This is a genomic window from Delftia tsuruhatensis NBRC 16741 (assembly GCF_001571325.1).
GTDB lineage: Bacteria > Pseudomonadota > Gammaproteobacteria > Burkholderiales > Burkholderiaceae_C > Comamonas > Comamonas tsuruhatensis.
In genome coordinates, this window is record NZ_BCTO01000067.1 from 1 (window position 1) to 44299 (window position 44299).

The 44299-nt window shown below is 70.2% G+C and carries 39 protein-coding genes and 1 riboswitch; of the genes, 21 read left to right on the forward strand and 18 right to left on the reverse strand.

All coding sequences use genetic code 11. From position 1 onward, the window contains the following. Positions 1–82: 82 nt before the first annotated feature. The 3 genes from DTS01S_RS25485 to DTS01S_RS25495 form a co-directional block, all read right to left on the reverse strand. Positions 83–517 (reverse strand): DoxX family protein, encoded by a 435-nt coding sequence (locus tag DTS01S_RS25485; RefSeq protein WP_061289501.1) that lies wholly within the window; start codon positions 515–517, stop codon positions 83–85. A gap of 7 nt (positions 518–524) precedes the next feature. Then, complete coding sequence (locus tag DTS01S_RS25490) at positions 525–896, reverse strand: DUF4148 domain-containing protein (protein ID WP_016454396.1); 372 nt, start codon at positions 894–896, stop codon at positions 525–527. Between the two features lie 137 nt (positions 897–1033). Beyond that, positions 1034–2686, reverse strand: a complete 1653-nt coding sequence (locus DTS01S_RS25495; RefSeq protein WP_061289503.1) for an adenylate/guanylate cyclase domain-containing protein — start codon at positions 2684–2686, stop codon at positions 1034–1036. A gap of 116 nt (positions 2687–2802) precedes the next feature. Here DTS01S_RS25495 and DTS01S_RS25500 point away from each other — a divergent pair, with 116 nt between their 5' ends. After that, on the forward strand, positions 2803–3510 hold the full coding sequence (locus tag DTS01S_RS25500) for a Crp/Fnr family transcriptional regulator (protein ID WP_061289506.1): 708 nt from the start codon (positions 2803–2805) through the stop codon (positions 3508–3510). Here the strand turns inward: DTS01S_RS25500 and DTS01S_RS25505 are convergent. Together DTS01S_RS25505 and DTS01S_RS25510 are read right to left on the reverse strand one after the other, a co-directional pair. Further along, a complete protein-coding gene (locus tag DTS01S_RS25505) occupies positions 3507–5114 on the reverse strand; it encodes an ABC-F family ATP-binding cassette domain-containing protein (RefSeq protein ID WP_254787874.1) in 1608 nt (535 codons plus the stop codon). The genes DTS01S_RS25500 and DTS01S_RS25505 overlap by 4 nt on opposite strands. Before the next feature lie 386 nt (positions 5115–5500). Next, positions 5501–8641: an efflux RND transporter permease subunit gene (locus tag DTS01S_RS25510; RefSeq protein ID WP_016454400.1), complete on the reverse strand. Its 3141-nt coding sequence runs from the start codon at positions 8639–8641 to the stop codon at positions 5501–5503. A 380-nt stretch (positions 8642–9021) separates the two neighbouring features. Here DTS01S_RS25510 and DTS01S_RS25515 point away from each other — a divergent pair, with 380 nt between their 5' ends. Together DTS01S_RS25515 and DTS01S_RS25520 are read left to right on the forward strand one after the other, a co-directional pair. Beyond that, the gene (locus DTS01S_RS25515) at positions 9022–9756 is read left to right on the forward strand and encodes a response regulator (protein WP_016448779.1); all 735 of its coding nucleotides are present in this window, start codon (positions 9022–9024) and stop codon (positions 9754–9756) included. After that, entirely contained in the window at positions 9753–10826 is a 1074-nt protein-coding gene (locus tag DTS01S_RS25520) for an ATP-binding protein (RefSeq protein WP_016448780.1), read from the forward strand. Before DTS01S_RS25515 ends, DTS01S_RS25520 begins: the two co-directional genes overlap by 4 nt. Before the next feature lie 18 nt (positions 10827–10844). Here DTS01S_RS25520 and DTS01S_RS25525 read toward each other — a convergent pair whose 3' ends face one another. The 11 genes from DTS01S_RS25525 to DTS01S_RS25575 form a co-directional block, all read right to left on the reverse strand. Then, on the reverse strand, positions 10845–11306 hold the full coding sequence (locus DTS01S_RS25525) for a vWA domain-containing protein (RefSeq protein ID WP_235434683.1): 462 nt from the start codon (positions 11304–11306) through the stop codon (positions 10845–10847). A 209-nt stretch (positions 11307–11515) separates the two neighbouring features. Then, the gene (locus tag DTS01S_RS25530; protein WP_061289513.1) at positions 11516–12670 is read right to left on the reverse strand and encodes an ATP-binding protein; all 1155 of its coding nucleotides are present in this window, start codon (positions 12668–12670) and stop codon (positions 11516–11518) included. Further along, positions 12667–16488, reverse strand: coding sequence for a cobaltochelatase subunit CobN (gene cobN / locus DTS01S_RS25535; protein ID WP_061289516.1), 3822 nt, complete (start codon positions 16486–16488; stop codon positions 12667–12669). The genes DTS01S_RS25530 and cobN overlap by 4 nt, the downstream gene beginning before the upstream one ends. A 29-nt stretch (positions 16489–16517) precedes the next feature. Further along, positions 16518–17567, reverse strand: a complete 1050-nt coding sequence (gene cobW, locus DTS01S_RS25540; RefSeq protein WP_061289518.1) for a cobalamin biosynthesis protein CobW — start codon at positions 17565–17567, stop codon at positions 16518–16520. Between the two features lie 27 nt (positions 17568–17594). Then, positions 17595–18617 carry an LLM class flavin-dependent oxidoreductase gene (locus tag DTS01S_RS25545; RefSeq protein WP_061289522.1) on the reverse strand — a complete coding sequence of 341 codons (1023 nt, stop codon included), beginning with the start codon at positions 18615–18617 and terminating at the stop codon, positions 17595–17597. A 4-nt stretch (positions 18618–18621) separates the two neighbouring features. Then, positions 18622–19389 carry an ABC transporter ATP-binding protein gene (locus DTS01S_RS25550; protein WP_174538936.1) on the reverse strand — a complete coding sequence of 256 codons (768 nt, stop codon included), beginning with the start codon at positions 19387–19389 and terminating at the stop codon, positions 18622–18624. After that, positions 19386–20408, reverse strand: a complete 1023-nt coding sequence (locus DTS01S_RS25555; protein ID WP_061289528.1) for a FecCD family ABC transporter permease — start codon at positions 20406–20408, stop codon at positions 19386–19388. The genes DTS01S_RS25550 and DTS01S_RS25555 overlap by 4 nt, the downstream gene beginning before the upstream one ends. After that, on the reverse strand, positions 20405–21346 hold the full coding sequence (locus DTS01S_RS25560; protein ID WP_061289531.1) for an ABC transporter substrate-binding protein: 942 nt from the start codon (positions 21344–21346) through the stop codon (positions 20405–20407). The genes DTS01S_RS25555 and DTS01S_RS25560 overlap by 4 nt, the downstream gene beginning before the upstream one ends. 10 nt (positions 21347–21356) lie before the next feature. Then, positions 21357–23588 (reverse strand): TonB-dependent receptor, encoded by a 2232-nt coding sequence (locus DTS01S_RS25565; protein WP_061289533.1) that lies wholly within the window; start codon positions 23586–23588, stop codon positions 21357–21359. A 129-nt stretch (positions 23589–23717) separates the two neighbouring features. Beyond that, positions 23718–24001, reverse strand: a riboswitch (cobalamin riboswitch). Between the two features lie 54 nt (positions 24002–24055). Further along, positions 24056–24937, reverse strand: a complete 882-nt coding sequence (locus DTS01S_RS25570) for a CHAD domain-containing protein (RefSeq protein ID WP_061289536.1) — start codon at positions 24935–24937, stop codon at positions 24056–24058. A gap of 57 nt (positions 24938–24994) precedes the next feature. Next, a complete protein-coding gene (locus DTS01S_RS25575) occupies positions 24995–25486 on the reverse strand; it encodes a YbaK/prolyl-tRNA synthetase associated domain-containing protein (RefSeq protein WP_061289539.1) in 492 nt (163 codons plus the stop codon). An 81-nt stretch (positions 25487–25567) separates the two neighbouring features. On the opposite strand from DTS01S_RS25575, the gene DTS01S_RS25580 reads away from it, so the two are divergent. Further along, positions 25568–26209: a helix-turn-helix transcriptional regulator gene (locus DTS01S_RS25580; RefSeq protein ID WP_046985177.1), complete on the forward strand. Its 642-nt coding sequence runs from the start codon at positions 25568–25570 to the stop codon at positions 26207–26209. A 44-nt stretch (positions 26210–26253) separates the two neighbouring features. Then, a complete protein-coding gene (locus DTS01S_RS25585; protein WP_061289542.1) occupies positions 26254–27216 on the forward strand; it encodes a threo-3-hydroxy-L-aspartate ammonia-lyase in 963 nt (320 codons plus the stop codon). A 31-nt stretch (positions 27217–27247) separates the two neighbouring features. Here DTS01S_RS25585 and DTS01S_RS25590 read toward each other — a convergent pair whose 3' ends face one another. Continuing rightward, complete coding sequence (locus DTS01S_RS25590; RefSeq protein WP_061289545.1) at positions 27248–27982, reverse strand: NUDIX hydrolase; 735 nt, start codon at positions 27980–27982, stop codon at positions 27248–27250. An 87-nt stretch (positions 27983–28069) separates the two neighbouring features. On the opposite strand from DTS01S_RS25590, the gene DTS01S_RS25595 reads away from it, so the two are divergent. The 6 genes from DTS01S_RS25595 (at position 28070) to DTS01S_RS25620 (ending at position 33748) form a co-directional block, all read left to right on the forward strand. Next, positions 28070–29143, forward strand: coding sequence for an SPFH domain-containing protein (locus DTS01S_RS25595; RefSeq protein WP_047219602.1), 1074 nt, complete (start codon positions 28070–28072; stop codon positions 29141–29143). Further along, the gene (locus tag DTS01S_RS25600; RefSeq protein WP_046985172.1) at positions 29130–30062 is read left to right on the forward strand and encodes a diacylglycerol kinase catalytic domain-containing protein; all 933 of its coding nucleotides are present in this window, start codon (positions 29130–29132) and stop codon (positions 30060–30062) included. Before DTS01S_RS25595 ends, DTS01S_RS25600 begins: the two co-directional genes overlap by 14 nt. Positions 30063–30079: 17 nt before the next feature. Next, positions 30080–30778: a DUF4291 domain-containing protein gene (locus DTS01S_RS25605; RefSeq protein ID WP_254787872.1), complete on the forward strand. Its 699-nt coding sequence runs from the start codon at positions 30080–30082 to the stop codon at positions 30776–30778. Further along, the gene (locus DTS01S_RS25610; protein ID WP_046239246.1) at positions 30775–31347 is read left to right on the forward strand and encodes an NADAR family protein; all 573 of its coding nucleotides are present in this window, start codon (positions 30775–30777) and stop codon (positions 31345–31347) included. The genes DTS01S_RS25605 and DTS01S_RS25610 overlap by 4 nt, the downstream gene beginning before the upstream one ends. Positions 31348–31353: 6 nt before the next feature. Further along, positions 31354–32322: an ADP-ribosylglycohydrolase family protein gene (locus tag DTS01S_RS25615; RefSeq protein ID WP_254787870.1), complete on the forward strand. Its 969-nt coding sequence runs from the start codon at positions 31354–31356 to the stop codon at positions 32320–32322. A 337-nt stretch (positions 32323–32659) separates the two neighbouring features. Next, entirely contained in the window at positions 32660–33748 is a 1089-nt protein-coding gene (locus tag DTS01S_RS25620; RefSeq protein ID WP_275824388.1) for a fimbrial protein, read from the forward strand. Positions 33749–33763: 15 nt separating this feature from the next. On the opposite strand, the gene DTS01S_RS25625 is transcribed toward DTS01S_RS25620, so the two are convergent. Then, positions 33764–34177, reverse strand: coding sequence for a lysozyme inhibitor LprI family protein (locus tag DTS01S_RS25625; protein ID WP_061289551.1), 414 nt, complete (start codon positions 34175–34177; stop codon positions 33764–33766). A 224-nt stretch (positions 34178–34401) separates the two neighbouring features. Between DTS01S_RS25625 and DTS01S_RS25630 the strand changes: the two genes are divergently transcribed. The 10 genes from DTS01S_RS25630 (at position 34402) to metC (ending at position 44258) form a co-directional block, all read left to right on the forward strand. After that, positions 34402–35262: a transporter substrate-binding domain-containing protein gene (locus DTS01S_RS25630; RefSeq protein ID WP_061289578.1), complete on the forward strand. Its 861-nt coding sequence runs from the start codon at positions 34402–34404 to the stop codon at positions 35260–35262. Between the two features lie 102 nt (positions 35263–35364). After that, a complete protein-coding gene (locus DTS01S_RS25635) occupies positions 35365–36288 on the forward strand; it encodes a transporter substrate-binding domain-containing protein (protein ID WP_061289554.1) in 924 nt (307 codons plus the stop codon). Continuing rightward, the gene (locus DTS01S_RS25640; protein ID WP_016448804.1) at positions 36285–37103 is read left to right on the forward strand and encodes a transporter substrate-binding domain-containing protein; all 819 of its coding nucleotides are present in this window, start codon (positions 36285–36287) and stop codon (positions 37101–37103) included. Before DTS01S_RS25635 ends, DTS01S_RS25640 begins: the two co-directional genes overlap by 4 nt. After that, positions 37100–38641, forward strand: coding sequence for an FAD-binding oxidoreductase (locus tag DTS01S_RS25645; RefSeq protein ID WP_061289557.1), 1542 nt, complete (start codon positions 37100–37102; stop codon positions 38639–38641). The genes DTS01S_RS25640 and DTS01S_RS25645 overlap by 4 nt, the downstream gene beginning before the upstream one ends. Further along, positions 38638–39909, forward strand: coding sequence for an aminotransferase class I/II-fold pyridoxal phosphate-dependent enzyme (locus tag DTS01S_RS25650; RefSeq protein ID WP_017406975.1), 1272 nt, complete (start codon positions 38638–38640; stop codon positions 39907–39909). Before DTS01S_RS25645 ends, DTS01S_RS25650 begins: the two co-directional genes overlap by 4 nt. Then, positions 39906–40655, forward strand: a complete 750-nt coding sequence (locus DTS01S_RS25655) for an amino acid ABC transporter permease (protein WP_061289560.1) — start codon at positions 39906–39908, stop codon at positions 40653–40655. The genes DTS01S_RS25650 and DTS01S_RS25655 overlap by 4 nt, the downstream gene beginning before the upstream one ends. After that, on the forward strand, positions 40645–41466 hold the full coding sequence (locus DTS01S_RS25660; RefSeq protein ID WP_061289563.1) for an amino acid ABC transporter permease: 822 nt from the start codon (positions 40645–40647) through the stop codon (positions 41464–41466). Before DTS01S_RS25655 ends, DTS01S_RS25660 begins: the two co-directional genes overlap by 11 nt. Further along, a complete protein-coding gene (locus DTS01S_RS25665; protein WP_061289566.1) occupies positions 41453–42340 on the forward strand; it encodes an amino acid ABC transporter ATP-binding protein in 888 nt (295 codons plus the stop codon). Before DTS01S_RS25660 ends, DTS01S_RS25665 begins: the two co-directional genes overlap by 14 nt. A gap of 26 nt (positions 42341–42366) precedes the next feature. After that, on the forward strand, positions 42367–43038 hold the full coding sequence (locus tag DTS01S_RS25670) for a cysteine dioxygenase family protein (RefSeq protein WP_016454425.1): 672 nt from the start codon (positions 42367–42369) through the stop codon (positions 43036–43038). Beyond that, entirely contained in the window at positions 43035–44258 is a 1224-nt protein-coding gene (metC, locus tag DTS01S_RS25675; RefSeq protein ID WP_061289571.1) for a cystathionine beta-lyase, read from the forward strand. The genes DTS01S_RS25670 and metC overlap by 4 nt, the downstream gene beginning before the upstream one ends. The last annotated feature ends 41 nt before the right edge of the window (positions 44259–44299 follow it).

The following is a 44299-nucleotide window of genomic DNA, read 5'->3' on the forward strand; positions in this document are numbered from 1 at the left end:
TTCCTCGGTGTCCCTCGCGCGGGGCAGCGCCGGTTTCATGGGCTGTGTGTTGCACACAGCGCCAGGGATCACTGGCTCGTGCTCAACGCGAGGCCTTGCGCCGCGCGTCCAGGCTCCAGCGCGCCACGGGCGCCAGCATCAGTTGCACGAATCCGCCGGCAATCGCCAGGTTCTTCAGGAACTGCACCAGCTGGCCCTTGTCGCCGAACTGGTTGTGGAACATCAGCGCCGACATGACGCTGAACACGGCCATCACGGCCGCGGCCTCGCGGGTTCGCCAGCCCAGCAGCAGGGCCGTGGCCACGCCCAGCTCCACCACCAGCGCCATGGCATACGACAGCATGGGCAGCGGCAGGCCCGCCTTGGCGATATAGGCCATGGTGCCCTCCGGCCCCATCAGCTTGCCGATGCCGCTGTAGATGAACAGCAGGCTCAGCAGCACCCGGGCCAGCAGCGGCGCGAAGTCGGCCCAGGGCGATGCGGCGGCATGGGCAGTGGAATGCGTGGCGGCGCGCATCGTCGGCTCAGCCCGGGACACGGCCGGAACCCTGGCCTTCGGCCGCCTTCACCGAGCCACCCAGGCGCTGCACTTCGGCCAGGTACTCGGGGCCGCTGCGCATGCGCTGGTACTGGGCCAGGCGCTGCTGGTAGTCGGCATCCCAGTGGTTCACGTCGGACTCGCGGTAGACGTTGAGGCCGGCGCGGTTCCACAGGGCCAGGTCGGCCTGCACTTCGGCGCGCGACAGCGCGGGGCCGGAGCTGGCGGGCTCGGCGCCGAACCAGGTTTCTGCAGATACCGTGGCGGCCGGTGCGGCCGAGGCCATGCCCGGCCACAACGCGGAGGAAAGTGCGGCAGAAAGGGCGGTGATGGCGAAGAGGGTCTTTGCGTGCTTCATGGCGAATCCTTTGTCAAATCCTGCAGCGCGTGATTGCGTTCTGCATGGCTGCAGTCTCGTCTTCGCCCGCCTGCACGTCAGTGCCTAAACGCACAGCTTTGCGCAAACTCTCCGGTTCCCGCGCCCACCATCCACGCTCACGCCCACTGCAGGCCGGGCCGTGCCACATGCAGGGCCGGCAAGGGCTCGGAGCGCCCGCGCACCTGCACCTGCCGGACTTCGCCCAGGCCATCGGCCACGCCCGCGCGGCGCGCCACCTCCAGCGACAGCACCAGCCGGGCCTGGGCGCTCTTGGTGTATTCCTGCAGGCGGCTGGCCGTGTTGACCACCTCGCCCACGGCCGTGAAGGTGGTGGTGTGCTCGAAGCCCACGCGCCCCACGGCGGCGCGCCCCGCGTGCAGCCCCATGCCGAAATCCACCGGCTGGCCGAACTGCGCCTCGAAGCTCGCGCTCCACTCCTGCATGCGCCGGTCGATGAGGGCGCTGGCCTGCACGGCCTGGCGGCAGGCCGTGTCCAGGTCGGTATCCAGGCCGAAGATGGCCATCACGCTGTCGCCGATGAACTGGTTGGCCATGCCGCCGCTGTCGTGCACGGCCTGGCCCACGCGCTCGAAATACTGGTCCAGCACCCAGGACAGGTCCACGGGCCATTGCCGCTCGGCCAGGCCGGACCAGCGGCGCAGGTCCACGAACAGGATGGCCACCTCGCGCACTTCGCGGACCTCGCGCTCCTGGCCCGCGCGCCCGGCCTGGGCGGCTGCCGGCGAGCGGAACAGCGGCGCCACCTGCACATCGCCCGTGGGCCGCAGCTGGCAGGCCAGCCGCACATCCTGCGGCGCACCCACGCGCTCCAGCGTGAGGCGCTCGTCCCGCCCCGGCGCAGGCAGGTGGGCCGCCGGGCCGGACACGCGCACGCGGCAGGTGGAGCAGCGCGCCCTGCCGCCGCACAGCGACAAATGGGCAATGCCATGCTCGCGGCTGGCTTCGAGCACGCTCATGCCCTGGGGCACCTGCACCGTGCGGCCCGGATAGTGCAGCAGCACCTGGCGGGCGCCGCGCAGGCGCATGCGCCGCCACAGCCAGGGGCCGGACAGCAAGGCAGCCAGGCCGGCCAGCCAGCCCTGGCGCAGCCCCGATGTCAGATCGCGCAGCAGCTGCGCCGCCTGCGGCGAAGGCCCGGCCGGCGCGGGCACACCGGCCGCCGCGATCTCGCGCGCCATGGAGACGATTCCCAGCGCCGCCAGCACGGGCAGCAGCACGGCGGCCGTGAGCAGCAGCGGCTGCCAGCGCCGCCACCAGCCGCGCGCCCGCAGGGCCATGTGCAGGCCCATGCAGCCATGGGTCCAGGCGGCCGCCATCAGCAGCAGCTGGATGGCCATGCTGGACGGATTCCAGGAAGAACGCACGATGCGCGCATACGAGGGGTCCACGCCCCAGGCCTCCTGCGCCAGCCGCGTGGCCGGCACGTGCAGGGCCAGCAGCAGCGGCAGGCCCAGGCCCAGCAGCAGCCGCACGGCCTCCAGCGCCGGCATGCGCAGGCTGCGCCGCCGCGCCAGCGCCTGCAGCGCCAGCCCCATGTGCACGGCCAGCGCGCCGTAGAGCAGCAGGCTGCCGGGCAGGGATCGCCACACGCCGTGGACCAGCTCGCGCACGGCCTCGGCCGTGGCCAGCGAGACCAGGCCCAGGGCATGGTTGGACAGGTGCAGCGCCGCATAGGTCCACAGCACCAGGCCGGTGGACCAGTGGAGACTGCGCAGGGACGGCAGGGACGGAGGAAGGACACGGGCCATGGAAACGGATGATGCGCCCGACGGCAGGACAAGACAGGAACAATGGCGGCTTGAAGGAACTTGGGACAGCGCAGCCCGATCCAGAATCTTTGTACATTCCGCCCGCTATTGGTTCCATGGCCCACCCTACCCCGCCTTCCAGCTTCGCCCTGCGCGGCCTCACCCTGTTCGAGGGCCTGGGCACCGCCAGCCTGGACCGCATCGCGGCCGACTGCGAATGGCGCCCGCTGCAGGCCCGCCAGCCCGTGTTCAACCGCTGCTCCACGGGCAGCGACGTGTTCTTCCTGGTCAGCGGGCGCGTGCGCATCACCACCTATTCGCCGGGCGGGCGCGAGGTCAGCTTCCGCGACTACGGGCCCGGCGAGCACTTCGGCGACCTGGCGGCCATTGACGGCCAGGCCCGCTCCACCGATGTGGTCACCCTGGAATCCTCGCTGCTGGCCAGCCTCTCGCGCCAGGACTTCCTGGCCCTGCTGGCGCGCGAGCCCGCCGTTGCCCTGCGCATGATGGAAGGCCTGGCCGGCCTGGTGCGGCGGCTGACCGACCGCGTCATGGAACTGAGCACCCTGGGCGTGCCCACGCGGCTGCACAGGGAGCTGCTGCGCCTGGCCCGGGAGGCGGGCGTCTCGCCCGAGCACACGGCCCTCATCAGCCCCGTGCCCTCGCACTCGGTGCTGGCCAGCAAGATCAGCACCAACCGCGAGCAGGTCACGCGCGAGCTGGGAGCCCTCACCCGGCGCGGCCTGCTGCGCAAGGAGGGGCGCCAGGCGCTGCTGGTGACCGATGTGCGCGCACTGCAGGCGCTGATAGCGCAGGAAAGCTAGGCGGGCTCCATTCGCCAGCCCTGCGGCGACCACACCAGGCGGTCGGTCAGCCCGATGGCCTGCAGAAAATCCTCGTCATGCGAGACCACGACCAGCGTGCCCTGGTAGCCGCGCAGCATGGCCTCCAGCGCCTGCAGGGAAGGCAGGTCCAGGTGGTTGCAGGGCTCGTCCAGCAGGAGCAGGGGCGCGGGCGGCTCGGCATGCAGCGCGCAGGCCAGGGCGGCCTTGAGCTGCTCGCCGCCGCTGAGCCGGCCCGCGGGCTGCTCCACCTGCCGGGCCGCCAGCCCGAGCCAGGCCAGGCGTGTGCGCAGCACATCCACGGGGGTGCCGGGGCAGGCGTCCTGCAACTGCTCCATCACCGTGCGCCCGGGCTGCAACAGGGACAGGCGCTGGTCCAGGTAGGCACAGGCCTGCATGCGGCGCACCTCGCCCGCCTGGGGCGCAAGGCGGCCCGCCAGCACATCGAGCAGGCGCGTCTTGCCGCAGCCGTTGGGACCGGTCACGGCCAGGCGCTGGCCGCCGTACAGAGACAGGTTCAGGCGCGGCCCCGGGGAAAACGGCAGCAGCACATCGTCCAGCAGCGCCACCACGTCGCAGGCAGCGCCTACCGGTGGCGGCGCCTGCATGCGGATGCCGGCCTGCAGGTCGATCTGGCGCGCCGCCTCGCGCACGCGCTGGTCCAGCGCCTCGCGCGTGTCCGCCTGCTGGCGGCGCAGGCGGCCGGCCGACGCCTGGCTGCGCTCCTTTTGCCGGTCCAGCAGAATGCGCGCCTGGTTGGCCTCCTGGCCCTGGCGGCGGCCGCGCGCCTCGCGGCGCTGCTGGCGCTCCTGCTGCTCGCGCAACTGCTGCGTTTCGCGGCGGCGCTCCAGCTTGCGCTGCTCCAGCAGTTGCACCGCCGAGGCCATCTCGCGCGCCTTGGCTTCGGCATAGAAGGCGTAGCCGCCGCCGTAGCTGCGAAGCCCCTGCGGCGACAGCTCCACGATGCGTTCCATGCCCTGCAGCAGACTGCGGTCATGGCTGACCACGACCAGGCCACCGGGCCAGCGCTGCAGTTGCGCGGCCAGGGCCTGGCGGCTTTCGCGGTCCAGGTGGTTGCTGGGCTCGTCCAGCACCAGGTGGTCGGCGCCCGACAGCAGCGCGCCCGCCAGGGCCGCACGCATGGCCTCGCCGCCGCTGAGGGCGTGGCCCGGCGTATCGGCACGCAGATGGCCCAGGCCCGCCAGCTCCAGCTGGGCCTGCAGGCGCTGGCGCAGATCCCAGCGGTCGGCCAGCAGCTCGAAGTCGCGGGGCTCGCAACTGCCGCCCTCGATGCGCGCCAGCGCCTCCAGCGCGGGCTGCAGCCCGGCCAGCGCCGCCACCGAAGGCTGGCCGTGCCAGTCCGTGCGCTGGGCCAGGTACAGCACCTGCCCCGAGCGCAGGCAGCGGCCCTGCGAGGGCGCATCCAGCCCGGCCAGGATGCGCGCCAGCCGCGACTTGCCCACGCCGTTGCGCCCCACCAGGCCGGTGCGGCGGTGGTCCAGGGTTTCGGAAAGATCGGAGAAAAGGGGGCTGCCATCGGGCAGCACGCAGGAAACGCCGTCGAGCGTGATCGTGGTATTCGTCATATCGCGGTTCATGGATGCCAACGCAGTTCCTTGCCGCTTTGCATGCATTGCGCGTGCGGTGGGCAGGGTCGGGAAAAGCGGGCCGCTGGGATAGCGGCAGCATCAATGGCGCATGGGACGAATACCTCCTGCAATGGCGAACGAAGCCGCCATTATAGAAATCATGGGACGGACGTGCTGGCCGTGCCGGAGGGGGCGCCATCGGCGCCATCGGCGCCAAGGGGGCCGGCATGCGCACCGGCGTTTGCACGCGGCGGCTCGGGTCCGGTGGGCCCGGCCTGCCGCGCGGGGGCTGCAGGCGCCGATGGCGTGCAAGGGTTCGAAGACTGTGCCGGCGGGCGGCCCTGAAAGCACAGGGCGTTGAGCGCGATCCAGAGGGGCATGGTTCAGGTTCCGGGGTCGGCAGCGGGCGGCGGCCGGCGCGCGCTGCCGCGCGGCCCGGCGATGCGCCGCTGCCATTCAAGGACGAAGACGAAGAAGACGGGCACGAAGAACACCGCCAGCACCGTGCCGCTGACCATGCCGCCGAACACGCCCGTGCCGATGGCGTGCTGGGTCTCGGCGCTGGCGCCCGATGCCAGCATCAGCGGCACCACGCCCAGCGCAAAGGCCAGCGAGGTCATGAGGATGGGCCGCAGCCGAAGGCGCGCGGCCTTGATGGCGGCCTCGCGCAGGTCCTGGCCTTCCTCGCGCAGTTGCTTGGCGAACTCCACGATCAGGATGGCGTTCTTGGCCGACAGGCCGATGATGGTGATCAGGCCCACCTTGAAGAACACGTCGTTGGGCATGCCGCGCAGCAGCACGGCGGCCACCGCGCCCAGCAGGCCCAGGGGCACGACCAGCATCACCGACAGCGGGATGGACCAGCTCTCGTACAGCGCGGCCAGCACCAGGAAGACCACCAGCATGGACAGGGCCATGAGCAGGGGCGCCTGCGCGGCCGACTGGCGCTCCTGCAGCGACTGGCCGGTCCAGGCCACGGCAAAGCCGGGCGGCAGCTGGGCTACCAGCCGCTCCATCTCGGCCATGGCCGCGCCGCTGGATGTGCCGGGCGCAGGCGTGCCCGAGATGCGCGACGCCAGGAAGCCCTGGTAGCGCACCAGCTGCAGCGGCGTCTCGGACCACACGGGCGTGGCGAACTCGGCCAGCGGCACCATGCCGCCCGCAGCGTTGCGCACGTTCAGCCGGAGCACATCATCGATCTGCATGCGCGCGGGCGCGTCGGCCTGCACGATGACCTGCTGCATGCGCCCGGCGTTGGGGAAGTCGTTGACGTACAGCGAGCCCATGGCCGTGGACAGCGTCTCGCTGATGGCGGCAAAGCCCACGCCCAGGGCCTGGGCCTTCTGGCGGTCGATCTCCAGCCGCACGCTGGTGCCCGAAGGCAGGCTGTCCTGGTAGGCCGAGCCCAGCACGCTGCTGCTGCCGGCCAGCGCCAGCAACTGGTCGGTGGCCGACTTGAGCGCGGCATGGCCCTGGCCCGTGCGGTCCTGCAGGTACATGGTGAAGCCCGAGGAAGTGCCCAGCTCGTCGATGGCCGGGGGCTGCAGCACCATGATGGCGCCCTCGGGCGCGTGTTCCATGGCCTTTTGCGCGAGCGAGACTTCCTCGCCGGCCGTGGCGCCGTTGCGCTGGTCCCAGTCCTTGAGCGTGGTGAAGGCCATGGCCGCGTTCGGGCCCGAGCCCGCGAAGCTGAAGCCCAGCACCGAGATGCTGGAGGCGATGCCGGGGCGCTGCGCCACATGCTCCTCATAGCGCTTGACCACGTCCAGCGTGCGCTCGGCCGTGGCATCGGCCGGCAGCTGGATGGAGGTCATGAAGTAGCCCTGGTCCTCCTCGGGCAGGAAGGCCGATGGCAGCTGGCGCAGCGCAAACACCAGGATGGCCACGATGGCCGCGAACAGCAGCATCATGCGGCCCGTGCGCCGGACCAGGCCCGTGACATGGGCCTCGTAGCGGTTCGTCAGCCGCTCGAAGCCGCGGTTGAACCAGCCGAAGAAGCCTTTCTTCTCATGGTGGCCTGCCGCCACCGGCTTGAGCAAGGTGGCGCACAGCGCCGGCGTCAGGCTCAGGGCCAGGAAGGCCGAGAACAGGATGGACACGGCCATGGACAGCGTGAACTGCTGGTAGATCACGCCCACCGAGCCGCTGGCGAACGCCATGGGAATGAACACCGCCGTCAGCACCAGGGTGATGCCGATGATGGCGCCCGTGATCTCCTTCATGGCCTTGAGCGTGGCATCGCGCGGCGACAGGCCCTCCTCGGCCATCAGGCGCTCCACGTTCTCGACCACGACGATGGCGTCGTCCACGATGATGCCGATGGCCAGCACCATGCCGAACATGGTCAGCACGTTGATGGAAAAGCCCGCCACCAGCATCACGGCGAAGGTGCCCAGCAGCGCCACGGGCGCCACGATGGCCGGGATCAGCGTGTAGCGCAGGTTCTGCAGGAACAGGTACATCACCAGGAAGACCAGCACCATGGCCTCGACCAGGGTCTGCACCACCTTCTCGATGGAGATCTTGACGAAGGGCGCGGTGTTGAACGAGATGGTGTGCTGCATGCCCTGCGGCAGGATGGAGGCCAGCTCGGCCATGCGCTTTTGCACGGCAGCGGCCGTGCGCACGGCATTGGCGCCGGGCGACAGCTGCACGGCGGCGCTGGTGGCGGGCTTGCCGTCCTCGCGGTTGGAGAAGGCATAGGACTGCGCGCCCAGCTCCACGCGCGCCACGTCGCCCAGCACCAGGCGGGAGCCGTCGGCATGGGCGCGCAGCACGATGGCCGCGAACTGCGCGGGCGAGGTCAGCTGGCCCTGCACCGTCAGCGGCGTGGTCACGCGCTGGCCCGGCGCGGTCGGCGCATCGCCCACGCGGCCCGGGGCGATCTGCATGTTCTGCTGCTGTATGGCCTGGGTGAGGTCGCCCATGGACAGCCCGTAGGAAATCAGCTTGGCCGGATCGACCCAGACGCGCATGGCCTGCTCGGTACCGAACAGCTGCACGCGGCCCACGCCCTCGATGCGGCGCAGCTCCTCCACGATGTTGCGCGCCATGTAGTCATTGAGTGCCAGCTCGTCGAACTCGCCGCCCGGCGAGATCAGGCCCACCAGCAGCAGAAAGCTCGACGTGGCCGACTCCACCTGCAGCCCGTTCTGGCGCACGGCCTGCGGCAGGCGCGGCTCCACGGCCTTGATGCGGTTTTGCACATCCACCTGGGCCAGCTCCGGGTTGGTGCCGGGCTTGAAGGTGGCCTTGATCTCGGCCGAGCCCGAGGTGTCCACCGAGGACTCGAAGTACAGCAGGTGGCGGACGCTGGACAGCTCGCGCTCGATCAGCGAGACCACGGAATCATTGAGCGTCTTGGGCGTGGCGCCCGGATAGGTGGCATACAGGCTCACCGTGGGCGGCGCCACCGTGGGATAGCGCGATATCGGCAATTGCGGGATGGCAAGCACGCCCAGCAGCACGATGAACAGCGCGATGACCCAGGCAAAGACGGGCCGGTGAATGAAGAACTGTGGCATGGACGCGAGGTCTGGTTTTCAATGCGCGCCAGGGCGCGCTGCGGAAAAAATACGGCGCCTGGCGCCGAATCATCTGAGGGGCCATCCGGATGCAAATCCAGATTGCCAGGAGGCATGGGGATGAAGGAAACTCCTGCCGGTGCGGCTTCGGCCTGCGGCGTGTTGCCGCAAGGGCCATTCACTCAGGGAGCCGCTGCAAAAGCTGACCGCTCCACCCGCTCATACGGCACTGCCGCTGTGACTTCATATTCATCGCTTTGTTTCGCATGCCGGCCAATGGCGGCGGCACAGGGAAACAGCTTGCGTTCTTTCGATGGCATTTCGGCCCGGGAAATGTGGAAGAACGATGGAGATGAACACAGCCGCCGCCGCGACCCAAAATGGCTTCTATCATTGCCCAGCCCTTGCCTTTCCAGCCATCGACATCGCTCATCCTCGTTGCCGAGGACGAGCCCGAGATCGCAGACATCCTGTGCGCCTACCTGGCCCGCAGCGACCTGCGCACCGTCCATGCCGCCGATGGCCAGCAGGCCCTTGAACTGCACCACCACTTGAAACCCGATCTCGTTCTTCTCGACGTGCAGATGCCACGCCTCGACGGCTGGCAGGTGCTGTCCGAAATCCGCCGGCGCGGCGACACGCCCGTCATCATGCTCACCGCCCTCAACCAGGACGTGGACAAGCTCATCGGCCTGCGCATTGGCGCGGACGACTACGTGGGCAAGCCCTTCAATGCGGCCGAGGTCGTGGCGCGCGTGCAGGCCGTGCTGCGCCGCTGCGGCCAGGGCCGGCTCCGCGATACCAAGCTGCTGCAGGCCGGCCCCTTTCGCGTGGACCTGGACAGCCGCGAGGTCAGCGTGCAGGTGCAGGGCGCCACGCACGTGCCCGAACTCACCGTGACCGAATTCAACCTGCTGGCCAGCCTGGTGCGTTCGCCCCGGCGCGTGTTCAGCCGCGCCGAGCTGCTGCTCAGTTGCCTGCCCGAAGGCCACACGCTGGAACGCACCGTGGACAGCCACATCAGCAAGCTGCGCAAGAAGCTCGAAGGCCTGGGCCTGCAGGGCATGCCCGACAGCGTGCGCAGCGTGGGCTACCGGCTGGGGATGGATCCATGAGCGCAGTGCCGGGCCTGCGCCGGCAGGTGGTGCTGACCATGTCGGCCGTCACGCTGGCCGTGGTCGTGCTGTGCGTGCTGGGTTCGTACGCCTTCTATGCACTGCTGCTGACCTTTCACCCGGCCAGCGTCTCCGACGGCTGGATGCCCTCCAGCGTGGAGCTGGCCTGGGTGCTGCTGACCCTGGTCATCGCCCTGCTGATCGCCATCTTCGTGGCCACGCGGCTGTCGCGGCGCATCCTGCCCTCGCTGGACTCGGTGGCCATCAGCCTGCGCCAGCTGGCCCAGGGCGACCTCTCGGCGCGCGCGCACACCGACGACAGCGCGCTGCACGAGGCCGCCCAGCTGGTGCACGACTTCAACAGCCTGGCCCAGCGCCTGGAAGGCATGGCGCAGGAGCGCGCCTTCTGGAGCGCGGCCATCGCCCATGAGCTGCGCACGCCCGTGACCATCCTCAGCGGACGGCTGCAAGGCCTGTCCGACGGCGTCTTCCTGCCCAGCAAGGACATGCTGGCCAGCCTGATGACCCAGGTCGAGGGGCTGACCCGCCTGATCGACGATCTGCGCCTGCTGGGCCTGCAGGACAACGGCCACCTGCATCTGGAGCTGCGCCAGACCTGCCTGGCCGGCGAGGTGCGATCGGTGACCCTGGCCGTGGGGCCGGCGCTGGAGCAGGCGGGCCTGCAACTGGCGCTGGAGCTGGACGAGCAGCCCGTGGTCTGCGACCCCGTGCGCATACGCCAGGCCCTGCTGGCCCTGCTGGAGAACGCCATGCTGTATGCGCAGCCCGGCCCCCTGCTGGTGGCCGCGCGCGTGCGCCAGGGCCTGTGCACCGTGCGCGTGGAAGACAGCGGCCCCGGCGTGGCGGCGGACCTTGCGCCGCGCATCTTCGACGCCTTCCAGCGCGGCGAAGGCGCCCGCAGCCGCAAAAACGCCGGCGTGGGGGCCAGCAAGGGCAGCGGACTGGGCCTGGCCGTGGTCCAGGCCATTGCCCAGGCCCATGGCGGGCGGGCGCAATGCCTGCCGGGCGAGCGCGGCGGCGCGCTGTTCGAGTTGAGCTGGCCGGCCTGACCTCGTCAAAGCCGCAGATCAGCCTGCGAAATCATCGGCCCGCACATGGCGTGCGTCCCAGGCAGCAGCCAGCGCAGCGGCCCGGCCCAGGCGCACGCGGCCCGATTCGAAGTCCACGATGCCTGCCTCCTGCGCCGCCGCAGGCCGCGCGGGCCGCTCGCGCGTGCGGCCGTCGGTGAGCAGCCACAGCCAGCCCTGGCAGGAGGCCTCTGCGCCGCAATGGCGCTGCAGCAACTGGCCCGCATGCTCCACGGCCGCCTGCAGCGGCGTGCCGCCGCCCCCGCCGATGGGAGCGATCCAGTCGTCATTCCAGGCCGCAGCCTTGCGCGGCGGCAGGCGCAATTCCACGCGCGTGCCCGCAAAGCAGATCAGCGCCACCTGCTCGCGGCGGCGGTAGGCCTCTTCCATCAGCGACAGCAGCACGCCCTTGGCCCGCGCCAGTGCGCCGCTGGCGGCCATGGAGGCCGAGCAATCGAGCACAAAGCAATGCAGCCGCGTGGCCTGGGGCGGCTCGCGGCGGCGCTGCAGATGTTCGGGCGCCAGCGCCTGGGCGCCGCGCGCGGCCAGCGTGCGCGGCCAGTCCCAGCTGCCGGTGGGCGGCCCGCCCTGCGCCTGGGCCAGCCGGGGCTGGCCGGTCGCCTGCTGGCCCGCCCTCGCATCCCTTGCCTGTGGCGCGGGGCCGCGAGGGCTCAGGCTTTTTTTGCGGCGGGCGCTCCGGGCTTTGCGGCCTCGCGGGCCAGCAACGAAGGCACGGCGACACGCAGCAGGCCCACGGGCTCGGGCGGCATGGCGCCCCAGTCGGCCTCGGAGGGTTGGCTGCCGCTTTCGCCGTTGGCCGTGGCCTGGGCAGGCGGCCGGCTTTGTGCCGGCGACTGCGAAGGCGGATTCGATGGCGCCTGCTGTGGGGATGGCTGCTGCGGCTGCGGCTGCGGCTGCGGCTGCGGCGCCCCCGGCTTGCGGCGGTGCACCAGCACCAGCTCGGCCACGGCCTGCACATGGTCGGGCGTGACCTCGGCATCGCCCAGCCAGGCGGCCCAGGCGCGTGCGGCACGCAGCAGCACCAGGTCGGCGCGCAGGCCGTCCACCTGGGCGGCAATGCACAGCGCTCCGGCGGCCTGCAGCACCGCGTCGGACCAGGGCAGCGCGCCGGCCGGCTGCAGGCGCTCGCGTGCCGTGCGCAGCTGCGCGGCCAGCGCGGCCTGGGCGTCTGCATGGCGGGCGCGGAAGGCTGCGGGGTCGGCATCGAACAGCAGCCGCGCGCGCACGATGGCCTGGCGCTGGGCCGCATCCTGCACATTGGCCAGGCGCACGCACAGGCCCAGGCGGTCCAGCAGCTGCGGGCGCAGCTGGCCTTCCTCGGGGTTCATGGTGCCCACCAGCACGAAGCGCGCCGCATGGCGGTGGGAGATGCCGTCGCGCTCGACCACGTTGACGCCGCTGGCGGCCGCATCCAGCAGCACATCGACCAGGGCATCGGGCAGCAGGTTGATCTCGTCCACATAGAGCACGCCGCCATGGGCGCGTGCCAGCAGGCCGGGCGCGAATTTGAGCGCATGGCCGGCCATGGCCTGGCCCAGGTCCAGCGAGCCGGCCAGATGCTCCAACGAGGCGCCCAGCGGCAGCGTGACGAAGGGCGCGGCATCGATGAGCTCGGCCAGGGCGCGCGCGGCCGTGGACTTGGCCGTGCCGCGCGGCCCCTCGATCAGCACGCCGCCCAGTTGCGGGTCGATGGCGGCCAGCAGCAGCGCCTGGCACAGCAGGGGCTGGCCGGCAATGGCGGCAAAGGGAAACAGCGGCGGCAGCGCGGGCGGGGCGCCGCTGCCCAGGTCAGGAGATGCGGTCATGCGCGCAATCCTTCGAGATGGTTTTCATGTCCCAGCAGCAGGTCTTCCAGCTGCTGGCGATAGTCGCCGGGCTGCTCCCACAGGCCGCGCTGCATGGCTTCGAGCAGGCGCTCCAGCATGTCGCGCAGGGCCTGCGGATTGTGCTGCACGAGAAAGTCGCGCGTGGCCGCGTCCAGCACATAGGCGTCGGCCACCAGGGCGTACTGGTGGTCGCCCACCTGCTGCGTGGTGGCGTCGAAGCCGAAGAGATAGTCCACCGTGGCCGCCATCTCGAAGGCCCCCTTGTAGCCATGGCGCTTGGCGCCGTCCATCCACTTGGGATTGGTGACGCGCGAGCGCACCACGCGCGCAATCTCCTCCTTGAGCGAGCGCACGCGCGGCTGGGCCGGGTTGGCATGGTCGCCGTGGTAGAGCGCGGGCTGGCGGCCCGAGAGGTGGCGCACGGCCGAGGCCATGCCGCCCTGGAACTGGAAGTAGTCGCCCGAGTCGAGGATGTCGTGCTCGCGGCTGTCCTGGTTGTGGGCCACCACGTCGAGCTCGCCCAGGCGGCGGCGCAGCGCATCGCCTGCGGGCACGCCCTCGGCGTCCTGGCCGTAGGCATGCTGGCTCCAGCCCAGGTAGGCCTGGGCCAGGTCGGCATCGCCCTGCCAGTCGCCGCTCTGGAACAGCCCGCCCAGGCCCGAGCCGTAGTGGCCGGGCGGCGCGCCGAACACGCGCCAGCCGGCCTGCAGGCGGGCCTGCACGGCGTCCATGCCCTGCGCCTGCAGCTGCTCGGCCTCGGCCAGGATGCGCGCGCGTATGGGGTTGTCCTCGGCGTCCTCGTCCAGCGCGGCCACGGCCTGCACGGCCGCGTCGAACATCTGCACGGCGCCGGGGAAGGCATCGCGGAAGAAGCCCGAGATGCGCAGCGTCACATCCACGCGCGGCCGGCCCATGCCCACGCGCGGCACCACCTCGAAGTCCACCACGCGCTGGCTGCCGGGCGCCCATTTGGGGCGCACCCCGATCAGCGCAAAGGCCTGGGCGATGTCGTCGCCGCCCGTGCGCATGGTGGCCGTGCCCCAGACCGACAGGCCCAGGGTGCGCGGGTACTCGCCATGCTCCTGCAGATAGCGCTCCAGCAGCCTGAGCGTGGCCTGCTGGCCCAGCTCCCAGGCGGCCTGGGTGGGAATGGCGCGCGTGTCCAGCGTGTAGAAATTGCGCCCCGTGGGCAGCACGTCGGGCCGCCCGCGCGAGGGCGATCCGCTGGGCCCGGGCGGCACGAAGCGGCCCTGCAGGCCGCGCAGCAGCTGGCGCAGTTCCTCGCCGCCGCAGGCATCCAGCGCGGGCGCCAGCACGGCATGCACCTGCGCCAGCGCGGCGCGCGTCTGCGGCCAGTCACCGGCCGGGGCCTCACCTTCCAGCAGTTGCTGCGCCAGCAGCTCCAGGCGCTCGCGCGTGTCGCCTTCATGGCGCCAGGGCTCGTCGCTCACGGCCTGCAGGGCGGCGGGGCGCGCGCCGGTCCAGGGGCGTGCAGGCTCCATGCGCAGCGGGTCGAACCCGGGGCTGTCCAGCAGGTCGGCGGCCAGCGCCTGGATCAGGCCCTGGCCTTCGTCCGACGGGAAGCGCGCCAGCGCCAGCAGCGTGTCGCGGCGCTGGCGGCCTTGAGGCGAGGCGCCGAAGACATGCAGGCCGTCGCGGATCTGGGTTTCCTTGAGCTCGCACAGGTAGGCGTCTATGCGTTCGAGCACGGCATCGTCGTCCTGCGCGGCACCGGGCGCCAGGTCCAGCTCCTGGTCCAGGTGCTGGCGGCGCACGATGTCCAGGATCTGGCGGCGCAGCAGCGCGCCGCGCCGCGCATCGACCAGCAGGGCGTCGTAGTACTCGTCCACCAGGCGCTCCAGGTCCTGCAGCGGGCCGTGGTTTTCGGCCCGCGTCAGCGGCGGCATCAGGTGGTCGATGATCACGGCCTGGCTGCGGCGCTTGGCCTGGGCGCCTTCGCCGGGATCGTTGACGATGAAGGGGTACAGGTGCGGCAGCGGGCCCAGGATGGCATCGGGCCAGCACGCGCCCGACAGCGCCAGGCTCTTGCCCGGCAGCCATTCGAGGTTGCCATGCTTGCCCACGTGGACCATGGCGTCCACGGCAAAGCGGTCGCGCAGCCAGAAGTAGAAGGCCAGGTAGCTATGGGGCGGCACCAGCTCGGCATCGTGGTAGCTCGCATAGTCCTGCGCGCCCATGCCTTTGCCGACCAATGCACGCGCCGGCTGTATGCCGACAAAGACATGGCCCAGGCGCAGGCCCGCGATCATGAAGCGGCCCTGGCGCAGCAGCGGGTCGGCCTCGGGCGCGCCCCAGCGCGCCGTGATGGCGTCGGCCATGCCGTCCGGCAGCGCGGCCAGGCGTGCCAGGTACTCGTCCAGCGCATAGCTTTGCCAGGCCGGGCGCAGCGGCCACTGGGCCGGGTCGTTGGCAATGCCCTGCTGCAGGGTGTGCATCAGCGCCTCGCCATCGGCGGGCAGCTGCGCGGGGTCGCCCAGCTCATGGCCTTCGGCCGCCAGGTGCTGCAGGATGGCGATCACCGAGGCCGGCGTATCCAGCCCCACGCCGCTGCCGATGCGGCCTTCGCTGCCCGGATAGTTGGCCAGCACCAGGGCCAGGCGCTTGTCGCGCGCGGGCAGGCTGCGCAGGCGGCACCAGCGCCAGGCCAGGTCGGCCACGAAGTCCACGCGGTCGGGCTCGGGCTGGTAGGCCACCACGTCGGCCTGGGTGAAGGCGCAGCGGTGGGACAGGCCCTTGAAGCTGATGGCGCGCGTGATGATGCGGCCATCCATCTCCGGCAGCACCACCTGCATGGCGATGTCGCGCGGGCGCAGGCCCTGGCTGTCGGCCCACCAGTCCTCGCGGTTGCCGCCGCTGGCGATCACCTGCAGCACGGGCGCATCGCCGGCCAGGGCCGTGCCCGATTCCAGCGCCGAGAACGCCGTGGTGTTGAGCACCAGCTGCACGGCATGGTCTTCGCAGAGCTGGCGCAGCGTGGCCAGGCACAGCGGGTCCTTGAGCGAGTCCAGCGCCACGGGCAGCGGGTTCATGCCGCGCTGCTGCAGCGACAAGGCCATGGCGTCGAAGGCTGCCGTATTGCCCGCCAGCAGGTGGGAGCGGTAGAACACCAGGGCCACGGTGGGCGCGCCCGGCGTCCAGGCGCGCTGCAGGTCGTCGATGCCGGCCACGTCATGGGCCTGCATCTGGGCAGGGCTGGGGGCGTTATCGAACAGCGCAGGCGGCACGTGCACGGCTGCCTGCGGCAGGGTGCGCGGCGGCAGCGGCGCATCGCCCCGGTCCAGCCCGTGGTAGACGGTGGCCTTGAGGAACTCGCGCGCATTGGCCGCGCCGCCCGAGCGCAGGTACTGCCACAGCTGGCGGCAGGCGGCGGCCGGCAGCGTGCTGCGCGCCAGCAGGTGCGGGTCTTCCTGCAGGTCACCCGAGAACATGGCCAGGCGCTGCCCCTTGCGGCGCGCCAGAGAGCCGATCTGCTCGATGCCGTAGGGCCAGGCCGATTCCGAGCCCAGGTGGTCCACGATGACCACGCGCGCATGGCGCAGCACCTCGTCCACATACAGGTCCAGCGAGGCCGGCTGGCGCAGGTACAGCAGATTGGCCAGCCGCACCGAGGGAAAGTCCGCCGACGCCCCGGCCAGCGCGGCCACGGCCGAGGACAGCAGGGCCAGCGTGGTGTCGGCCGAGCTCAGGATGACGATGTCGGCCGGCGTCTGGTCGAGGCGGGTGACGATGCTCTCGTCCTCGACAAAGCCGCCGGGGCGCGTGGACAGCAGGTGCATGGAACAGGTTTCAGTACGGAATCGGAAGGTCAGGCGGCCACATTCTCCAGGCCCTTGCGCAGCGCTGCTTCGTCAAGGTCTTGCCCGATGAACACCAGGCGCGTGCCGCGTGCCTCGCCCTCGCGCCAGGCGCGGTCGAAGTGGTGGTCGAAGCGGCGGCCCACGCCCTGCAGCAGCCAGCGCATGGGCTTGCCCGGGATCTCGGCAAAGCCCTTGACGCGCAGGATGCTGTGCTGCTCCACCAGCGTCTCCAGCGCAGCCAGCAGGCGGTCGCGGTCCACGGCGGGCAGGTCGATCACGTAGGAGTCGAAGTCGTCGTGGTCATGGTCCTCGTCGTGGTCGTGGTGGCTCACGCGCTGGTCGATGGTGGTCTCGGCCGCCTTGGCCAGGCCCAGCACCACGTCCAGCGGCAGGCGGCCCTGGGACGATTGCACGATCTTGACCTCGGGCGGCAGCTCCTCGCGCACCAGGGCGGTCACGCGCGCCAGGGCCTCGGCATCGGCCAGGTCGGTCTTGTTGAGCACCACCAGGTCGGCCGCGCCCAGCTGGTCCTCGAACAGTTCGTGCAGCGGCGATTCGTGGTCCAGGTTGGGGTCGGCGCGGCGCAGCTCGTCCACGGCCTGGGGATTGGCGGCGAACTGGCCGCTGGCGGCCGCCGGCGTATCCACCACGGTGACCACCGCGTCCACGGTGAACACGTTGGCGATCTCGGGCCACTGGAAGGCCTGGACCAGGGGCTTGGGCAGGGCCAGGCCCGAGGTCTCGATGATCACGGCGTCGATCTGGTCGCGGCGCTCGGCCAGCGCGCGCATCACGGGGAAGAACTCTTCCTGCACCGTGCAGCACATGCAGCCGTTGGCCAGCTCGTACAGCGCGCCTTCGCGCTCGTTGCCCTCGTCGTCGCAGCCGATGCCGCAGCCCTTGAGGATCTCGCCGTCGATGCCCAGCTCGCCGAACTCGTTGACGATGACGGCAATGCGCCGGCCGCCCGCGTTGTCCAGGATGTGGCGCAGCAGCGTGGTCTTGCCGCTGCCCAGAAAGCCGGTGACGATGGTGGCGGGAATCTTGGCGGTTTGCATGGAAGGTTCTCCAGAAAAAAGAGGAAGTCAGACGGTGGCGAAAGGCACGGCGCTGCGCAATGAAGGAAGAACCTCCTGCGCAAACAGTTCCATGCCGGCGAGGGCCTGGGCATCGCTCCACAGGCCGTTGGCGTTGAAGACGCAGCGCAGCTGGCCCATGCCCGTGCGCTCGCGCAAGGCGGCGATCTGCGCATGGCACTGCTCGGGCGTGCCATGGATGAATTGCTCGGCCAGCACGCGCGTCACATCGATGGGCAGCACCTGGTCGGCCGGCACGCCGCGCTTGCCCGCAAAGTACACGCGCCGCTGGTACAGCTGCGGCCACAGCGTGGCCAGCTGGGCCTGCACGGCGGCCTCGTCGGCACCGATGCAGACATAGCGCGCCAGCGATGAACGCGCACGCAGCGCGGCGGCATCGCGCCCGCGCTCCAGGGCAGCGGCCTCCAGGCGCTCCAGCTGCATGCCTTCGGGCGGCTCCAGGCTCAGCAGCAGGGGCAGATTCTGATCGACGGCAAAGCCCAGGGTCTCTGCCGTGGAGCCGGCCACATAGATCGGAGGATGGGGGCGCTGCACGGTCGAAGGCAGGGCGGGCCGGTCCTCGAAGCTCCACGGCCCCTGCCCCGCCACGATGGGCCTGCCCGACAGCGCCTCCACCAGGATGCGGCAGGACTGCTCGAAGCGCTCGCGCGTGCTGTCCGCATCGATCTGCAGGGCGCGCAGCGCGGCCGGCTCCGTGCCCCGGCCCACGCCCACGTCGATGCGGCCGGCGCTTTGCAGGTCCAGCTGGGCAATCTCCTCGGCCAGCATCAGCGGATGGTGCAGCGGCAGCACCAGCACCGAGGTGCCCACGCGCAGCCGCTCGGTGCGCGCCAGCACGGCGGCGGCCAGCAGCAGGGGCGAGGGATAGGGCCAGGCGGTATCGGGCACGCGGAATTCGTTGAACCACACGCCCTCGAAACCCAGGCGCTCGGCGCGCTCGAACAGCGCCAGGAATTCACGGTGCCCGCCGCGCGTGGCGTCGCGCGTCCAGCCGGCCAGATCGATGCGCATGGGTTCAGTTCTCCTGTTTCAGCCGCGCGCGCAGCAAGGTTTGCGGAGGTGCGTCGATGCGCTCGAAATCCACGCCGAACACGGCATCCAGCCCCGGCGCATGCAGCAGCTCGGCAGGGGCCCCATCGAGCGCAATGCGCCCCTGGTCCAGCACGATGACGCGCCCGAAGTGCGCCAGCGCCAGGTCCAGGTCATGCATGACCACCAGCACCAGCCGCTCGCGCCCGCGCTGCGCCAGCGCCTGCACCAGGGCCAGGCGGTGGCGCACGTCCAGCGCGGCGCCGGGCTCGTCGGCCAGCAGCACGGGCGGGTCGGTGGCCAGCACGGTGGCCAGCAGGGCACGCGCCTGCTCGCCGCCCGACAGCGTGGACCAGCGCCTGCGCGCGAAATCCTGCAGCCCGGCGCCGGCAATGGCCGCCTCGACATCTCCCCGGCCCGCCAGCCGCATGTGCATGAGCTCGGCCAGCGTCAGGTCCCAGTGCGGCGCAAAGCGCTGGGGCATGTAGCCCACGCGGCGTGCGCGCTCGGCCACGGGCAGGGTTGCAATGTCTTGCCCGTCCAGCAGCACGCTGCCGGATGCAGGCGCCTGCAGCCCCGCCAGCAGGGACAGCAGGCTGGACTTGCCCGCGCCATTGGGTCCCACCAGGGCCACGGCGCCGCAGGCGGGCAGCTGCAGCGAGACGGCGTCCAGCACGCTGCGGCCACGGTGGCGCAGCGTGAGGGACCGGGCCTGCAGGCGTGGCACGGCGCCGTCCATGGCTTGATCGTTCATGGGGACCTCAGCCTGCGCGCCAGCAGCACGATGAAGAAGGGCCCGCCGGCCACGGCCGTGACCAGGCCCAGCGGGATCTCGGCCGGCGGCAGCACGCTGCGCGCAATGGCATCGGCCAGCGTGACGATGATGGCGCCCGTGAGCGCCGACGCCGGCAGGGCCGCGCGGTGCAGCGGTCCCGCCATCCAGCGCGCGATGTGCGGCGCAGCCAGGCCCACGAAGGCCACCAGCCCGCCATAGGCCACGGCCACGGCCACCACCAGCGAGCCGGCCAGCACGGCCAGCGGCGTGAAGCGCGCCACATCCAGGCCGAAGCCCTGGGCCGCATCGGCCCCCAGGCCCAGCAGGTCCAGCCCGCGCGCCAGCGCCATGGCCCCGGCCAGGCAGGCCAGGGAGGCACCGGCCAGCAGGCCCAGCCCGCTCCACGACGGCGTCTGTATGCCGCCCAGCACCCAGCTGAGCACCACCTGCAGGCTCACCGTCTCATCGGACAGCGCCAGCATCAGGAACGAGCGCAGCGCGCCCAGCACGGCCGCCAGCGCCACGCCGGCCAGCAGCATGCCGGCCGCATCGGTGGCACCGGCCACGCGCGAGACGGCCAGCACCAGCACGGTCGAGCCCCAGGCGCCCGCAAAGGCCAGCACGGGCAGCGTCCATGCCTGGGGCAGGCCGAACAATAAATGCATGGGAACCAGCAGGGCGACAGTCGCCCCCAGCGCCGCGCCGCCCGAGGCGCCCAGCAGATAGGGCTCGGCCAGCGGATTGCGGAACACGCCCTGGAAGATGGCGCCCGACAGGCCCAGCAGCGCGCCCACCAGGGCGGCTGCCAGCACGCGCGGCACGCGCCACTGCAGCAGCAGCCGGCTGCGCAGGCTGTCTTCGCCGCCCAGCGCGGCCATCAGGTCGGCCGGGCTGGCCCACTGGTGGCCCGCGCAGGCGGCGATCAGCAGGCTGGCCAGCAGCAGCAGGACCGCACCGGCCCAGGGGCGCCACGCAGGTGGATGTGAGAGGGAATTCATGCGGCCTCCCCGGCCCAGGCCGCAGGGTGCAGCCAGCGCGAGAGCTTTTCCACGCCGCCGAAGGTGCGCGGCCCGGGAATCAGGAACTCGGCACGCGCCACCGTGGTGGCCCGGCCCCCGCGCACGGCACGCAGGTCGCGCCAGCCGCGCTGGCCGATCAGGTCCTGCATGGCCTCCTGGGTGCCCGCGAACAGCAGCACATCGGGGTCGGCGGCCAGCACGGCCTCGGGCGAGACCTGGGGCACCGTGCCCAGGCCGTCCAGCGCGAACGCGGCGCCCGCGCGCACCATGGCCTCTCCCGTATAGGTGCCGGGCCGGGCCGCCAGCAGCATGCCGTTGCCCAGCCGGCCCGTGACCATGAGGGCGCGCGGCCGGGGCTGGCCGGCCACCTGCCGGTCCACGCGCAGCAGCCGCGCCTCCTGCGCCAGGGCCAGCGCCTGGCCGCGCGCCTGCACGCCCGTGGCGCGGGCCACCAGGCGCAGGTTGTCCATCACCTCGGCCAGCGAGCGGCTGAGCAGCACCATCACCGGCACGCCGATGCGCTCCATGGGATCGACCAGCTGGTGCGCCGCCTGGCGCGCGGGCGTGACGATGACCAGGTCCGGCTGGCGCGCCACCACGGCGTCCACCGAGAACCCCAGCCGCCCGCCCACCTTGGGAATGCGCTCCACGCCCGGCGGAAAGCGCGTGAAATCCTCCACGCCCACCACGCGGTCCAGCAGGCCCAGCGCGGCCACCAGCTCGGTGTTGGAGGCAAAGATGGAGACGATGCGCTGCGGCGGCGCGGCAATCTCCACGCGCCGGCCCAGCGCATCCTGCAGCACCACCGGACCGCCTGAAGCGACGGTGTCGGCCCAGGCCGCGGGCAGGCCGCAGCCCAGGGCCGCCGCCGCGCCCTGGCGCAGCAACTGGCGGCGCGTGGTGCTGGATTGCCTCATGCCATGGTCCTCAAAACTCTGCCTGCAGGCCGACCATGAGTTCGCGCCCGGCCATCGACGTTCCGCAGCCGCCGTTCTGGTACGCCGGGTTGGCGATGCAGGGCGCACGGTCCAGCGCGATGAAGATGGGGTGGCGGTTCAGGTCGAACAGGTTGTTGACGGCCGCGAACAGCTTGACGCCCGGCGACACGCGGTAGTCGGCACGCAGGTTCCAGATGGTGAAGGCGCCCTTGCGGTGGATGAAGGTGCTGCGGGGCTCGCCCTGCGGGATGAGCAGCGCCTCTTCCGTGTCGTACCACATGGGACCGCGCAGCAGCGTGGACAGCTGCAGGCTCCAGTCGCCCTGCAGGCGCCCGCTGCCGCGCCCGTAGCGCACACCGGCCGAGGCCTCGTAGCGGTACATGCGCTGCACCTTGTCGGTATTGGCCGAGGCCGGCGATCCCTTGTCCCGCATGCTGAAGTGGTAGTAGCCGCCAGCCCAGGCCTTGAGCTGGTGGCCCGTCAGGTTCAGCGCCCGCGCCAGGTCCATGTCGGCCTGCATTTCCAGGCCGCGCGCCACGATGTCGGCCGCGTTGTTGGCGTAGTCCGAGGTATTGGTCGTGGCCCCGCGCGAGACGGTGATGATGCGGTCGCTGATGGTGTTCTGGAACAGGGCCGCATCCACGCGCCAGCCGGGCTGCTGCAGCGCAGCGCCGACCTCGATCTGGCGGCTGGTCTCGGGCTTGAGGTTGGGGTTGCCGAAGGTGCGGCCACCGCCGACGGCCGTGAAGTCCGAGGCCAGCTCCGTGGCCGTGGGCGCGCGGAAACCCGTGGAGGCCGCAGCGCGCAGCGTGAGCCGGTCCGTGGCCTTCCAGGTGGCGCCGGCCGACCAGGTGTGGTTGTCGTAGTCGCGCGTGCTGGCCTGGGCCAGGGCCAGGTTGGGCGTCTCGTCGAAACGCGTCGTGCCCCAGGTCTTGCGCAGGCCGGCGCGCAGGGTCAGGCGGTCGTCGAACAGGGTCTGCGCGTCCTCGAAGTACAGCGCGTGCACCTGCTCGGTCTGGTTGTTGTCGTAGGGCGCGACCTGGCCCGCCGGGCCGCCCGGCATGGCGACGCGCAGGCGGTCGGAGCGCAGCTTGCTGCGCTCCCAGTCGAAGCCCATCAGCAGGTCATTGGTCTGGCTGACACGCAGGCGCGGCTGAAAGCGCAGGCCCGTGGCGTCCAGCTGGCGGTGGTTGTAGTCGCGCGCCGTGCCGGGCACGGCACTGTTGCCCGAGCGGATCACGGGCGAGGCCCAGTTGAACTCGTCGGTATCGACCAGGCTGTAGAGGTGGGTCGTCCAGCTCAGGCGCTGGCCGGGCAGTGCGCCTTCGTAGGTCAGGTCCAGCGAGCGGTTGCTGCGGTTGTCTCGGCTGTAGATGTTGGCGCCCGATCCGCGAAAGCCCGCGTTGTAGATGCCGTCCGTGCGCAGCTGCAGCTCCACGCGGTGCAGCTCGTGCAGCTGCCAGCCCAGGGCGCCACTGGCGCCGCGCCGCTTCCAGCCCGTGTTCTCCATGCGCGTGCCGCCGTCGCCCGACTCGTAGTCGCCGCGCCCGCCTGCGCTCACGCCGAAGTACCAGTCGAAGCGGTCATTGGCGCCGGCCGTCTGCGCATCGGTGCGCCACAGGTCCCACGAGCCGGCCTGGACCTGGGCGCGCGTGCCGGGCGCCGTAGCCCCCGTCTTCATGATGATGTTGACCACCCCGCCCATGGCCTGGCTGCCGTAGATCACCGAGGACGGGCCGCGCACGATCTCGATGCGCTCCACATCCGAGGGGCTGAGCTTGGACAGGTTGGCCGTGCCCGCGCGCCGGCCGTTGACCAGCACCAGCACCTGGCTGCGGAAGTCGCGCCCCTGGCCGTCGGTGGAGGCGCCGCGCAGGTTCATCGAGGTCTGGGCCGCCGTCCATTCGCTGAGAAAGCCCACGGCGTTCTCGGCCAGCAGGTCGGTGACCGAGCGCGCGCTGGAGCGCTCTATGGCCTCGCGGTCGATGGTCTGCGTGGTGCCCGCGATGCGGCTGCGCGCCTCGGGCCGCGCCGTGGCGGTCACGAAGACGGCGTCCAGCGCATCGTCGGCGGATGCACCGGCTTTGCCGGCCGCCGGTTCCTGTGCGGCGCCGGCCGCCGCGGCGCAGCAGGCCAGCACGGCCGCAGCGGTGGCCGGGCGCAGGAAGGGAGGAAGGGGAAAGGGGCCGGAACAATCGGCGGCCAAAGAAGCGAAGCGCATGCGTTGAATCCAACTGCCCCAGTCACCCGTGGGGCCTATCGTCTGAACCACGCCGCACGGCGCGCACGCCGGAGCCGGCCACGCCAGCGCAGGCTGGGGCCGGACCGGACAGGCGCACTCCCGCGGCGTCCGAAAGCAATGCAGAAGGCCGGTATCCGGGCTTGCGGAACGCTGCGGCGCGCATCGTGGGCGCGCTGCAGCAGGCATCCCCGCCTTCCCATGTCCGTCCAGACACAGTGGCTTGCGGCGCGCAACCGGTGGGTGGCGCGCCAGCGTGGGGAGTTGTATTCCGCTGACCGTTGCGGGGGCAGCGCAGGCATTGCGAGCGGCCACCTCGATGGCATCGCGCACCTGCTTCCCGTTGAACCCCTGGCCGGCAAGCGGCATGGGGCACCTTCAGCAACAGCGCACCGCCACGGCCCAGGGGCTGCGGCGGTGCGCCAGCGGCGGATTATCGCTGATGCGGTCTAGGCCCAGAAGCCCGGCACGCGGGCCAGCGCACGCAGCGCGCGGCGGCTGCTGCGCGCGCTGGTGGCCAGGCGGGCCTGCAGGTAGCCGGCGGCAAACCAGGCGCGCGGATCCGTGCCGGCCTGGTCACGAAAAAGCGCGGCCGCCACGGCCATGTCGTTGTGCAGGCCCAGCGCGTCCTGGGCGGGCACCAGCGCCTCGGCAAAGCGCCGGCCCTTTTTGCCGGGCCACATTCCGGGCGCGAATTCCCGCGCAAAGTCCGCCAGGTAGCGCAGACGCTTGAGCCGCTTGCGCACGCGGTGCTGCTGCGCCAGCGGCAGGCGGTCGAAGTGCCGGCCGTCGCGCAGCACCTGGCGGTGCAGGCGCGCCAGCCGCCGTGCCAGGTACTTGCGCGTGCCTGCGGCGGACAGGCTGACCAGGCCGGGCTGCCGCTTGCCTGCAGGCGCCTGCGCCAGCGCATGGATCTCGGCCAGCGTTTGCAGGAACTGCGGCTCGCGGACCGCAGCGGCCGCGTCCGCGTCGGCCTGCCCGGCATCCGGCACGGCCCATTCGCACAAGGGCGCATCGGCGTCCTGCAGCAGCGGCCGCACCACGTCGGCCAGGGTGCCGGCATCGCGCAGCGTGCCCAGGCGCGCAAAGGCCAGGGCCAGCGGGGCATCCCATTCGGCGCGCATGCCGGGCGCCAGCCCTGCGCATTCGCGCAGCAGGGTGCGCAGGCGCCGCAGGGCCACGCGCAGCTGGTGGATGCGTTCGGCCTCGCTGCTGCCGGCGTCCACAGCATCCATATGCGACTGCACCTGGGCCAGTGCGGCAGCCAGCGCCGCACGCACAAAGCCGGCCGCATCGGGCCGGTCGGGGAACTGCCTGGCAGGGGTGGTCATGGTCAGGAAAGGATGTGCGAGCGTTGCTGCGATTGTGGGCACCGCCCGGCCCCCGGGTCAATCGGCGCCATCCCCGCTCAGGCTGTGCAGCGCGGGCCGGGCAATGCGCACATAGTCGGCCGAGTCCAGCACGATGGAGCGGTCCAACCGGCCCGCATTGAAGGCGATCTCGGCAAAGCGCTCCACCAGTGCCGGGTCCACCACCAGGCGCACCTGCGGGTTGAAGGAGAACGGCGGCACCGATCCCATCACGCAGCCGGTGGCGGCCTGGGCCTCCTCGGGCGAGGCCAGCGTGGCCTTGCGCACGCCCACGGCCTGGGCCAGGCGCTTGAAGTCCAGCTTGCGGTCGCCGGGCAGCACGGCCAGGAACAGCTGGGGATAGCCCGCACCGGCCGCATCGCGGCTCTTGCAGAGCATGGCCTTGGCACCCTGGCCGGGTGCCGTGCCCCGGATTTCGGCGACGAGGTCGGAGCGGCCCTCGGCAGGGTGCTCGATCACGCGAAAGCGCGCGTCCTGGGATTGCAGCAGGTGAACAAGGGTGTCGAACATGGCAGGGAGCACAAGAAACGGACAAGAAGGCAGGTCGCCTGAGTTTTGACATTTTGTCCAATTCAAAACAAAATGTCCAATATGACACAACGCACTCCCGAGCAGCGCCAACTGCTGGAACAGGTGGCCAAGATCGCCGAAGGCCTGGGCCAGACCCTTGCCCCGTTCTGCGAGGTGGTGGTGCATGACCTGCTCGACCCGTCCCATGCGGTGCTGGCCATCCACAACAATCTCTCGGGCCGCGAGGTCGGCCAGGGCGCGACCGAGCTGGGCCTGGCCCGCATCCAGGACCCCGGCTACGAGCAGGTCATCGCCAACTACCCCAACCAGTTCGCCGATGGCCGCCAGGCCAAGAGCACGTCCATCGGCATCCGCGACTCCGAGGGCCGCTACATCGCCGCCCTGTGCATGAATGTGGACCTGACGATGTTCCAGGGCTTCCAGAGCATGCTCAACCGCTTTGCCGCCGTCAGCGGCGACACGCCGGCCCGCGAAATGCTGGCGCCCATGGGCGCCGGGGCCGGTGCCGACGCGGTGCGCGCCCGCATCGACCAGTTCGCGGCGCGCCTGGCGACCACGCCGCGCGCCCTCAAGCCCGAGGAGCGGCGCGCCCTGGTCCGTGAACTCAAGGGCGACGGCCTGCTGGACCTTCGCCGCTCCATGGAGACCATTGCCGCCCACCTGGGCGTGTCGCGCGCCACGGTCTACAGCTACGCCAAGTAGGTCCCGGCACCCCGCCGATCTGCAACTCCTTCTCTCCCGTACCGATGACAAGCCTTCCCACCTATGACGACGTGGCCGCAGCGGCCCAACGCATCCAGGGCCATGCCCACCGCACGCCCGTGCTCACCTCGCGCACGCTGGACGAGGCGCTGGGCGCACGTGTCTTCCTGAAGTGCGAGAACCTGCAGCGCATGGGCGCCTTCAAGTTCCGCGGCGCGTTCAACGCCCTGTCTCGCTTCAGCCCGGCGCAGCGCAAGGCCGGCGTGGTGGCCTTTTCTTCGGGCAACCACGCCCAGGCCATCGCCCTGGCAGCGCGGCTGCTGGAGATCCCCGCCACCATCGTCATGCCGCATGACGCGCCCGCCGCCAAAGTGGCGGCCACCAAGGGCTATGGCGGCCAGGTGGTGGTCTACGACCGCTATACCGAAGACCGCGAGCAGATCGGGCGCGACCTGGCCGAGCGCCATGGCCTGACCCTGATCCCGCCCTACGACCATGCCGACGTGCTGGCCGGCCAGGGCACGGCCGCCAAGGAACTGTTGGAGGAAACCGGCCCGCTCGACGCCCTCTTCGTGCCGCTGGGCGGCGGTGGCCTGCTGTCGGGCACCGCCCTGTCCACACGCGCGCTCAGCCCCGACTGCGCGCTCTACGGCGTGGAGCCCGAGGCCGGCAACGACGGCCAGCAGTCGCTGCGCGCAGGCCGCATCGTCCACATAGACACCCCCAAGACCATTGCCGACGGCGCCCAGACCCAGCACCTGGGCGGCATCACCTTCCCCATCATCCAGCGCGACGTGACCGACATCCTCACCGCCAGCGATGCCGAGCTGGTCGATGCCATGGGCTTCCTGGCCACGCGCATGAAGCTCGTGGTCGAGCCCACCGGCTGCCTGGGCCTGGCCGCCGCGCGCCAGAAAGGCGAGGAGCTGCGCGGCCGGCGCGTGGGCATCATCCTGAGCGGCGGCAACGTGGACATGCAGCGCTTTTGCAGCCTGCTGGGCGCCTGATCCTGATCCTGATCCTGATCGAAGGTCGCCCTCACCCGCGCGGGCTGAAGGTGCGCGGAAACACCACGGGCGCGCTGCGGTCGGCCAGGCAGTAGCCCATGGCGGGGCGGCGTGACGTGCCCTCCACCTGGCCGGCCTCCACCAGAAAGCCGGCCGCCATCATGCGCGTGCGAAAACCGCTCTTGTCCACGGGGCGGCCCAGCACCACTTCGTAGGCCTGCTGCAGCTGCGGCAGCGTGAAAGGCTCGGGCAGCAGAAAGGCCGGCAGCGAGGTGTATTCCACCTTGCCCCGCAGCCGCTCCACCGCTGCGCGCAGGATCTCGCCGTGGTCGAAGGCCAGCGCAGGCGCGCGCAGCAGTTCATCGACGGCAAACCACGACACATCGGCCGCATTCGCGCCCTTGGCCAGGATCAGGTCATGGCCCGGGATCAGCGCGAAATACACATGCGTGGCCGACCAGCCACGCGGGTCGCGCGCCGCGCCGCCCCAGCTTCCCAGCTGCTCCAGGTAGGGGCTGTCCACACCCGTCTTGTCCAGCAGCTTGCGCCGCGCGCAGGCCAGCAGGTCTGCGTCCTGGCGCACATCCACAAAGCCGCCGGGCAGCGCCCACAGCCCCGGGAAGGGCTCGCTGCCCGCCGTGGGGCGCTGCACCAGGAGCACCTGCAGGGCATCGTCTGCCACCGTGAAGATGACCACGTCCACCGTGGTGAAAGGGCGCGGGAAGTCCAGCACGCCCTGCGGGGATGGGGAATTTTTTTCAGCCATGGGATGGATTGTGCTTGACGTGCCGGATTTTAAGTTGCACTATGCAACCCATACAAGTTGCACAGAGCAACTTAAAGGAGAAGCACCATGTTCGGCATCCGTTTCATCAAGTCCCAACCCACGGTCCACCTCATGCAGTTCCGCGCCGGCAAGGTGGTGCGCGAGGGTGCGGGCCAGTCCTTCTTCTACTACGCGCCCACCACCACCCTGGTCGCCGTGCCCGTGGGCAGCCAGGACTGCCACTTCATGCTGGAGCTGGTGACGGCCGACTTCCAGAGCGTCACCGTGCAGGGCCAGGTCACCTACCGCATCAGCACACCGCGCCAGACCGCCACGCTGATGGACTTCTCCCTGGCGCGCGACGGCCAGAAATACCTGTCCGAAGACCCGCAGCGCCTGGGCGACCGCGTGACCATGCAGGCCGAGGTCATCATCCAGCAGGCCGTGCAGGCGCTGGAGCTCAAGCAGGCGCTGCGCTCCTCGGCACTCATTGCGCGCACGGCCCAGCAGGAGCTGGCCGCCCAGCCCGAGATCGAGGCGCTGGGGCTGGAGATCCTGGGCGTCTCGGTCATGGCCGTCAAACCCACGCCCGACATCGCCCGCGCCCTGGAAGCCGAGGCGCGCGAGTCCAACCTCAAGGCCGCCGACGACGCCGTCTATGCCCGCCGCATGGCTGCCGTGGAAAACGAGCGCGCCATCCGCCAGAACGAGCTCGATACCGACGTGGCCGTGGAAAAGAAAAAGCGCCAGATCCGCGAGGCCCAGCTGGAAGCCAAGGCCGCCCAGATGCGCAAGGAAAACGAGCTGCGCGCCGAACAGATGTCCGCCGACGTGGCGCTGGAGGCCAGCCGCCGCGACTTCGTCGAAGGCCAGGCCGCCAACAGCCGCACCCTGGCCGAGGCCGAGGCCTACCGCGTGGGCGCCGTCATGCAGGCCCTGGAAAAGGCCGATCCGCGCATCGTGCAATCGCTGGCCGCCGTGGGCATGCAGCCGGGCCAGCTCATCGCCCAGGCCTTTGGCGGCATTGCAGAGAAGGCCGAGCGCATCGGCCAGCTCAACGTCTCGCCCGAGCTGCTGCAGTCGCTCATGGGCGCCGGTGCAGGCCATGCAGCTGCCGTGGCCGATCCCGAACCCGCAAGGAGCCGCCGTGAACGCCAATGAACGCAAGACCGTGCTGGTGGTGCGGCGCACGCGGCTCGATGAGCTGGTGGCCAGGTACCACACGCTGTCCCAGGCGCGCTTCTACATCGAGCACCTGGGTGCCGACTTCGGCGACTACCTGCGCGAAAGCGCCGCCTACGCCGCCGCCCTGCAGGCCGTGGTGCAGGCCCTGGAGGCACGCGGCCGCTACCAGATCGTGGACCGCGCCCTGGTGCCCAACTTCGTCTTCGGCGCCGACGACATCGTGGTGGCGCTGGGCCAGGACGGCATGGTGGCCAACACCATGAAATACCTGGACGGCCAGCCGCTCATCGGCGTCAACCCCGAGCCCGCGCGCTGGGACGGCCTGCTGCTGCCCTTCGCCCCCGCCGACCTGGCCGCCCTGCTGGGCGACGTGGCCGCCAACCGCCGCCCCACGCGCGCCGTCACCCTGGCCGAGGCACGCCTGAGCGACGGCCAGGTGCTGCGCGCCGCCAACGACCTGTTCATCGGCCCGCGCAGCCATACCTCGGCCCTGTACGACATCGCGCTGGGCGAGCGGCAGGAGTCCCAGTCGTCCTCCGGCCTCATCGTCGCCACGGGGCTGGGCTCGTCGGCCTGGATCAAGAGCATCGTCACGGGATCGATGGGCATTGCCCGCGCCGTGCGCGGCGCGTCCACCGACTTCGACTACCAGCCCTTCGCCTGGGATGCGCCACGCCTGGACTTCGCCGTGCGCGAGCCCTTTCCCAGCCGCTCCTCCACGGCCGAACTGGTCTACGGCCAGGTCACGGCCGGCCAGCCGCTGACCCTGCGCTCGCGCATGCCCGACCATGGCGTCATCTTCTCGGACGGCATGGAGGCCGACTACCTGCAGTTCACGGCGGGCATGCAGGCCACCATCGGCCTGTCGGACCGGCAGGGCTGCCTGGTGGTGTGAAGGACCGGCCCTGCAGCGTGGCGCAGCGCCCTCAGAACACCTACAACAACAACGACAACGACAGCGACAACGAACAGACCATGAATCTCGCAACAGCACCCTACCTGCAGCAATCTGCCACCTGGCCTTCCGAGGGAGAGCACATCCTCGCCCACTACGACGACTCCACCGTGGTGGTCTACCAGGCCTATCGCCCGGCCATCGGCCTTCACGCGCTGGAGCATGGCCGGTTCGGCGGCCCGGACTTCAGCTTCACGCGCATGAGCTGGATCAAGCCCAATTTCCTCTGGATGATGTATCGCTGCGGCTGGGCGACCAAGGCCGGCCAGGAAGTCATCCTCGGCCTGCGCATACGCCGGACTTTCTTCGAGAGCCTGCTGGATGCCGCCGTACCTTCCACCTTCAACCCCCGGCTCTACGCTGGCCTGCCCGAGTGGCAGCAAGCGGTGGCCACCTCCGAGGTGCGCCAGCAATGGGATCCGGACCATGCCCCCAGCGGCGCCAAGCTGCCGTTGCGTGCCATCCAGCTGGGCTTGCGTGGCAAGCTGTTACGCCGTTTCGCCACGGAGGAACTGCTGGAGGTCATTGACATGACATCCTTCGTCATCGAGCAGCGGGCCCATGCCCAGGATGGAAATCCGATGCTCATGACTCCCGTGGAGCGCGTCTACGTGCGGCTCGACAGGAAGAATTGCGCACCTGAGAACTCCGTATGACCACCACAGACCACATCGCCTCCCTGCAAGACCTCCAGCACGCCATGGCCCAGGGTCTCACCCCGCGCTTTCTGCCGTTCTGGGGCCACCAGCCTGCGGCCGATGGCTCCATCGGCAAGACCTGCATGAGCCAGTGGTTCGAGGCAGGCTTCGAGGTCGATGGCCAGCACTACCCCACGGCCGAGCATTTCATGATGGCGGGCAAGGCGCGGCTGTTTGGCGACGAGGCGGCGCACGCGGCCATCGTGCGCTGCCGCACGCCGGGCGAGGCCAAGAAGCTGGGGCGTGGCATCCAGGGCTTCGATGAAGCGGCCTGGGTGGCCGCGCGCATGGGCATCGTGGTGCGCGCCAACCAGGCCAAGTTCTCCCAGAACCCGGCCCTGGCCGGCTATCTGCTGAACACGGGCGACCGGGTTCTGGTGGAGGCCAGCCCCGTGGACGCCATCTGGGGCATCGGCCTGGCTGCCGACGATGTGCGCGTCACCGACCCCGCGCGCTGGCAGGGCCTGAACCTGCTGGGCTTTGCCCTCATGCAGGTGCGGGCGCGGCTGCGCAGCACCGCTCCCTGACCGACCATGATCAAGAGCACAGGCATGGCCATGGACACGCTGGACCGATACCGTGGTGCCCTGCTGGGCCTGGCCTGCGGCGACGCCGTGGGAACGACGCTGGAATTCCAGCCGCGCGGCAGCTTTGCGCCGCTGACCGACATGGTCGGGGGCGGCCCGTTCTCGCTGCCCGCAGGCAAGTGGACCGACGACACCTCCACGGCCCTGTGCCTGGCCGAAAGCCTGCTCCAGCGCGGCGGCTGCGACCCGCACGACCAGATGACGCGCTATGCCAACTGGTACGAATGGGGGTACTGGAGTTCCACCGGCAACTGCTTTGACATCGGCATGGCCACCAGGGCGGCCATCCAGCGCTTCCTGGCCACCGGCGATCCGCTGGCCGGATCGCCCGACCCGGACCAGGCCGGCAACGGCTCCCTGATGCGGCTGGCGCCCGTGCCCATGTTCTTCGGCCCCGACGAGGACCTGGTGCAGCGCATGGCTGAACTCAGCTCACGCACCACCCACGCCGCACCTGAATGCCTGCAGGCCTGCCGCCTGTTCGCCGTGGCGCTGTGCCGGGCGCTGCAGGGACTGCCCCGGTCGCAGGTTCTGGACCTGGGCGGCGTTCTGCAAGACGGCGCCAGCCCGCGCCTGCGGGAGATTGCCCGTGGCGACTATCGCGACAAGCCGGCCGCACAGATTCGCGGCAGCGGCTACGTGGTGGACAGCCTGGAGGCGGCCCTGTGGTGCTTTGCGAGGCATGACAGCTTTGAAGGCGCAGTGCTGCAGGCCGCCAACCTGGGCGATGACGCCGACACCACGGCAGCCATCACGGGCCAGTTGGCCGGAGCCTTCCACGGCGCCAGCGGCATTGCGGGCCGCTGGCTGGAACGCCTGCACCTGGCCCCTGAGATCACAGCCCTGGCCGATGCGCTCTGGCAAGCCGCCAGAGGTGCCAGGGACGCTTCTCCGACCGCACGTCTCAGCACCTGAGCGGCCTGGCGCGCTCACGACAGTCGCCGGGGCCGCGAGCGGACTGAACCAGGCTTGTCTGCGCGACAACCCACACGCCCGAGCTGCGTGACACGCGGGCCTTGCTCTTTACGAATGGCGTGCATGGGCGGCTTTTGACTGAGCCACGCTCCATTTTCAGAACAATCTGATTGCATCAACTCATATCTTCGGCGTAGAGTGTGAAATACCTAAGAGGCCACACATCGAATAATTCGATGCTTTCATTTCCACCCCTCCTTAGTCACTCAAAAGTTTGATAAAACTATTGCGTGATATTTTCGAGAATCATACTTCAGCAATGGACCGAATCAGTATCATGCATTTTTCTTTCATTCCCTCATTTCCTTCGCAAGTACGCCGCCTTGCATTGATCGCCCTTCCATTTCTCATCGCCTTTTCAGCGGCAACGATGAACACCAATGCCTTTGCCGGCGGCGTATTCTCCCCCACCAGCTCCAACATTTCACTGCCCGAGGAAATAACAGTACCCGGAAATTACGCCAACGGATCGACGCTATGGAAGTCTACGGTAACCGTATTTAATCTGCGAGCAGTGCTGAACACGGCATTCGAGTACGATGTTGAAAAAGCCGTTGTAGCTGCCAATGTTCAATCCGGAAGCAAGACGCCCGGATACAATAATGTCTACAGCACCAATATTCCCGGCATTGGAATCCGCTGGTGGGCCACATGGCGCGGCCCCGGCGCTCCCAGTGGCAGAACCATGCCCATTACCACCGAATCAGAAAATAATTCGGGCGCGCTGGGTTATTTCTGGAATACTTCATCCCGCCAGGATGTCTGGATCGAGCTGGTGAAAACCGGCAACGTTTCCGCTGGCACGCTAACGGGCTCCGGGATGAACGTCGAGATGCGATTCCAGTGCCCCGGCTGCACCGCAGGATACGTCAACCTGTCCGGCCGCACCAGGGTGGTGGTCGGTCCCTCCTGCTCGGTGGCCGCCTCGGCCATCTCCGTACCCATGGGCGCTGTGCCCATCCTGCGATTCACGGGCCTCCAATCCACCTCCATCCCCCAGCACTTCGACATCACGCTGGAATGCAAGGGCGGCGCGCCCGCAAGCGTTCTGCACCCCCACGTCACGCTCACCGATGCCAACGACACCAGCAATCGGAGCACCGTCCTGACCTTGAGCCAGGCCACGTCAGGCGGCAAACCGGTTGCCACCGGAATAGGCATACAGATACTGAAGGATGGCACCGCACTCGCATACGGCCCCGACTCCAACGTGCCTGGCAACACCAACCAATGGAGTGCGGGAACCATCGTTCAGGGCGTTGCCCAGTTCAAGATCCCGCTGACTGCCAAATACGTGCAGACCGCTGCGGCAGTCACGACGGGGCAGGCCAACGGCAGGGCCACCTTCACGCTGAACTACCAGTGAGCAGCGTCCCCGCCCTCAGGGCTTCTTGTCCAGCTGCATTTCCCAGGACTTGAGCTGCTTGGCGCGGGCGCGGGCGAAGTCGCTCCAGCAGTTGGTGCGCGCATCGTCCTTGGCAAAGCTGGCCGAGTTGAACTCGGAAAGAAACTCGCAGGCACTGCGCGCGTACTGCACCCAGTTCCTCTGCGCCACTTCCAGCTCTTCCGACGCCTGGGGCATGCGCGCCTTGAGCTTGAGCGACAGCGAGACGTAGGCGGCATTGACCAGGGCCACGTTCTGCTCCTGCAGGCAGGCACGCACCTCGGACATGTTGGTGGAGCTTTCCTCGCAATTGCCAGAACTCGTGGGATTGGCGGCCCGGGCCACGGGGCTGCCACACAACAGGGCAGCGCAGGCGAGAGGGGCGAGTAGGGACGCTAGGGCTTGGTGCATGGAAGAGGGCTCGCTGGGAGGTGCCGGTGGGCGCAGCACCCCGGCCGTCGCGATTACACCATCGACCCGCCCTGCCTCGGGCCCACATTTCCCTGGTGATCACCCTGATGCAGCGACGCAAAGCGCATAAACATGCTCCCAAAGCTTTGTTGCCGTGGGTCAAGGGCGGCCAGAAGATGCAGGCGTACGCATCTTTCGTTCGTCCCGACCGCCCCGCTCCCGCCATGCACACAAGCCCCACCCTGCGCCGCCAGCCCCGCGCCGCCCTTTCCGCATCCCTGACCTTCATCGCCGCCGCGCTGGCCCTGGCCTGCACCCAGGCCCGGGCCGATGCCACGCTGGACAAGATCAAGCAGCGCGGCAAGGTCACCATTGGCGTGCTGGTCAATGGCGGGCCCTTCGGCTCCATCGACCCGTCCACCCAGCAGCTGGTGGGCTGGAACCCCGAGCTGGCACGCGCCCTGGCCAAGGGCCTGGGCGTGGAGGCCGAGCTGGTACAGGTGCAGACCGCCACGCGCGTGCAGTTTCTGCAGGCCGGCAAGGTGGATCTGCTGATCGCCTCCATGGAACTGAACCCCGACCGTGCCGAGACCCTGGGCTACGCGCCCACGCCCTTCTACCGCGTGGGCGGCATTGCCGCCGTGCGCAAGGGCAGCGGCATCGCCAGGTGGGAAGACCTGCGCGGCAAGCCCGTGTGCGTGTCCCAGGGCAGCAGCTTTGCCAAGCCGCTGGCCAGCGAGTACGGCGCCCAGGTGCATGGCTACAAGAGCTCGTCGGACTCGCTGCTGGCGCTCAAGGGCGGCAACTGCGTGGCCGCCGTGCATGACAGCACGCTGATCTACCCGCTGCTGCGCAGCAACCCCGAATGGGCGCAGTACTCGGCTCCCATCGCCGGCGAGGTGCTGCCCGCGCCTTCCGTGGTCTGGACCCGCAAGGGCGAGGCCGACACCATCGCCGCCGTGGACAAGGTGGTGCAGGACTGGCACCGCACGGGCTGGCTGATCGCCGCCGAAAAGCGCGTGGGCATCGAGCCGGCCAACCCGCTGCTGCCCGAGCTGCAGGCCAAGTTCAAGTCCGCCAGCTGACCGCCGACCGCCACGGCGGTCCACCCCTGCTTTTTTTCCGACCACCCAGGCCCAGGCCCCGCAAGACGGGGCCGGGCCTTCCGTTCCCTGATGGATTCACGCATGCCCCGCCTTCTTCCTCCCCTTGCCGCCGCCCTGGCCCTGCTGCTGGGCGCCGGTGCCGCCCACGCCGATGCCACGCTGGACAAGATCAAGCAACGCGGCAAGCTGTCCGTGGGCATCGACGGCGCCAGCCCGCCGTTCGGCGTGCTGGACCCCGCCACCGGCAAGACCGGCGGCTACCAGACCGAGCTGGCTGCCGACATCGCGCGCCGCCTGGGCGTGCCGCTGGAGACGGTTCCCGTGACGGCCTCCACGCGCGTGCAGTTCCTGCAAAGCGGCAAGGTGGACCTGTTGATCGCCAACATCCAGTGGACGCAGGAGCGCAGCGAGATCCTCTCGTTCGCGCCCACGCCCTATGACCTGATCGGCGGCGGCGCCCTGGTGGCCAAGGCCAGCGGCATCAAGCGCTGGGAAGACCTGCGCGGCAAGGTGGCCTGCGTGTCGCAGGGCAGCAACTTCGCCAAGCCCCTGGCCGAGAGCTATGGCGCCGTGGTCAAGGGCCTGCGCGGCATTCCCGAGTCGCTGCTGGCGCTCAAGGGCGGCACCTGCGCGGCTTCGGTCCATATCCAGCCCGCCCTTTATGAAAAGCTCACCGGCCCGAATGCGGCCGAGTGGAAGGACTTCGAGCTGGGCACGCAGGACCAGTTGATTCCCTCGCCCACCGTGGTGTGGACGCGCCGTGGAGAGGCCGACACCCAGGCCTTCGTGGACAAGGCCATACAGGACTGGCACCGCACGGGCTTTCTGCTCAAGGTGGCCCGCGCCAGCGGCGTGCCCGACACCTGGATCGCCGAGCGCCACGAACGCGCGCTGAAGGGCCTGTTCGACCGCGCGCCCTACGACTTCGCGGTGTATGCGGCAGCACAGGCACAAGTGCAGGCGACGCAGGCAACCCAGGCCGCCGCCAAGGGAGCCAAGCCATGAAGCCGACTCGCACCGCACTGGCGGCCCTGCTCGCCCTCACGGCCCTGGCAGCCCATGCCGACGCCACGCTGGACCGCATCAAGCAGCGCGGCAAGATCGTGGTGGGGGTGATGCTTTCGGGGCCGCCGTTCGGCACCATCGACCCCGTCACGCAAAGGCACGTGGGCTACAACGTGCAGCTGTCCGAAGGCGTGGCCAAGGGCCTGGGCGTGGGGGTGGAGACCGTGCAGGTCCAGCCGTCCAACCGCGTGCAGTTCCTGCAGCAGGGCAAGGTGGACATCCTGATCGCCAACATGCAGTGGACGCAGGAGCGCAGCGAGATCCTGTCCTTCGTGCCCACGCCGTTCGAGGAAGTCGGCGGCGCCGCCATCGCCAAGAAGGGCAGCGGCGTGCGCCAGTGGGACGACCTGCGCGGCAAGCCCGTGTGCGTGTCGCAGGGCAGCAATTTCACCAAGCCGCTGGCCGATCAATACGGCGCCCAGATCAAGGCCTTCCGGGGCCAGCCCGAGTCGCTGCTGGCCCTCAAGGGCGGCAACTGCGCGGCCGCCGTGCATGTCAGCCCCACGCTGCGCGAACTCGTGGCCAGCAATGCGGACTGGAAGGACTACGAGATCGTCTCGCCCGCCGACATCATTCCCTCGCCCTCGGTGATCTGGCTGCGCAAGGGCGAGTCCGACACGCAGGCGGCCATCGACCGCATCGTGCAGGACTGGCACCGCACGGGCTGGCTGATCGAGGTGGAGCAGCGCAACGGCATGACGCCCACGCCGCTGCTGCACCAGCTGCACGACAAGTTCAGGAAGGCGCCCGCATGAGCACCCACACCAGCACCAACACCAGCACCAGCGGCCACATCACCGGCCCCGCCGACCTGGTCACCGCGCTGCGCCACGCCCTGGGCGATGCCCATGTGCTCACGGGTGCCGATGCGGCCGGCTACCTGACCGACCAGCATGGCCGCCTCACGGGCCAGGCCCTGGCCGTGGCACGGCCCGCCGACACGGCCCAGGTGGCGCAGCTGGTGCGCCTGTGCCGCGCCCACCGAACGCCCATCGTGGCCCAGGGCGGCAACACCGGGCTGATGGGCGGCGCCACGCCCGACGCCTCGGGCCACGCCGTGCTGCTGTCGCTGGCGCGCCTGAACCGCGTGCGCGCCATCGACACCGACAACGACACCCTGACCGTGGAAGCCGGCGCCGTGCTGGCCCATGTGCAGCAGGCAGCGCGCGATGCGGGCCGGCTGTTTCCCCTCAGCCTGGGCTCCGAGGGCAGCTGCACCATTGGCGGCAACCTGTCCACCAACGCGGGCGGCACCCAGGTGCTGCGCTACGGCAACGCGCGCGAGCTGGTGCTGGGCCTGGAAGTGGTGACGGCCGAGGGCGACATCTGGGACGGCCTGCGCGGGCTGCGCAAGGACAACACCGGCTATGCGCTGCGCGACCTGTACGTGGGCAGCGAAGGCACGCTGGGCATCATCACGGCGGCCACGCTGCGCCTGCATCCACTGCCCCGCGCCCAACACACGGCCCTGCTGGCCTTTGGCTGCATACGCGATGCAGTGGCCTTCCTCAGCCAGGCGCGGGCGGGCTTCGGCGCCAGCCTGACGGCGTTCGAGCTGATGTCGGACACGGCCCTGGGCCTGATAGACCGCCATGTGCCCGAGCAGCCGATACCGCTGGCGCTCAAGGCACCCTGGTTTGCGCTGATCGAGCTGTCCGACAGCGAGGGCGAGGACCATGCCCGCCAGCGCTTCGAGTGCGTGGTGGGCCAGGCCTTCGAGGACGGCCTGGTCACCGATGCCGCCATTGCCGAGAGCCTGCAGCAAAGCCAGGCCCTGTGGCGGCTGCGCGACCAGGCCCTGGGCGAGGCCCAGCGGCGCGACGGCCGCAACATCAAGCACGACGTGTCGGTGCCCATCTCGCGCATCCCCGACTTTCTTGCGGCCACGGCCGCGCTGCTGCAGGCGCGCTTTGGCGCCGTGCGGCCCGTGGCCTTCGGGCACCTGGGCGACGGCAACCTGCACTACAACGTGTCGCACGCGCCGGACAGCACTCCCGCGCAGCTGTTTGCCCAGGAAGACGCCATCCACGAGGTGGTGCACGACAGCGTGCACGCCCACGGCGGCTCCATCAGCGCCGAGCACGGCGTGGGCCAGTCCAAGCGCGACCTGCTGCCCCGCTACAAGAGCGCCGTGGAGCTGCAGCTCATGCGGCGTCTCAAGCAGGCCTTCGACCCGCTGGGCCTGCTCAATCCCGGCAAGGTGCTGCAAGCCCTGCCGGACGATTTGCCGCACGACTTGCCGCAGGTCTCTCCATTGCCAGCCGCCGCATTCCAGGAAGGCACCACGCCATGACCACGCCCTTTCCCCTTTCGCAGCGCGTGCAGCGCGTCAGGCTCTCGCCCAATGCCGCGGCCAGCGCGCGGGCCACGGCCCTGGCCCGCCAGGGCCGCGACATCATTGCGCTGACCACGGGCGAGCCCGATTTCGACACGCCCGAGCCCATCAAGCAGGCCGCCATCGCGGCCCTGGCCCGTGGCGAAACCAAGTACACGCCCACGCCCGGCACGGCCGCGCTGCGCCAGGCCATCAGCGCCAAATACCGGCGCGAGAACGGGCTGGACTTCGACGCCGGGCAGATCATCGTCAGCAACGGCGGCAAGCAGGTGATCTACAACGCGCTGGCGGCCACGCTGGACGCGGGCGACGAGGTCATCGTGCCCGCGCCGTACTGGCCTTCGTTTCCCGACATCGTGCGCGTGAACGACGGCACGCCGGTCATCGTGGACTGCGGCATTGAGCAGGGCTTCAAGCTCACGCCGGCCGCGCTGCAGGCCGCCATCACGCCGCGCACGCGCTGGCTGGTGCTGAACACGCCGGGCAACCCCTCGGGCGCCGTCTACAGCCGCGAGGAACTGGCCGCCCTGGCCCAGGTGCTGCGCCAGCACCCGCAGGTGCTGGTGCTGCTCGACGAGCTGTACGAGCACATCTGGTTCACGCCCCAGGCCCCCGCGCACTGGCTGGCGGTGGCCCCAGACCTGCGCGAGCGCACGCTGCTGGTCAACGGCGTCTCCAAGACCTATGCCATGACCGGCTGGCGCATCGGCTGGGGCGCAGGCCCGGCCGCGCTGGTGCAGGCCATGGTGGTGATCCAGTCGCAGGCCTCGTCAGGCCCCAATTCCGTGGCCCAGGCCGCAGCCACGGCGGCGCTGCAGTCGCCCGACCAGAGCTTTGTGCAGCAGGCCCGCAACGCCTATGCGCGGCGCGCGCAACGGGTCACCCAGGCGCTGGACCAGGTGCCGGGCCTGGCCCTGCTGCCGCCGGGCGGATCTTTCTTTGCCTTTGTGCACTGCGGCGCGCTGATAGGCCACCTGCGCCCGGACGGCCAGCCCATCGCCAGCGACACCGACCTGACCGAATGGCTGCTGGAGTCCGAAGGCGTGGCTGCCGTGGATGGCGGGGCCTACGGCCTGTCGCCGTACTTCCGCATCTCCACCGCCGCCAGCGACGAGGTGCTGGCCGAGGCCACGGCCCGCATCGCACGCGCCGTGGCCGCGCTGAAAGACCCCGCTGCGCAAGCGCAAGCGCATGCACAGCCGGCCGCCCTGGAGGCCGTGCCATGAACAACAGCCTGCTTGCCCAGGGCGTGCAAGCGCTCAAGGGCCTGGGCCTGAACTACGCCTTCGTGCTGGACGTGGCCGAGCGCCAGGCCTTTGTGCGCGGCATGTTCGTGACCGTGCAGCTGGCCCTGCTGACCATTGCCGGCAGCCTGGCGGCCGGCGTGGCGCTGGCGGCGGCCCTGACCTCGGGCCGCGCCTGGCTGGCGCGGCCTGCGCGCGCCTTTGTGGAGGTCACGCGCAACACGCCCACGCTGGTGCAGCTGTACTGCGCCTTCCTGGTGCTCAACATGCTGATCACCCAGCAGCTGCGCGACTGGGGCGCGGGCAACAACCCGCTCACGCCCTTTGTCTGGGTGGTGATCGTGGTCTCGCTGCACAAGGGCGTGTTCCATGCCGAGGCGCTGCGCGCCGGCATCGAGGCCGTGCCCGCCACCACGCTGGAGGCAGCGCGCTCGCTGGGCTTTTCGCAGCGCCAGCTGCTGGTGCGCGTGCAGCTGCCGCTGGCCGTGCGCTTTGCCCTGCCCTCGCTGACCAACAACCTGGTGGACCTGGTGAAGATGACGGCCGTGGCCTCGGCCATTGCCGTGGGCGACGTGACCTACGAGTCCATCATGATCTGGTCGCAGCGCGACAACGTGCTGGAGCTGCTGCTGCTCATCCTGCTGTGGTTCGGCCTGCTGACCTGGCTGGTCAGCCTGGCGGGCCGCTGGCTGGAACAACACCTGAGGATGCCCGGCTATGGCCAATGAAGCCACCCTGAACACCGGCGCCGCGCCCCGCCCGCTGCCCGCCGCCCTGCTGCGCGCGGCGCGCAGCCCCTGGCTGATCGCGGGCGCCGCACTGCTGGCCCTGTGCGCCTGCTGGGCCGCCACGGACAGCGCCCCGCCCGCCTTCGTGCACCTGTCGAAATGGCTGCCCGCGCTGCTGCGCGGCCTCTTGGTCAACATCGAGATCAGCGTGCTGGCCGTGGCCATCGGCACCGTGGCCGGCCTGGTGCTGGGCTCCCTGTCGCTGTCGCCCACGCCGGCCGTGCGCACGGGCGTGCGCTGGTATGTGCAGCTGTTTCGCAATGCGCCCATCCTGGTGCTCATCTACTTCACCACCTATGTGTTCCCGTTCGAGCTGAAGCTGGTGGGCTGGACCTTTCCGTTCCCCGACTGGGTCAAGGTGGTGCTGGGCCTGGCCCTGCCCACCAGCGCCAACGTGGCCGAGATCTTCCGGGGCGCCATCCAGTCCATTCCCAGCGCGCAGTGGGAGGCGGCCCAGTCGCTGGCCTTTCGCCGCAGCGAGATCTTCCGCCTCATCGTGCTGCCGCAGTGCGTGCGCCGCATGCTGCCGCCGTGGATGAACCTCTACGCCAGCATCACCATGAGCACCTCGCTGGCCTCGCTGGTGGGCGTGCACGACGTGGTGGACACCGCCCAGATCGCCAGCAACACCGTGGCACGCACGGACTTCACCATCCTTGTGTACTTCACGCTGCTCGCGCTGTTTTTCGCCTATTGCTATCCGATTGCCCGCGCCACCCGCGCCCTGGAGCGACGCCATGAACGCCACTGACTCCTTTCTCTCCCAACTCGCCACTGCCGATGCCCCAGCAGGCACGGCGCCCGCACTGGTCCAACTGCAGGATGTGCACCTGTCCTTTGGCGACAACCAGGTGCTCCAGGGCATCGACGTGCAGGTGCGGCGCGGCGAGGCGGTGACCATCATCGGGCCCTCGGGCTCGGGCAAGTCCACCATCCTGCGCTGCATCACCGGCCTGCTGCGGCCCCAGCGCGGCGCCATCTCGGTGGCGGGCACGCGCGTGGACCAGCTGCGCACCGAGGCCGAGTTGATCGCCCTGCGCAAGCGCGTGGGCTTCGTCTTCCAGCAGTACAACCTGTTCCCCCATCTGTCGGTGCTGGAGAACCTGGTCATCGCCCCCACTCGCGTGGTCGGCCGCGACCGCGCCACGGCCGAGCGAGAGGCCCGCGCCCTGCTGCAGAAGGTGCGCCTGGACCACAAGGAATCCGCCTACCCCGGCGAGCTGTCCGGCGGCCAGCAGCAGCGCGTGGCCATTGCGCGCGCCCTGGCCATGCGGCCCGAGCTGATCCTGTTCGACGAAGTGACCTCGGCCCTGGACCCCGAGACCGTGGGCGAGGTGCTGACCGTGATCCGCGACCTGGTCAGGGACGGCATGACCTGCGTGCTGGTCACGCACGAAATGCGCTTTGCCGAAGAGGTCAGCGACCAGGTCTATTTCACCGAGGCCGGCCGCATTGTCGAGCACGGCCCGGCCGCCCAGATCTTCGGCAGCCCGCGCAGCGAGCGCACGCGCGAATTCCTGCAGCGCGCCCTGGGCGATGGTGCCCGGCCCAGGCCTGCGCCAGCCGCCCCGGCCACACCGGCCACAACGCCGCTGCCCTTCAACAGCCTGCGCTTTGCCCTTTGATCCCCCACCTCCAGGAGCACATCCCCATGACCGCAGAAACAACGACTGAAACCCCGGCCGGAACAGGCGCAGATACAGGCACCCATACAGACGCCGCCGCCCGGCGCCGCCAGGCCGTGGACGCCGCCCTGGCCGACGTGCGCCAGCTGCTGCAGGCCGGCGCGCCCGACCGCAGCACCCTGTCGGCCATCACCGCACGCCTGGAGCAGCTGGCCGCGCACAAGGCCTTGTTCAGCCGCGCGGACTTCCCCCCGCCCGCGCAGACCGAGGGCGTGGGCGCCTCCACGCGCTACCGCCTCAACCCGGCCGATGGCGATGCGGGCCTGGCCCTTTACCTGAACTCCATCAACCCCGGCAAGACCACGGCCCCGCACAACCACACGACCTGGGCCGTGATCGTTGCCGTCGAAGGCCAGGAGCTCAACCGCCTCTACGAGCGCACGGACGACCGCAGCAACCCCGCACGCGCCAGCATCCACCTGGCGCGCGAATTCACCGTGCAGCCCGGTGCCTCCATCGCCTTCCTGCCCGATGACATCCACAGCATTGCCGTCGTGGGCGAGCAGCCCACGCTGCACTTCCATCTCTACGGCCAGCCGCTGGAAACCCTGAGCGGCCGCGTGGCCATCGACCCCGACACCGGCGAAGTCAAGAACTACAACGCCGCCTACTTCCGTCCCAGCGAGGCCGTGGCATGAGCATCCCCCAAGACAAGCACCGGCCCCTGGGCCCGTCGACCCGCCTGCTGCACGCAGGCACGCCGCCGCTGCAGGGCGGCTCCGGCCCCGTCAACGTGCCCGTGGTGCGCACCAGCACCGTGCGCTTTGCCGACAGCGCCGCCTACGCCGACCTGCACCACCGCCGCGAGGCCGGCGAGCGCGTGGCCTCCTACGGCCGCCACGGCCTGGACACGCACCGCGCGCTGGAAGACGCCGTGGTCGCGCTGGAGGGCGGGCACCGTGCCTTTCTCACGCCCTCGGGCCTGTCCGCCATCACCCTGGTGCTCATCGCCCTGCTATCGCCCGGCGACCATGCCCTGGTGGCCGACAGCGTCTACTCGCCCGTGCGCCGCGTGGACGCCACCTTGCTGCAGCGCCTGGGCATCACGCTGGAGTACTTCTCGCCCTCGCGCGACGATCTGGCCGGCAAGATCCGCCCCAACACCCGCCTGGTCTACCTGGAATCGCCCAGCTCCCTGCTCTACGAGGTGCTGGACCTGCCCGCCCTGGCCGCCGTGGCACGCCAGCACGGCATTGCCGTGGCTACCGACAACACCTGGAGCGGCGGCTGGTTCTACCAGCCCCTGGAGCACGGCGCCAACCTCTCCATCCAGGCCGCGACCAAGTACATCGCCGGCCACTCCGACGTGATGCAGGGCATCGTCATCACCGACGGCCCCGCGCTGTCGAAGAAGATATCCACCGCCTACGAGGCCCTGGGCCTGACCATAGGCGCCGACGACGCCTACCTGGCCCTGCGCGGCCTTCGCACCCTGCCCGTGCGCCTGGCCCAGCACCAGCGCCACGCCACCGAAATCGCCCAGTGGCTTGAGCAGCAGCCCCAGGTCGGCCGCGTCTTCTACCCGGCCCTGCCGTCCGATCCCGGCCATGCGCTGTGGAAGCGGGACTTCAGCGGGGCCAGCGGGCTGGTGTCATTCGCGTTTGCCGAAGGGGTGGACGCCGGTGCCGGCGCCGTGTTCGTTGACTCGTTGCGGCAGTTTGCGCAGGGGGCTTCCTGGGGCGGGTATGAGAGCCTGGCGCTGGTGGCGCAGCCTGAGAGGCTGCGGGAGCACAGTGTGTGGGCGGGGACTGCGCCTGTGGTGCGGCTGCATGTGGGGCTGGAGGATCCTTTGGATCTGATTGCGGATCTGGAGAGGGGGTTTGGGGGGGTGGTGGAGCGGTTCAGGCTGGCTGCCTGAGCTTCCTTTTTGACTCTGTCGCGCCTCTGGCGACAGAGGCC

Excerpts from the sequence above, each read along its gene's own strand:
- DTS01S_RS25580 (WP_046985177.1), top strand. The coding sequence starts at position 25,568 with ATGACACAACGCACTCCCGAGCAGCGCCAACTGCTGGAACAGGTGGCC.
- DTS01S_RS25635 (WP_061289554.1), top strand. The coding sequence starts at position 35,365 with ATGCCCCGCCTTCTTCCTCCCCTTGCCGCCGCCCTGGCCCTGCTGCTG.
- DTS01S_RS25565 (WP_061289533.1), bottom strand. The coding sequence starts at position 23,588 with ATGCGCTTCGCTTCTTTGGCCGCCGATTGTTCCGGCCCCTTTCCCCTT.
- DTS01S_RS25570 (WP_061289536.1), bottom strand. The coding sequence starts at position 24,937 with ATGACCACCCCTGCCAGGCAGTTCCCCGACCGGCCCGATGCGGCCGGC.
- DTS01S_RS25530 (WP_061289513.1), bottom strand. The coding sequence starts at position 12,670 with ATGACCGCATCTCCTGACCTGGGCAGCGGCGCCCCGCCCGCGCTGCCG.
- DTS01S_RS25490 (WP_016454396.1), bottom strand. The coding sequence starts at position 896 with ATGAAGCACGCAAAGACCCTCTTCGCCATCACCGCCCTTTCTGCCGCA.
- DTS01S_RS25655 (WP_061289560.1), top strand. The coding sequence starts at position 39,906 with ATGAACAACAGCCTGCTTGCCCAGGGCGTGCAAGCGCTCAAGGGCCTG.
- DTS01S_RS25550 (WP_174538936.1), bottom strand. The coding sequence starts at position 19,389 with ATGAACGATCAAGCCATGGACGGCGCCGTGCCACGCCTGCAGGCCCGG.
- DTS01S_RS25590 (WP_061289545.1), bottom strand. The coding sequence starts at position 27,982 with ATGGCTGAAAAAAATTCCCCATCCCCGCAGGGCGTGCTGGACTTCCCG.
- metC (WP_061289571.1), top strand. The coding sequence starts at position 43,035 with ATGAGCATCCCCCAAGACAAGCACCGGCCCCTGGGCCCGTCGACCCGC.
- DTS01S_RS25485 (WP_061289501.1), bottom strand. The coding sequence starts at position 517 with ATGCGCGCCGCCACGCATTCCACTGCCCATGCCGCCGCATCGCCCTGG.
- DTS01S_RS25505 (WP_254787874.1), bottom strand. The coding sequence starts at position 5,114 with ATGACGAATACCACGATCACGCTCGACGGCGTTTCCTGCGTGCTGCCC.
- DTS01S_RS25510 (WP_016454400.1), bottom strand. The coding sequence starts at position 8,641 with ATGCCACAGTTCTTCATTCACCGGCCCGTCTTTGCCTGGGTCATCGCG.
- DTS01S_RS25660 (WP_061289563.1), top strand. The coding sequence starts at position 40,645 with ATGGCCAATGAAGCCACCCTGAACACCGGCGCCGCGCCCCGCCCGCTG.
- DTS01S_RS25595 (WP_047219602.1), top strand. The coding sequence starts at position 28,070 with ATGTTCGGCATCCGTTTCATCAAGTCCCAACCCACGGTCCACCTCATG.
- DTS01S_RS25645 (WP_061289557.1), top strand. The coding sequence starts at position 37,100 with ATGAGCACCCACACCAGCACCAACACCAGCACCAGCGGCCACATCACC.
- DTS01S_RS25625 (WP_061289551.1), bottom strand. The coding sequence starts at position 34,177 with ATGCACCAAGCCCTAGCGTCCCTACTCGCCCCTCTCGCCTGCGCTGCC.
- cobN (WP_061289516.1), bottom strand. The coding sequence starts at position 16,488 with ATGCACCTGCTGTCCACGCGCCCCGGCGGCTTTGTCGAGGACGAGAGC.
- cobW (WP_061289518.1), bottom strand. The coding sequence starts at position 17,567 with ATGCAAACCGCCAAGATTCCCGCCACCATCGTCACCGGCTTTCTGGGC.
- DTS01S_RS25610 (WP_046239246.1), top strand. The coding sequence starts at position 30,775 with ATGACCACCACAGACCACATCGCCTCCCTGCAAGACCTCCAGCACGCC.
- DTS01S_RS25495 (WP_061289503.1), bottom strand. The coding sequence starts at position 2,686 with ATGGCCCGTGTCCTTCCTCCGTCCCTGCCGTCCCTGCGCAGTCTCCAC.
- DTS01S_RS25640 (WP_016448804.1), top strand. The coding sequence starts at position 36,285 with ATGAAGCCGACTCGCACCGCACTGGCGGCCCTGCTCGCCCTCACGGCC.
- DTS01S_RS25555 (WP_061289528.1), bottom strand. The coding sequence starts at position 20,408 with ATGAATTCCCTCTCACATCCACCTGCGTGGCGCCCCTGGGCCGGTGCG.
- DTS01S_RS25630 (WP_061289578.1), top strand. The coding sequence starts at position 34,402 with ATGCACACAAGCCCCACCCTGCGCCGCCAGCCCCGCGCCGCCCTTTCC.
- DTS01S_RS25615 (WP_254787870.1), top strand. The coding sequence starts at position 31,354 with ATGATCAAGAGCACAGGCATGGCCATGGACACGCTGGACCGATACCGT.
- DTS01S_RS25650 (WP_017406975.1), top strand. The coding sequence starts at position 38,638 with ATGACCACGCCCTTTCCCCTTTCGCAGCGCGTGCAGCGCGTCAGGCTC.
- DTS01S_RS25515 (WP_016448779.1), top strand. The coding sequence starts at position 9,022 with ATGGCTTCTATCATTGCCCAGCCCTTGCCTTTCCAGCCATCGACATCG.
- DTS01S_RS25665 (WP_061289566.1), top strand. The coding sequence starts at position 41,453 with ATGAACGCCACTGACTCCTTTCTCTCCCAACTCGCCACTGCCGATGCC.
- DTS01S_RS25585 (WP_061289542.1), top strand. The coding sequence starts at position 26,254 with ATGACAAGCCTTCCCACCTATGACGACGTGGCCGCAGCGGCCCAACGC.
- DTS01S_RS25560 (WP_061289531.1), bottom strand. The coding sequence starts at position 21,346 with ATGAGGCAATCCAGCACCACGCGCCGCCAGTTGCTGCGCCAGGGCGCG.
- DTS01S_RS25670 (WP_016454425.1), top strand. The coding sequence starts at position 42,367 with ATGACCGCAGAAACAACGACTGAAACCCCGGCCGGAACAGGCGCAGAT.
- DTS01S_RS25500 (WP_061289506.1), top strand. The coding sequence starts at position 2,803 with ATGGCCCACCCTACCCCGCCTTCCAGCTTCGCCCTGCGCGGCCTCACC.
- DTS01S_RS25545 (WP_061289522.1), bottom strand. The coding sequence starts at position 18,617 with ATGCGCATCGATCTGGCCGGCTGGACGCGCGACGCCACGCGCGGCGGG.
- DTS01S_RS25620 (WP_275824388.1), top strand. The coding sequence starts at position 32,660 with ATGCATTTTTCTTTCATTCCCTCATTTCCTTCGCAAGTACGCCGCCTT.
- DTS01S_RS25575 (WP_061289539.1), bottom strand. The coding sequence starts at position 25,486 with ATGTTCGACACCCTTGTTCACCTGCTGCAATCCCAGGACGCGCGCTTT.
- DTS01S_RS25520 (WP_016448780.1), top strand. The coding sequence starts at position 9,753 with ATGAGCGCAGTGCCGGGCCTGCGCCGGCAGGTGGTGCTGACCATGTCG.